The organism is Paenibacillus provencensis, from assembly GCF_042678545.1.
Lineage (GTDB): Bacteria > Bacillota > Bacilli > Paenibacillales > Paenibacillaceae > Paenibacillus > Paenibacillus provencensis.
On record NZ_JBHTKX010000001.1, the window covers coordinates 807,002 to 864,672 of the forward strand.

General features: G+C 44.2%; 27 protein-coding genes (2 of these 27 running past the window's edge). 25 read left to right on the forward strand and 2 right to left on the reverse strand.

Features of this window, described 5'->3' with window-relative positions; genetic code table 11:
- The 17 genes from pabB to ACFQ3J_RS04010 form a co-directional block, all read left to right on the forward strand.
- Nucleotides 1-979, forward strand: the 3' portion of a protein-coding gene (pabB, locus tag ACFQ3J_RS03930) for an aminodeoxychorismate synthase component I (protein WP_251581277.1). It extends 818 nt beyond the left edge of the window; 979 of the gene's 1,797 nt are visible here — the last part of the coding sequence; the start codon falls outside the window, past its left edge; its stop codon occupies nucleotides 977-979.
- 15 nt (nucleotides 980-994) lie between these two features.
- The gene (locus ACFQ3J_RS03935) at nucleotides 995-4,717 is read left to right on the forward strand and encodes a condensation domain-containing protein (RefSeq protein ID WP_251581278.1); all 3,723 of its coding nucleotides are present in this window, start codon (nucleotides 995-997) and stop codon (nucleotides 4,715-4,717) included.
- On the forward strand, nucleotides 4,698-7,151 hold the full coding sequence (locus tag ACFQ3J_RS03940) for an amino acid adenylation domain-containing protein (RefSeq protein ID WP_251581279.1): 2,454 nt from the start codon (nucleotides 4,698-4,700) through the stop codon (nucleotides 7,149-7,151). Before ACFQ3J_RS03935 ends, ACFQ3J_RS03940 begins: the two co-directional genes overlap by 20 nt.
- A complete protein-coding gene (locus ACFQ3J_RS03945) occupies nucleotides 7,144-20,535 on the forward strand; it encodes a non-ribosomal peptide synthetase (protein WP_251581280.1) in 13,392 nt (4,463 codons plus the stop codon). The genes ACFQ3J_RS03940 and ACFQ3J_RS03945 overlap by 8 nt, the downstream gene beginning before the upstream one ends.
- A 28-nt stretch (nucleotides 20,536-20,563) precedes the next feature.
- Nucleotides 20,564-34,531, forward strand: a complete 13,968-nt coding sequence (locus ACFQ3J_RS03950; protein WP_251581281.1) for a non-ribosomal peptide synthetase — start codon at nucleotides 20,564-20,566, stop codon at nucleotides 34,529-34,531.
- A 27-nt stretch (nucleotides 34,532-34,558) separates the two neighbouring features.
- Nucleotides 34,559-34,708, forward strand: a complete 150-nt coding sequence (locus tag ACFQ3J_RS03955) for a hypothetical protein (protein ID WP_170862422.1) — start codon at nucleotides 34,559-34,561, stop codon at nucleotides 34,706-34,708.
- 144 nt (nucleotides 34,709-34,852) lie between these two features.
- Nucleotides 34,853-35,464, forward strand: coding sequence for a TetR/AcrR family transcriptional regulator (locus ACFQ3J_RS03960; protein ID WP_251581677.1), 612 nt, complete (start codon nucleotides 34,853-34,855; stop codon nucleotides 35,462-35,464).
- Between the two features lie 61 nt (nucleotides 35,465-35,525).
- Nucleotides 35,526-36,773 carry an MFS transporter gene (locus ACFQ3J_RS03965; protein WP_091157401.1) on the forward strand — a complete coding sequence of 416 codons (1,248 nt, stop codon included), beginning with the start codon at nucleotides 35,526-35,528 and terminating at the stop codon, nucleotides 36,771-36,773.
- A 12-nt stretch (nucleotides 36,774-36,785) separates the two neighbouring features.
- Nucleotides 36,786-37,481: a thioesterase II family protein gene (locus tag ACFQ3J_RS03970; protein ID WP_091157398.1), complete on the forward strand. Its 696-nt coding sequence runs from the start codon at nucleotides 36,786-36,788 to the stop codon at nucleotides 37,479-37,481.
- A gap of 357 nt (nucleotides 37,482-37,838) precedes the next feature.
- Nucleotides 37,839-38,342, forward strand: coding sequence for a nucleoside deaminase (locus tag ACFQ3J_RS03975; RefSeq protein WP_091157396.1), 504 nt, complete (start codon nucleotides 37,839-37,841; stop codon nucleotides 38,340-38,342).
- 24 nt (nucleotides 38,343-38,366) lie between these two features.
- A complete protein-coding gene (locus ACFQ3J_RS03980; protein ID WP_379292282.1) occupies nucleotides 38,367-39,449 on the forward strand; it encodes an ABC transporter substrate-binding protein in 1,083 nt (360 codons plus the stop codon).
- Between the two features lie 139 nt (nucleotides 39,450-39,588).
- Nucleotides 39,589-39,918, forward strand: coding sequence for a YnfA family protein (locus ACFQ3J_RS03985; RefSeq protein WP_091157391.1), 330 nt, complete (start codon nucleotides 39,589-39,591; stop codon nucleotides 39,916-39,918).
- A gap of 134 nt (nucleotides 39,919-40,052) precedes the next feature.
- Complete coding sequence (gene glpX, locus ACFQ3J_RS03990) at nucleotides 40,053-41,132, forward strand: class II fructose-bisphosphatase (RefSeq protein ID WP_251581283.1); 1,080 nt, start codon at nucleotides 40,053-40,055, stop codon at nucleotides 41,130-41,132.
- A gap of 180 nt (nucleotides 41,133-41,312) precedes the next feature.
- Nucleotides 41,313-42,374 (forward strand): LacI family DNA-binding transcriptional regulator, encoded by a 1,062-nt coding sequence (locus tag ACFQ3J_RS03995; RefSeq protein ID WP_091159177.1) that lies wholly within the window; start codon nucleotides 41,313-41,315, stop codon nucleotides 42,372-42,374.
- Between the two features lie 4 nt (nucleotides 42,375-42,378).
- Nucleotides 42,379-43,542, forward strand: coding sequence for a Gfo/Idh/MocA family protein (locus ACFQ3J_RS04000; RefSeq protein WP_251581284.1), 1,164 nt, complete (start codon nucleotides 42,379-42,381; stop codon nucleotides 43,540-43,542).
- A 42-nt stretch (nucleotides 43,543-43,584) separates the two neighbouring features.
- A complete protein-coding gene (locus ACFQ3J_RS04005; RefSeq protein ID WP_091157383.1) occupies nucleotides 43,585-44,307 on the forward strand; it encodes a ThuA domain-containing protein in 723 nt (240 codons plus the stop codon).
- 36 nt (nucleotides 44,308-44,343) lie between these two features.
- Nucleotides 44,344-45,450 carry a Gfo/Idh/MocA family protein gene (locus ACFQ3J_RS04010; RefSeq protein ID WP_091157382.1) on the forward strand — a complete coding sequence of 369 codons (1,107 nt, stop codon included), beginning with the start codon at nucleotides 44,344-44,346 and terminating at the stop codon, nucleotides 45,448-45,450.
- A 140-nt stretch (nucleotides 45,451-45,590) separates the two neighbouring features.
- Here the strand turns inward: ACFQ3J_RS04010 and ACFQ3J_RS04015 are convergent, their stop codons facing one another.
- Nucleotides 45,591-48,122: a pectate lyase family protein gene (locus ACFQ3J_RS04015; protein ID WP_251581285.1), complete on the reverse strand. Its 2,532-nt coding sequence runs from the start codon at nucleotides 48,120-48,122 to the stop codon at nucleotides 45,591-45,593.
- A gap of 255 nt (nucleotides 48,123-48,377) precedes the next feature.
- On the opposite strand from ACFQ3J_RS04015, the gene ACFQ3J_RS04020 reads away from it, so the two are divergent.
- From ACFQ3J_RS04020 to ACFQ3J_RS04035, 4 genes are all read left to right on the forward strand, one after another.
- A complete protein-coding gene (locus tag ACFQ3J_RS04020) occupies nucleotides 48,378-49,157 on the forward strand; it encodes an AraC family transcriptional regulator (protein WP_170862421.1) in 780 nt (259 codons plus the stop codon).
- A 163-nt stretch (nucleotides 49,158-49,320) separates the two neighbouring features.
- Nucleotides 49,321-49,674: a hypothetical protein gene (locus tag ACFQ3J_RS04025; RefSeq protein WP_251581286.1), complete on the forward strand. Its 354-nt coding sequence runs from the start codon at nucleotides 49,321-49,323 to the stop codon at nucleotides 49,672-49,674.
- Between the two features lie 273 nt (nucleotides 49,675-49,947).
- Nucleotides 49,948-51,300, forward strand: a complete 1,353-nt coding sequence (locus ACFQ3J_RS04030) for a cation:dicarboxylate symporter family transporter (protein WP_251581287.1) — start codon at nucleotides 49,948-49,950, stop codon at nucleotides 51,298-51,300.
- 220 nt (nucleotides 51,301-51,520) lie between these two features.
- The gene (locus ACFQ3J_RS04035) at nucleotides 51,521-52,390 is read left to right on the forward strand and encodes an SDR family oxidoreductase (RefSeq protein WP_091157372.1); all 870 of its coding nucleotides are present in this window, start codon (nucleotides 51,521-51,523) and stop codon (nucleotides 52,388-52,390) included.
- Nucleotides 52,391-52,462: 72 nt separating this feature from the next.
- Here ACFQ3J_RS04035 and ACFQ3J_RS04040 read toward each other — a convergent pair whose 3' ends face one another.
- The gene (locus ACFQ3J_RS04040; protein WP_251581288.1) at nucleotides 52,463-53,812 is read right to left on the reverse strand and encodes a lytic polysaccharide monooxygenase; all 1,350 of its coding nucleotides are present in this window, start codon (nucleotides 53,810-53,812) and stop codon (nucleotides 52,463-52,465) included.
- A 290-nt stretch (nucleotides 53,813-54,102) separates the two neighbouring features.
- Between ACFQ3J_RS04040 and ACFQ3J_RS04045 the strand changes: the two genes are divergently transcribed.
- From ACFQ3J_RS04045 to ACFQ3J_RS04060, 4 genes are all read left to right on the forward strand, one after another.
- On the forward strand, nucleotides 54,103-55,257 hold the full coding sequence (locus ACFQ3J_RS04045; RefSeq protein ID WP_251581289.1) for a type III polyketide synthase: 1,155 nt from the start codon (nucleotides 54,103-54,105) through the stop codon (nucleotides 55,255-55,257).
- Nucleotides 55,244-55,957 carry a methyltransferase domain-containing protein gene (locus ACFQ3J_RS04050; protein WP_251581290.1) on the forward strand — a complete coding sequence of 238 codons (714 nt, stop codon included), beginning with the start codon at nucleotides 55,244-55,246 and terminating at the stop codon, nucleotides 55,955-55,957. Before ACFQ3J_RS04045 ends, ACFQ3J_RS04050 begins: the two co-directional genes overlap by 14 nt.
- Before the next feature lie 34 nt (nucleotides 55,958-55,991).
- Nucleotides 55,992-57,149, forward strand: coding sequence for an NAD(P)/FAD-dependent oxidoreductase (locus tag ACFQ3J_RS04055; RefSeq protein ID WP_091157364.1), 1,158 nt, complete (start codon nucleotides 55,992-55,994; stop codon nucleotides 57,147-57,149).
- Between the two features lie 421 nt (nucleotides 57,150-57,570).
- A protein-coding gene (locus tag ACFQ3J_RS04060; RefSeq protein ID WP_091157361.1) for a hypothetical protein crosses the window boundary here: on the forward strand, nucleotides 57,571-57,671 show its 5' portion. The gene runs 235 nt beyond the window's last position; the window shows 101 of its 336 coding nt (coding positions 1-101); its start codon is at nucleotides 57,571-57,573; its stop codon lies off the right edge, out of view.

The following is a 57,671-nucleotide window of genomic DNA, read 5'->3' on the forward strand; positions in this document are numbered from 1 at the left end:
TATAAAGGAAGATACAGGTCTATTTGATACCTTTAAAGCTTTGTTTCCGTGTGGATCCATCACGGGTGCTCCAAAAATCAGCACGATGCACCTTATACAGGAATTGGAGCATACCCCCAGAGAGATTTATTGCGGGTCCATTGGCGTAATCAATCCAGATGGATCGGCTATATTTAATGTTGCAATTAGAACGGTTTGGATAGACCACCGGACAGATCAAGCTGAATATGGTGTGGGTGGCGGTATTACTTGGGACTCTACAGCAGAGGAAGAATATCAAGAGGCTAGAACAAAGGCTTTGCTATTAACTGAAGTTAGACCGGAATTTCAGCTGTTGGAATCAATCCGACTCGAAAATGGAATATATGATTTGCTGGACCCTCATCTTCAAAGAATGAAGAATTCTGCTGCTTATTTTGAGTATGAGGGAAATTGGGATTTAATTAGGCAAGCACTCTTACAGCATTCAACCCAGCATAAGGATGGGATCTGGAAAACAAGACTGCTGCTGTCCAAGAACGGAAGCTTTAATATAAATAACGAGCCTATTACTAATAGAAATGGTGTGAATGAAGCCGTTTTAGCTCAATCTCCGATTTCATCAGCTAACCGTTTTCTTTATCATAAAACAACGTATCGGGAGATCTATAATGGGCATTACGAAAAAAGAGGACAAGCCTATGATGTTCTTCTCTGGAACGAAAATAGGGAAATAACAGAGTTTACAACCGGGAATGTCGTTTTTGAAATCAATAATATGAAGTTCACTCCTCCAATTCATTGTGGACTTCTGGGAGGTACGCTTCGAAACGAGCTTGTCCAGAGCGGATTGGTAGTTGAAAGAGTCCTTACGATGCGGGATCTAATTGAGGCATCACAGATATGGCTTATTAATAGTGTTCGAGGCTGGATCTCCATTGATATAACACAAGAAAGCCTTGATCAAGTTATTCATGAACTCAATTATACGCTGAGTTGAAGGAGGAAGCATTGAATGATGTTAGCCTGCTTGCTTGAACAACGTATTCGACAACTTTATAAGCTAACTAATGTAAAGGTAACTCTCCATGAAAAACAAACCAGTTTAGCCTGCTTAGATGATACAAACCGTAACCCAGCCTCCGTTTTACTAACGAGGGGGGAGCATTTTACATATTCCAAGCCGACAGTGAAGTTGAGGGAGGAATTAAGTGGACCGAATGAGCAGCATTCATCTCATCTAATAGGGAAGCCGTTAACTTGGAACGATAGTGACCCGCATACTTTAATTGAAGCCTTCGATCGAACGGTCCTTAAGTGTCCCGCCAAAAAAATTCATTACTATTTAAACAGTGGCGAAATCATAACTTCGAATTACGCTGAGTTATCACTGCAGGCAGAGCGGATGCTTGGCGGACTTGTTGCTCAAGGGCTTAAACCAGGTGATAAAGTCATTTTTCAGATCGAAAGAATTGATCACTTTGTTATCCTCTTCTGGAGCTGCATCATGGGCGGGTTTCTCCCAGCACCTATGAAAAACACATTGCAGCTCTCAGCTAATCACGCAGAAAGAAAAAAATTCGAGAAGGTGCAAGTTCTCCTCGAATCTCCACTGATCGTAACCGATCAACCACTTCATCATGCGACGGACAGAATCGTATCAACGAACGATTTGCTTCAATCCATCCCTTCTTCATATCGTCATCCAGCGAATGCCGAGGACTATGCTATGTTCCTATTCACCTCAGGCACAACAGGCATTCCAAAGTGCGTTTCTTACAGAAATTCAAATATATTATCCAACATCATTGGTATTCAGCGACATTTACAATTAACTGAGAATGAAGTCACTTTAAATTGGATGCCACTGTATCATGCAGGAGGTCTTCTAACCAACCATATTCTTGGCATGGTGATCGGCAGCGAACAAGTTCTAAGTCCTGTTGAGCGTTTTCTATCACGTCCGGCTGTATGGCTGGAGGATATGAGCTTGCATCGGGTGACCTTTTCCTGGTCTCCTAATTTTGGATACGATCAGATCAATCAACTCAACGAAGAAAGTATTGATGATCATTGGGATTTGTCTTCAGTAAGAATCCTATTAAATGTAGGTCAGCCCATTTCAGTGATGACAGCGAAAAACTTTCTAAGAAAACTAGCTCGTTTTGGATTAAGTAATCACTGCATTATTCCCGCTTATGGAATGTCCGAATTTTCAGGAAGCTTATGCTTTGGACAACAACTAGATGACTCTCCATCAACGGGAGTATATTTCGTTCGCAAAGACAGCCTGGAGGATCATTTAATATTTGGTGAATGGAATGACAGCAATACGTCCGTAGCTTTTGCTGAGGTTGGAAATGTCATCCCAGGAGTAGAGCTTCGTATCTCGGATCCGAATGGATCTGAGCTTGGTGAAGGCGTGGTTGGCAAAGTGCAGCTCAGAGGAAGTACAGTCATTGACAGTTACTACAAGAATGAGGCTGCAACGAAGGAAGCATTTACAGAGAATGGATGGTTTGAAACAGGTGATCTTGGCTTTGTAAAAAACGGAAGTCTTATCCTCACTGGAAGAGAGAAAGATGTTCTTATTATTAACGCCAAGAATGTATATAACTTTGAAGTTGAAGCTGCCATGAAAGAAGTCGAAGGAATCGTTCCTGGATATGTAGCTGCTGCTGGCATGTCCGGAGGAGAGAATGGAAATGATCATCTATTACTGTTTTTTAGTCCGATACACAACGAACCTGATTTCAGCATCTTACTTATACAACATCTAAGAGGAGTTATTTCAAGACAGTTTGGAGTTTATCCGAGATATGTAATTCCGGTCAGGAGAGAGAATTTCCACCGTACGCCTACCGGCAAGATCCAGAGGCTGCAGCTTGTGAGTGATTTAATGCAGGGTTGTTACGACGAGCTGCTATATGAATTGGAACAGTTAATAGAAGAACGTGTACAGAAGAGTAGATTAATAGAAAAAATTCAAGAAGAACAGGAGACTATTACCGATACAATCGATGAAAATACTCGGGTGAGGGTTCAGTACTCATTAGATGAAGGATTAATTTCGGAATCTGCTCTTTATTTGGCCATAAGAAATTTATTGGAAGAGAACCATCTGAATCCAAGCCGGATCGAATTATACCGTATTCAAGCAAAAGGAGTAGGAAAGGACCAGAATACAGAAGAGAAGGCCGCCTTTTTGGCTGATTGTTTCTGTAAGGTCCTAGGTTTAACGGAACTGTCCGAACACGAGGATTTTTTTCAGCTAGGTGGCGATTCTCTTAAAATGTCCAAGCTGATCACAATGATTTATAGACGGTATTCTATTCAGATCACTGCTGCACAATTCTTTAAACAGGCAACAGTAGCCGGCTTGTTAGAGTTGTTGAGTGACGCAGAGGAGCAAGAGGAGTTCTTAACGATACCCGTCCGTTCTCATAAAAGTGAGAGGCTGCCCCTGACACTTAAACAAAAGAGTCAATGGTTCTTGCATATGATGGTCCCGGACAGCCCATTCTACACTTCCACATTCTCTATCAGGTTTCAAGGTGAACTTCAATATGACACACTCTATGGAAGTCTTCTAACTTTATTCGGACGACATGAAGCACTGCGAGTTAGATTCGGTGTGGATAACAATAGTCCCTATCAGTATATCGAGGATCATGTCGTGCCTTACGTTCAATTTGTAGATTTGAAAGAGTGGAGTGAGGAAGAACGAGAACTGCACCGTAACACATACATTAAGAACGAGGCGAACAGACGCTTTGACCTTATCAATGACCATTGCATTCGCTGTACTCTATTAGCTAATAGCATAGAAGACCATACGCTGGTTGTGTCCATGCATCATATTATGTCAGACGGCTGGTCAGTTGAGATTTTTACGAACGAACTCATACATCTCTATTTGCACGGAAATATAGAGGAACCGGCTGAAACGGTGAGCTACTCTGATTACATCTTATGGCAATCCGAGCTAGAGAACACCTCGTCCTCATTTTTATATCGTAAAGCAGAGTATTGGAAAAAGCACATAGAAGGAGAAAATATGTCCTTGCAGGTGCCATATGATACTCTATCAACTGAAAATCCGAGATTTGCTGGGGATACACTCGAAAAAATCGTTAGCCCTCGTGTTACCAAACTGGCTTACGAGAAAGTAGCTCGAACGAACGCAACACTTTTTATGCTCTTGTTCGCGACCTACTCTTACCTAATCCATCGATTCACTGGACAAGCAGAACTACCTATTACGACAGTGATGGCGAATAGAAAAAGGCCAGATACAGATAAACTTATCGGTTTCCTTGCGAACACAGTCGTTATGAAAGTAGAGATTGCGGATGAGATGACATTTGACGAACTGCTGGATCAAGTGAAAAACACAGCCCTTGGAGCTTATCAACACCAAGATGTGCCTTTGGAAATGGTGCTGAACAACATTTCAGAGAGAGAGTCAGGTTCACTTCGTTCTCCCCTTCAAGTGATGTTTACGCTGCAAAACGAATTTACGCATCAGTATGCGTTAGGACAGACCACAGCCCATATGAAAATTGAAACAGGCGATACGTCAAAGTATGACCTAATACTTCATGTGTATGAGGAGTCTGACGTGCTCAAGCTGCGAATGGAATATAATACGGATTTATACCGGAGAGAGACGATCGAGAGGCTGCTGGAATTTTACACAACAATATTGGAAGGGGTTGTTGATTATCAAACTGTCTAGTTTAAATTTCATGCCCGATCAGGAGAGGCGAAGACTTCTTTATGATTTTAACGACACGCATGCTAATTACCCCTCAGAGATGACGATTCAGACTTTGTTCGAGAGACAAGTACAACAATCCGGCAGCCGTATTGCTATCAAATTTGAAGATCAGCAGCTGACCTACGATGAGCTGAATAGCAGAGCGGAGGAATTAGCAGAGGTTATTCGTTCAAGGCGAATAACGCCAAACCAAATTGTAGGCATTCTCTGTCCAAGAACGATGGATATGGTCGTTTCAATTCTCGCTGTACTAAAAGCAGGCGCTGCTTATATGCCGATTGACACGGAGTATCCTGAAGACCGGATCAGTTATATGCTGAAGGACAGTGGAGCCGTACTATGTATCGCTCAGGATATTTCGCTGGTTCCAGAAGGATTGGATATCCCTGTCGTAAATCCAAACGATGTCTCCATCTTGCCAGGTTATAGTCAGCCAGCCGTTCAACATCATACGAGTGCATCCTCAGACCTTGCTTACATCATCTATACTTCCGGATCTACAGGACAACCCAAAGGAGTAATGATAGAGCACCGGAATGTTGTACGGCTTCTATTTAATGATAGAAATTTATTTGACTTTAGCGAGAAGGATGTATGGACTTTGTTCCATTCTTTCTGCTTTGATTTTTCTGTCTGGGAAATGTACGGAGCCCTATTGTATGGCGGCACTCTGGTAATTGTTCCACAAGCTGTGTCCCGTGAGCCGGCTAAATTTCTTCATTTGTTGCAAGAAGAGCAGGTAACCGTGCTCAATCAGACGCCCACTGCATTTTATCAGCTGGCTAGGATCGCATTAACGGTTAAGAATAGCAGCCTTAAAGTACGGACGGTCATCTTTGGTGGTGAGGCGCTTCAGCCTGCAATGTTAGCCAGCTTTAATCAGCATTTTCCGAAAACGAAGCTGATTAATATGTATGGTATTACGGAGACAACGGTTCACGTCACATATAAAGAGATAGGTATGATAGAAATAAACAGTCGTGCCAGTAAGATTGGGAAACCGATTCCTACCCTTCAAATCTATATTTTAGATGATAAACGTGAACTTGTGCCTATCGGTGTAGAGGGAGAGATCTATGTCGCAGGAGATGGGGTTGCAAGAGGATATATAAATCGGCCGGAACTGACAGAAGCTCGTTTTGTAACGCTTCCTTTCCTTCCTGGTAAGCGTTTATATCGGACAGGAGATTTAGCCCGTTGGAATATGGATGGTGAACTAGAGTATCTTGGCCGGATGGATCATCAGGTTAAAATTAGAGGCTATCGGATTGAATTAGGTGAAATAGAATCCAGATTGTTGCAATTCGATGGGGTTCAGCAAGCAGTCGTAACTGTCAAAAAGGACCGGTTCAATGAAGATAAATTGTGCGCCTATTATGTATCTGAACGCTCTCACCAAGCTGGGAATCTAAGAAAACATTTGTCACTGCATCTTCCGCAGTATATGCTTCCAGCTCACTTTTTCCACATGCAAGAGATACCTATGACTACAAACAATAAAGTGGATGTGAAGTTACTACCGACCCCCGGTGCTCTTTCTGAGTCGAATAAGACAGCCGAGCTCGTCCTGCCAGAGAGCCTCATGGAGGAAAATATGCTCCGTATTTGGCAAGAGCTTCTTCACCACACCAATATGGGTGTAGAAAGTAATTATTTTGAACTAGGCGGGGATTCGATCAGGGCAATCGAGCTTATAAGTATGACCAATAAAGAGCTTGGTACGAGTATGGAAATCATTGATTTATATAAATACCCAACGATTAGAAGCTTGATTCGGAACAGTAAAGTAACGAATACAATCGATGAAGAAAAAAGAATAATAGAAGCAAAGCTGATCGAACAAAGAAAGGAATGGATGGAAAACCCATTATATCGTTCATTTCTTCCACAACACGTTCTGGATCTGTTTCCTATGAGCGACATTCAACAAGGCATGGTCTTTCACTACATAAAGCATCAAGGCGAAGGGGTGTATCACGACCAATTCATATACCGTATTAATGGGCTTCAAGTAACAACCTCTAAGCTACATGGGATCATGAGTGTGCTAGCCAGCAGGCATTCTATTTTGCGTACAGGCTTCAATATCTCTGATTTTCCTGTGCCTGTTCAATATGTTTGTGAGCAAGTCAATTTTGAAGTGAGGGAAGTACGATTAACCTCCTCGGACGTGGAATCGGAAATTACGAATTATTTAATAAAAGATCGTGAGCAGCCTTTTGATATTCATCAAGCGCCTCTCTGGAGAATTGTACTATTTACTTCGAATGAAGAAACGTATATTGGCTGGATCTTTCATCATGCGATACTCGATGGCTGGAGCGTAGCTGTCTTTATGTCTGAGTTATTAAATTTATGCGGCATGTTGAAGGAGGAAGAAGTCATTGCTTAATCCCATAAAGTCAACCTACAGAGATTATGTAATTGAACAGCTGGCCCTTTCTTCGAATCAAGAGATGTTCGATTACTGGCGTGCTGAGCTGAGTGATTATCGCAAATATGAATTCCCTGAACAGCCAAAATTAAGCAAGGTTAATGAATCAAGCACTTCCATCAAGACACTATCTTCAGATCGGTATATCCATTTGCAGAGAGCTGCACAACAGCAAAAAGTCACTGTAAAATCCATATGTTTAGCTGCCTACATCAGTACACTGTACATGTTCTCATATGAAAATGATATCTTGATCGGCCTTGTAGAAAATGGTCGCCCAGTCTCTCAAGATGGAGCTCGCATGTTGGGATGCTTCTTAAATACGGTTCCGCTCCGTACGATTTTCCATCCAGGAATGAGTTGGGGAGAAATCGTGCAGCACGTTAATGTCAAACAAAATGAACTAAAAAAGTACGGAAGACTTTCTTTAGTTCAAATCCAAAAAGCTGTGGAAGAAGAACAAAGCAACATGGAAAATCCATTCTTCGATACTGCTTTCAATTTTATAGATTTCCATGTTTACGAAACACTTAATGAAGGTTTGTTTGATTTTATGCCCTTTAGCTTCGAAAGAACAAACACTTTACTAGATTTTAGCGTCTCAGTAACGCTTGGTGAATTATCTGTCAAGATGGTATCCATGTACGAAAGGGACTTCACTGATCGGCTTTTTGACGTATATCTCAAGATTATGGATTGCATGATCCATCAGACGGATAGTATCTTAGATACGGCAAAAATATTGACCATGGAAGAAAAAGAGAAGCTTGAGCAGTTTAATGCCACAACTGCAGCATATCCGAGAAATGATTCTATTGTTAGCTTGTTTAAGAAGCAAGTATTGATGTATCCAGATCACCCAGCTCTTATTATGGGAGATGAGCAACTAACATACAGAGAGCTTGATCAGCGTATTGAATCTGTGGCTTCGGCTTCGCTGAAGAAGGGAGTAAGATCCGGAGACACGATTGGTATGTTAGCCGATCGCTCGATGGAAATGATCATTTCTATATTCGCGATCTTAAGAACAGGCAGTATCTATGTCCCGATTGATCCTGCTTTTCCAAATGAAAGGATCAGCAATATTCTCACCGACAGCAAGGCAAGTTGGCTTATTGCGGATAAAGAACAAATTATAAAAGATTATGATGGAAAGATCCTTTCCATTGATGACGTAAATAATGTAAAAGAGATGACAGAGGTTCCGATCCCGGCTTCTTCCATTTCAGCTGAGTGCCCTGCATATATTATGTATACTTCGGGTTCTACTGGAAAGCCAAAAGGGGTAGTGACAACCCATCGTAATATTGTCAAAACCTCGGTTAACAACGGATTTATGGACGTACAGGAGTCAGATCGTATATTACAGCTATCCAATTATGCTTTTGACGGATCAACCTATGAGATTTTTGGAGCCTTGTTAAACGGTGCTTCTCTCATCCTTATTTCTAGACAACAAATGCTAAACGTTCAAGAACTGGCCAAAACTATGCTCACACAGAAAATTACATCTTGCTTCATGACGGCGGCCTTATTTAATACACTTGTCGATTGGGATGTTCACAGCCTTAAATATGTAAGAAAGCTATTCTTCGGAGGAGAAGCCGCCTCTAAAAGCCATGTTGCAAGAGCGCTTGAAGTACTCGGAGAGAACAGATTGGTCAATGGATATGGACCTACAGAAACAACCGTCTTCGCATCGACATATTCAGTAGACGGGAATTTGTTGGCTTACGATACAGTGCCAATTGGGAAACCCATCCATAACACAAAGGTTTACGTTCTTAATCAAGCGGATCAGCTTCAGCCCGTAGGTGTTCCTGGTGAACTCTGTGTTACTGGCGACGGGCTGGCTGAAGGTTATCTGAGCCAGCAAGACCTAACTGACGAACGCTTTGTCCCATGTCCTTTTGAACCAGGCCAAACAATGTATCGAACAGGAGATTTAGTAAGATGGCTTCCTGATGGATTACTGGAATACAGAGGCAGAATTGATCAGCAAGTGAAAATTCGTGGTAATCGAGTGGAGCTGACAGAAATCCAAGGGAAGCTTGCCGAAACGGATTCGATCAAAGAGGCGGTAGTTACCGCTCAGCGTGACCAGCATGGACATTCTTACCTATGCGCTTATGTTGTTCCGGAAGGAACCGACTACAGTGTGCAAAAGTGGAAAAAACAATTACGACAAACGCTTCCCGAGTTTATGATACCAAGTACTTTTATTACTTTAAGTACACTTCCAAAAACCTCTAATGGAAAATTGGATCATAAGGCATTGCCTGCACCTGAGAAACTGGAAAACGACAGTTATATAGCACCTACGAATGAATTAGAAGAGAAATTAATTTCGCTATGGGAAGAAATACTCCATGTTCAGAGAATAGGTATCGATGAACATTTCTTTGAAATCGGGGGTCATTCACTCAAAGCGATGATGCTCGCGGCAAAGATACAAAAAAACTTAGAAATCAATATTTCATTACAGGATGTATTTAAGCTTCCGACGATACGAGAAATGGCTGAATGGATGGTTTCTAAACAGAAAACTGACATATTAAAGATTCAGCCAGCAGCTGTGCAGGATCTCTACCCTGCTTCTTCTATTCAAAAACGGCTATATATCGTTCAGCAATTTGAGAATGCCGAGACAAGCTATAACATGCCCATCACTGTGGAATTAAAGGGCGAACTTAAGATAGAAAAGCTTGTGGAGAGCTTACTAGCTCTCATTCGAAGACACGAGGTGCTTAGAACGTCTTTTGAGATACAAAATGGTGAGCTATGTCAAAGAGTACATCAAGTGGAAGCTTTAGAACCGTTCGTATTACAACAGGAAATGTTAAGGCATCATGAATTATCGGATGAGGCAGTTAAACGAATTGCAAGTCAATTCATTGTTCCTTTTGATCTGGGACAGGCACCTCTCTTTAGAGCAGGTCTTATGACATTTGCCGATGATCATCACGTTCTTCTGTTAGATATGCATCATATTATCTCGGATGGGATGTCTATTCATATTCTACTGAAGGACTTGATCGCATTATACGAGAATCAACAGCTGCCAGAACTTCGTATTCAGTATAAAGATTTTGCGGTTTGGGAATCGGAAATGGATGAGAAGGGCTACGAAAGCAGTGAGCGTTACTGGCTGTCCAAATTTAAGCATGAGCCAGCGGTCATCGATATTCCTACGGATTATGTTAGACCCGTACATCGGAGCTTCAAGGGTCAGCGTCTGCGCTTCGAAATGCCTGCTGAGCTTGAGAGTAAATTGCGGCAGATCTCTGCCGCTCGTCACGATACCTTATTTATGATAATGATGGCGGCATTCCAGGTTCTACTCGCCAAATACTCAGGAGAAGATGACATCGTGGTTGGCACACCTTTCTCGTTAAGGGGAGCAGTGGGAGAAGAGAGTCTGACAGGAATGTTTGCAAACACACTGGCGATTCGGACGACTCCTGATCCAGGAATGCTCGTTCGGGAATACCTGGATTCTGTTCATAAACAAGTCCTGTCTGCGTTTGAGCACGGAACGTACCCTTTACAGAAATTAATTAATCGACTTTCTCTATCTACTGATCATAGACGTCATCCGTTGTTTGAGACGATGTTTGTTGTACAAGACCAGGGAATGGAGCAGCTGGCTAATACGGAGCTTAGTGTGCACTATTCAGAATGGGATCAGGGCACTTCCAAATTTGATATGACATGGATTTGTTCTTCAACTGAGGAGGGGATGGACCTCGGAATTGAGTATCGGACGGATCTATGGACAGCAGAGACGATCCACAGAATTGCTCATCACTACTTCCATATTCTTAGCCAGCTTCTTGAATTTCCAGATCTAAGTATCGGAGATGTGGAGCTGCTGACATCAACTGAGGCAGAGCAGCTTGACGAATGGAACAAGACCAGCGTGGATTATCCTGCACATCTGAACATCGCTGAATTATTTGAGCAGCAAAGTAGGATCAGAAGTGAAGCAGACGCTCTAATCATGGGCACGAGCAAAATGTCCTACAAAGAACTGAACGAAGCTGCTAATCGATTAGCAAGGTATATATCTGAGAAAGGATTGCGTCCAGGAGAGCGTGTGGGACTATTGATGAATCGTTCAATGGATATGATCGTGTCCATTCTGGCAGTGATAAAGGCTGGAGGCGTTTATGTTCCGCTCGATCCAACCTTCCCGAAGGATCGGATACTGTTCATGCTCGGAGATAGTCAAGCCCACCTGGTTATTGCATCTGATGAATATGAAGTATCTGGTTATGAAGGAGAAATCGTACACTACGATACGGCGCTGTGGTCAGGTCAATCTAGCTCCAATCTAGAAAACTACCGTCAGATCAAATCTACACAGCCTCTATACATTATGTATACTTCTGGATCAACAGGGACGCCAAAGGGAGTTTTGGCGACACACCGTAACGTTGTAAAAACGATGATAAATAACGGTTATTTGCAGATTAAAGATAGTGATCGCTTTCTCCAGGCTTCTAACTATGCCTTTGACGGTGCAACGTTTGATATATTCGGCGCATTACTCCATGGTGCATCACTTGTCTTGATAGAGCGTACAGAGATGCTACATGCTGTAGCTTTGGCAGATGTGATTTCGAGTCAGCACATCACGGTTCTTTTCCTAACGACAGCTTTGTTCAATACACTTATTGACTTCGACCCGAGCTGCTTTTTGGGAACCAGAAAAGTGCTGTTTGGCGGGGAGAAGGTATCTGTGAATCATGTGGGAAGAGCACTCGATGTACTTGGCGAAGGACGTCTTATTCATATGTATGGTCCAACCGAATCGACTGTATTCTCGACATTTCATGAGATCAGCTCAGCGTCCCACGTTCCAATTGGCCGTCCGACAAATAACACCTTGCTCTATGTGTTAAACAAATCGGGCAAACGACAGCCCATTGGGGTACCGGGTGAATTATATATAGGCGGGGATGGTGTAGCACTTGCTTATTTGGGCAGGCCAGAGCTCACATCTGAGCGATTCATTGTAGACCCAAATTTATCGTCGTCCCGTTTATACAAAACAGGAGATTGGGTGAAATTACTCCCGGATGGAAGTCTTGAATTTGTCGAACGAATCGATCTGCAAGTGAAAATCAGAGGACATCGTGTTGAGCTAGGTGAGATTGAAGCCCGAATTCGAATGCTAGAGGGAGTTCAAGAGACGATTGTAGTCGCTAATACAGATGAACAAGGTCATTCCTATTTAGGTGCATATGTTGTAGCTGAAGATAAACGGCTGCTAAAACTAACACCTTTTACCATTGCCAGCTGGAAGAATGAACTTAAACCTTACTTGCCAGATTATATGATTCCTACGATTTTCATGCTGCTTGAAGAGCTTCCTCTAACGAGCAATGGCAAGGTGAACCGACGAGTATTGCCGAGGCTGGAACTGAAACAAGGTGATAACTATGCCCCTGCAACCAATGAAACGCAGAAAGTACTGGTCAGCTTATGGGAAGAAGTTCTAGGTATTAGCAAAATCGGAATTCACGATCATTTCTTCGAGATTGGTGGTCATTCCCTTAGAGCAATGATGCTCGTGGGCAAAATTCATCAAACATTTAATGTCAAAATGTCTTTGTCTGATATTTTTCAAATGCCGATTCTCGCAGATATGTCTGCTTGGATTCAGCAGTCAGACCTGCAGCCTCACATGGCTATTCAATCCGGACCTGAGCATCCAGAGTATCCTTTAACCGATCTTCAGAAGCAGATTTATTATGCATATCAGCATGAAGAAGCTGTACTCAGCTATAATATGCCAATGCTGTTTGAGCTTGAAGGCATCGTTGATATCGCTAGGCTGGAGGCTTCTTTTGTTCGAATTATTGGACGCCATGAGGCATTACGAACATCGATTCATTTGGAATCAGGTCAGTTTTCTCAAAGGATATACGATATGAGTAAGCTTGATTGGCAAATCTCCCGTTCTATTGTGGAAGACCAATCAGAGGAAGTTGACATACAGGACTACCTAAACAAATGGATGACAGGATTTGTAAAGCCTTTTCAATTGGAGAATGCCCCACTTTTACGGGTATCTCTATTAACCGTCCATCCCGAGCTTCATTACTTGGCGTTCGATACTCATCATATTATTTCAGATGGGGTTTCTACCGAGCTGCTATACGACGAGCTGATGACTTTATATCAAGGGCTTCCTTTAAAACCAGTCAGAGTTCAGTATAAAGACTACGCGGTATGGAAGAGCGAACGGATTAAAGATAAAGCTTATGAAGAAAGTGAGCAATTTTGGCTTACGGAGTACTCGGATTTTGCAGGGACAGCGGAGCTGCCAATGGATAATCAGCGCCCAGCAGTCAAAAGCTCGCAGGGAAGTATATATCGGTTTGAGCTCGGTGAGAAGAGTTATCATCTTCTACAGCAGGAAGCTGAAAAGTATAGTACTACTCCCTTCACACTGCTCCTTGCTGCTTATAACATCCTACTGTCGAGGTATACAGGGGAAGAAGATATTGTTGTAGGAACGCCGATTGCTGGGCGTAACCATGCGGATACTCAACAAACGATAGGAATGTTTGTGAATACACTGCCGCTTCGGGTTAGAGCGGATTCAGCAAAGACAGCAGGCGAATATATTACTAACCTTAAACATTATATACTAGACGCCTTTGAACACGGGGATTATTCACTTAGCAGTCTAACCGAAAAGCTCAACATTCCTTTTAGTCCGAGTAGAAATCCATTGTTTGACACGCTTTTTGTTCTCCAGGATATGAAATTGAATAGTACGGCTTTGCCGGATTTAAATGTTCGGCCAATGAAATGGCGAGGCCAGCAAGCAAAATTTGATATGACCTGGGCATGGCAAGTAGAAGAAGGGCGAATGATGGCAGAGATTGAATATTGTTCCGATCTATGGAATGAGGATTCTATTAAGAGAATGGCCGTTCACTATGAACGACTTCTAAACGAAATGCTTATCCACCGAAATACGAAAATAAAAGATCTCGAAATGCTATCGGCGCCAGAATATGAGCAATTCAAACAATGGAATCAAACGAAGGCCTTGTATCCGGATAATCTGTCATTAATCGATCTATTTGAACGAAGAGTAAAAGAACAACCAGGACATACAGCCCTGAAGTATCAAGAACAGCAGATTACGTACAAGGAATTAAACGACCGTGTCATTCGAATGGCAGGCTACTTGTGGAGACAAGGTATACGTCATGGCGGCTATGTCGGGTTGCTCACTGATCGAAATCCTCAAATGATCGTTTCTATATTGGCGGTATTGAAGGTTGGGGCTTCGTATGTTCCGCTAGATCCAAGCTTCCCAGATGAAAGGCTCCATTTCATGCTGGAGAACAGCGGGGCAAAGTGGCTGATTGCGGAAGAAGGAAAGTGTATTCCACAATTTATGGGGGCAGTACTATCCATGTCTGAGCCGGCAGACTACGCTGAAGATTCATTCATTTCAACGAGAACATATGCAACAGCCGCTGACCCAGCCTATATCATGTACACTTCAGGGTCAATGGGACAGCCAAAAGGAGTGATCACGACTCATAGGAGTATCGTAAATGTTTGCTGTAATAACGGTCACGTGGAGCTCGGCCCAGAAGATCGAATGCTGCAGCTCTCTAATTATGCATTTGATGGATCAACCTTTGATATTTTTGGGACACTATTAAATGGAGCTACGCTCGTATTATTGCCAAGCACAATGCTTCAGGACGTTTCTGTACTAACCTCTACGATTAGAAATGAAAACATCACCGTACAATTTATGACAACGGCGTTGTTCAATACATTGGTAGAATATGATCTTGATAGCTTGAAGAGCCTGCGCAAGATCATATTCGGTGGTGAAGCTGCTTCTTACCAGCATGTATTAAAGGCACTTGATACGCTGGGAGAGCATAGGATGATTAACGCCTATGGACCTACAGAAACAACCGTATTTGCATCCATGTATTCGGTGGATCATTACATTAAGATCACTAGAAATATACCAATCGGACGCCCGATAAAGAATACTAGGTTATACGTCGTAAATGCAAATGATCAGCTTCAGCCAGTAGGCATTCCGGGAGAGCTCTATATAGCAGGTGACGGCCTTGCAGAGGGATATTTAGGTCAACCAGAGCTGACAAGCAGCAAGTTTATAGACGTCTTCCAAGAGAAGGAGCGGAGTTATCGAACAGGCGATATCGTAAAATGGCTGCCTAATGGAGAGCTGGCTTATATAAGCAGAGCTGACGGTCAGTTAAAAATAAGAGGAAACCGGATTGAAGCGGATGAGGTTGAGAATGCGATCAATTCTCTGCCTGGCGTAAGTGAAGCCGTCGCTAAGGGGCATAGAGATCGGAATGGGACTTCAATGCTTGTGGCTTATGTTGTTTGCCATTCCCGATTTGGGTTCAGCGAAGATGAATTGATGATGGGATGGAAACAGGAGCTCAGAACTATTCTGCCTGAATACATGATTCCTTCCGTGTTTATATTGCTTGAATCGCTTCCGCTAACGCACAACGGAAAAGTGGATCGAAAAGCACTGCCTGAGCCCGCCATGACAGCTTCTTCTTCATACGTCGAACCCGTCTCCGACATTGAAATCGAGCTTGCTAATCTCTGGTCCGATCTGCTGGGTATAGAATCTGTTGGATCTGCCGATTCCTTCTTCTTACTTGGAGGACATTCACTAAAGGCAATGATGCTTGCAGCACGCATCTATGAGCGCTGGGAAGTTAAGCTTGCCTTACCTGAGCTGTTCAACGCGGGAACGTTGGCGGAGATGAGCAGGCTTATAGAAAAAGGGCACAAACAAAAATATAACCCGATTCCTATGGCAGCTGAACAGGTCAGCTATCCTGTATCGTCTGCGCAAAAAAGACTGTATCTAATAGAGCAGTTTGAGGAGACGAATAACAGCTACAATATGCCCATTGTTATGAAAATGAAAGGTAAATTAATTGTAGAGCGTTTGGAGCTTGCACTTAGAAAGCTGATTCATCGTCATGAATCGCTGCGAACCAGCTATGGAATGGACGACGGTGAAGTCAGGCAGCGAATTCATTCTATAAATGAGATTGAATTTGAGCTTATTAGAGGTGAAAATACGCAAGGATTGTCCTCAGATATTTATATCGAGTCCTGTTTAGGGGAATTTATACGTCCTTTCGATCTAAGTGAAGCACCACTCATTCGTGCTGGTTTATATGACTTGTCTAATGATGAGTATGTACTGCTATTAGATACTCATCATATTGCTTCTGATGGAATATCAACAGGTATCCTCTATCAAGACTTAATTAAGTTATATGAAGGTCAAGCGTTAGAGCCAATGTCTATTCAATTTAAGGATTATGCAACCTGGCATAATCATAGGCGTTCGGAACCGGATTATTTGGCGAGTGAACAGTTCTGGGTTAGCAAATTTAAGGAGTCCCCAGCAGTAATCGACATTCTAACCGAAGGAAGAAGACCGGTGAGAAGAGGATTTGAGGGAGCAGTGTACTCATTTGAACTTGATTCTCAACTGTACAAGCGGCTCAAGGAGTTATCAACTCGGACAAATTCCACGATGTTTATGGTGCTTCTTGCCGGATACAACGTTCTCCTGTCCAAATATACGGCCGAGAAAGATATTGTGGTAGGTACACCGGTTGCCGGAAGGTATCATTCGGATACGGCTTCTATTGCCGGGATGTTTGTTAATACCATTGCACTCCGTAATTGTGTTGAAGGCCATTATGAGGTCGATGAATGGATTAAACTTATTCGCACAGCAACCCTGCAGGCTTTTGAACACGGAGCATATCCATTGGACGAACTTATTGAGAAACTTCGTATGAATAGAGACCCAGGCAGAAATCCACTATTCGATACCATGTTTGTGCTTCAAGATGCTAAGCCCGAAGCAGCTCATCTAAGTCAGTTGGATATTGAGTCATTAGAATGGGCGACCCGTACGGCCAAATTCGATATGACCTGGGCAGTTCATGATAATGATGGTCTGTTAAAGATGACCGTGGAGTATAGTACGGAGCTGTACCAAGCAGAACAGATCGATCGAATGACACAGCATTTTGTTCATATCTTGGATCAAATGACTTCGCAGCCGAAAGGGCAGTTACACCAGCTCAAATTAATTACCGTTGAAGAAGAGAAGCAAATTCTCGAATGCTTTAACAATACAGGCGCCTCGTACCCTCGCTCGAAAAATATTATAGAGTTGTTTGAGGAACAGGCATTATCAAGACCGGATCATGCAGCTGTTCATTTTAATGAAGAGTCTTTGACCTACTCGGAGCTTAACCGACTGACCAGACAGTTTGCTGCAGTGTTGATTGATAAAGGTCTGCGTCCGGGTACAGCCGTCGGATTACGCGCAGAGCGTTCGATAGAAATGATAGTGGGCATATTAGGGATTCTGCGGGCAGGCGGTGCTTATGTACCAATCGATCCTTCATATCCTGATGAACGTACTGCTTATATGTTAAACAACAGTGGTGCTACGATCTTGGCGGCTCCTAGTGGCACCATCATAAATGGTTTTAATGGTGTATATGCACCTCTAGAGCCACTTCATTGGAGTAACAGTGAAGCAATTAATAGTGATATAGTGCTGATTCACCCAGACATGCCTGCCTATATCATGTATACCTCTGGTTCAACAGGGGAGCCCAAAGGTGTTGTAACAACGCATCAAAATGTAGTCAAGACTTCGATTAATAACGGCTTTGTTGTTCTTACACCAGAGGATCGGATTCTTCAGTTGTCCAATTACGCTTTTGATGGGTCAACGTTTGAAATTTTTGGTTCACTATTGAATGGAAGCACACTTATTGTCATTCGAAAGGAAGATGTTCTGGATATAGCTAAGCTAGCGGAAATAATAGAGAAGGAGCACGTAGCTTCCTTTTTCATAACGACAACTCTCTTCAACGCTTTGGTTGACTATGATGTTACGTCACTAAAACATATAAAGCGGGTATTCGTCGGAGGAGAGGCGACTTCAAAGCCTCATATGAAGAGTGCTTATGAATACTTGGGAGCGAACCGGATTGCAAATGGTTATGGGCCTACGGAAACCACTGTATTTGCGACAACCTACAATGTAGATGAAACACTTCACACCATGCATTCCGTACCCATTGGCCGGCCAATTCACAATACAAGGACCTATGTAGTCAGTGAGGAAGGACATTTGCAGCCGATCGGAATAGCAGGGGAATTATATATTGCAGGGGAAGGACTTGCGCAAGAATATCTCGGGGAACCCGAAATGACGCATACCCGATTTGCATCTATACCATCATTAAACGAACCGAGAGTGTACCGTTCAGGTGATAAGGTAAAATGGCTGCCAGATGGAAGCCTGGAATTCATCTCAAGAATAGATCATCAGGTCAAGATTCGTGGACATCGGATCGAGCCAGGGGAAATTGAAACCAGGCTCATGGAGCACCCTTTGGTGAAAGAGGCCGTAGTTATTGCTCGAAAGGCGGATACAGGACATTATCTTTGTGCGTATCTCGTTAATTCTGCAAATCTATCAACACAGGAAGTCAGGAGATTCCTACAAGAAAGAGTCCCTGAGTACATGATACCATCATATTTCATATTCATTGCGCAGCTTCCGTTGACGCGAAATGGAAAGCTGGACCATCGCGCTTTGCCAGATCCAGATCTCGATCTAATTCAAGAAAGCTACGTTGCTCCACAGACTGAGGAGGAAATTGTTCTGTCTGAAGTATGGTCAGAAGTGCTTGGTGTTACCCAAATGGGTGTGGACGATAACTTTTTTACGCTCGGGGGAGACTCCATCAGGTCGATTCAAATTGTATCGAAGCTTGCTAAGCTGAAGTGGAAATTGCAGGTTAAACATTTAATGCTGTATCCAACGATCGCCGAGTGCGCCCTATACCTTGAACGGACAGAGATTAAAAGAGAATCATCACGACTTATGGTTGGCGAAATCCCACTCACTCCAATTCAAATTTGGTTCTTCGAACAGAACTTTGTTGATGAGGGACACTTTAATCAGTCGATGATGCTGTATAACGCGCGAGGATGGAATGAGCAGGTGCTTCGTGATTCCTTTGCTCAGCTGATTGCCGAACATGATGCCCTTCGAATTCGCTTCACCAAGGAGAATGCGGTCACTAAACAAATCGTATGCCCTTTGGACCAAGGGCCGTTCTATACGCTGGATACGTTTGAGCTTGAAGAACATACAGATTACGCTGCACAAATGGAGTACTTGGCAACTGCCATTCATTCGCAGATGGATATTGCTAGCATGCTGTGTAAGCTTGGGATATTCAGAACAGATCAAGGAGATCATCTCCTCATTGCCATACATCATTTAATTATTGATGGCGTGTCTTGGAGAATTCTCATCGAGGATTTAATGCAAATTTATAACGCTATGCTTGCTGAAGAAGAACCTTATATCCTGGATAATACAGACACTTATTTTGACTGGAGTCATCGTCTTACTGCTCAAGCAGCGAGAGGGGATTATCAAAGAGAAGCATCTTACTGGAAGGAAATAGAGGAACGGGCTGTAGCGCTTCATAGTCGTAAGCAGGTACCGTGCACATATAAAGACAGCGCAACATTAAGCATGGAACTGGATGCAGCGGTAACCCTGCAGCTCTTAACCGAGGTTCATCGAGCTTATCATACAGAAGTGAATGATCTGCTGCTATCAGCTCTTGCTATGACTTACGAGACGGAGATACTCATTCATCTGGAGGGGCACGGGAGAGAAGATTTAGTAGATGGGTCAGATTTGAGTCGCACGATTGGATGGTTTACTTCCATATATCCTGTAATCCTCTCTTCCTCACAAGACTTGGGTGATACGCTTAGAAACATGAAAGAGATGCTTCGCAGCATTCCGAACAAAGGGGCGGGATACGGTGTTCTCAAATATTTGACTACAGATATGGGGGAGGCCTTGAATGCCTCGAACGCTGACATTGTATTTAACTATCTAGGTCAATTCGAGAATCATGAGAATAACCGAGATGACCATTTTTCACCGATGCCTATGGGTGAGCTAATCAGCCCACTGAACAGGATGACACATCACGAAGAATGGAACTGTGTGATCAGTGAGAGCAAGTTTAAACTAACTTATCGCTACAATCCTGAAGTAATCGGGGAGAACACGGCAAATCTTAGGCTGGAGCAATTTAATTCTCATTTGAAATCTTTAATCAATCATTGTATTGATCGAGAGGAAGAGTATACACCTAGTGATTACACAGATTCAGATTTGACTTTTGATGAGCTGGACGACATCGAGGATATCATCAAGGAGCTTTGATTTCGATAAGATGAGAAGGAGTTGAGGGATGATGAGCAAGACAGAAATAGCAGATATTTATCCATTATCTCCAATGCAGGAATCCCTGCTGTTTCATTCATTGTATGATCAAGGAGATATGTATTTCGAGCAGATGATCTTCTCGTTGGAAGGGCATGTAGACGAACAAGCGCTTGAAAACAGCTTAAATAAAGTCATAAATCGTTACGATATACTTCGAACTGTCTTTGTGTATGACAAAATCAATAAGCCAAGGCAAGTAGTGCTGAAGAAAAGGAACATTAAAATCAGACTTGTGGATTTAACGAATATACATGAGACGGAACGAAATAATCACGTATCTCAGCTTGCAATTGAGGATAGAAGGATTGGATTTGACCTATCCAAAGGTCCCTTACTGAGATTAACGTTGATCAAAACCAATATAAATGCCTATGAATTGATATGGAGTAATCACCATATTTTGATAGACGGCTGGTGCCTCGGACTTTTGTTTCAAGAATGGTTTGCACTGTATCGGGGAGAAATTTCTGGAGAGCCTGTCAGGCTCTCCAGAGTAATTCCTTACAAGAGATATATTCAGTGGTTGGAAGCCAAGGACGCTTCACAGGCAAAAACATACTGGAATAAATATCTGTCGGGTTATGAGGAATCTTCATTTCCACAAGAAAGAACGCCTACTAACCAGGATCGTTCGAACATTCAAGAAAGCATGTTTAATCTAGGATTATCACTTACCGATCAGCTTACTGCCATATCTCGTCAGTATCAGGTTACGATGAGCAGTCTATTTCAAGCGGTTTGGGGTGTGGTTCTTCAATATTATTCAGATTCTGACGATGTCGTGTTTGGAACCATCGTATCTGGAAGATCTACCTCCATTCCTGATGTTGATCAAATCATGGGCTTGTTCATTAATGCCGCTCCTGTCAGGATTCAATCGAGTTCAGAAACCACTTTTGCAGAATTAGTCAAAACCACTCATGAGAACTCTGTATTAGCGGAGGAACATAGCTATCTATCACTGGCCGATGTCCAAGCGGAAGCGGGCGGGGGTTCCCTATTCAATCATTTGTTGGTGTATGAAAATTACCCAGCTAACGACAGTATGTTCAATACGGAAGAGCTTGGTCTTGGCTTTAAGATCCGCTCCATTGAGGCTTATGAGCATACAAATTATGACCTGAACATTTCTATTGGCCCGGGTACAGAAATCAGAATAAAGATGAATTATAACGAGGATATGTACTCTATTCGTTTTATTCAGCGTCTGTTCTCTCACTTAAAAATGGTTTGTACTCAAATCGCGGGAAACCCTGAAATAAAGGTGAAAGACATTTCAGTCCTGACTTATCAAGAAACAGAGCACTTATCCTATTGGAATAACACAAAGGCAGATTATCCGATGGATCAAACACTAGTTGATCTCTTTGCTCAGCAAGCTGCGGCAGAACCACACAGGACTGCGGTCGTTATGGGCAACATGCAGTGGACCTATAGGGAGCTTAACGAGATTTCAGAAAAATGGTCACACCTACTTAGAAATAAAGGAGTTAAGCCAGGGGATATCGTAGGTCTATGCTCGCAGCGCTCTTGTGAAATGATCACTGCCATATTAGCTATATTGAAGACAGGCGCGGCCTATCTTCCACTTGATCCGACTTTTCCGTCTGAACGTTTATCCTATATGATGGAGGATGCAGACGTACAGCAGCTTGTGCTGTTAACAGATATGGATTTACCGGAATTCAAAGGCGAGATTGTGACCTTAACAGATCTACAGTTATCAGAAAATATGAGTTATGCCGTAGAGTCGACCGTTAACCTGGATCCGGATTATGATGCGTACGTCATCTATACTTCTGGCTCCACGGGTAAGCCCAAAGGGGTGACCGCTACTCACCGAAATGTCATCAAAACCATGATAAATAACGGGTATATCGAGATAGATAAAACAGACAGGCTATTGCAAATTTCAAACTATGCGTTTGACGGAGCTACATTTGATATTTATGGAGCCTTGCTGAATGGTGCCGCTTTAGTACTGATTAGCAGAGAAGAAGCCTCCAATATTGAATCCCTAGGGAATGCATTCAGCAAATATGATATAAGTGTAGCTTTTATGACAACAGCTCTATTTAATACATTGGTGGATTGGAACCCTGACGTATTGACAGAGGTATGTCATATTTTATTCGGGGGAGAGAAGGCATCGGCGAGGCATATTAACACAGCCTTGACAGTTATGGGTCCAGGTCGACTATTACATATGTATGGACCTACAGAAACGACAGTCTTTGCTACCTGTCACACGATAACGGAGTCTGGGAGCACTCCTATTGGGAAGCCTATCCACAACACGACAGCCTTTATATTAAATCGGGATCTGAAGCCGATGCCAGTGGGCGTACCAGGGGAGCTATATATTGGCGGTGATGGACTTTCCAAAGGCTATCGTAACCGGCCCGCACTGACTTCAGAACGTTTCATTGAACATCCTTTTTATGCTGGTAAGAAGCTGTATAAGACTGGGGATATCGTCAGACGAAATGAAGATGGAAGTATTGAATACCTTGACAGAGCAGATTATCAAGTCAAAATTCGGGGACATCGAATCGAATTAGGGGAAATTGAAAGCAAATTGAAGGATTTGAGTGAGGTCAAGGATGCAATAGTCAAAGCATTTCATGATCAACAGGGACATTTATATTTATGTGCTTATATTGTTCCTGTGCAAGATAATTACTTCTTAGATATAGCAAAATGCAGAGAGGAATTAAAGAAAAGCCTTCCTGACTACATGCTGCCTGCTGTATTCCATAGGATGGAGTCGCCCTTTGCCTTGAACTCAAATGGAAAAGTCGATCGAAGCAGGCTGCCTGAACCGAACATCACATCCAGCACATCCGTTCCATTGTCGGGTCCAACGGAAGATGCTCTGGCCGATATTTGGAAAGAAGTCTTGGGCATTCAACAAATTAGCGCATTAGATCATTTCTTCGAACTTGGTGGACACTCGCTAAAGGCAATGATGCTTACTGCAAAGATACATAAGGTGCTTGGTGTTAAACTTTCATTACACAACGTGTTCCAATCTCCGGTTCTGACGGATATGGCGAGATGTATTCAAATGTCTCAAGAAAGTCAGTACATGCCGATATTACGAGCGCCTGTACAGGAAACATATCCTGTTTCTTCAGCACAGAAAAGAGTATATATCGCGCAGCAATTGGAGAAGGGTCAAACGAATTACAACATGCCAATGATACTGGAAATTGAGGGTGAATTTAATAGAAATAGAATGGAGTCGGCTCTTAGAAAATTGATAGAGCGGCACGAATCGTTAAGAACTTCTTTTGTATGGATTGGTGAGACACTGAGGCAGAAGATCATCGCATCTAAGGATGTTAATTGGTCCATGGATTACTTAGAGATTAACGACGAAGACTTTGCAATTTATCAATCCTCCGGTACGGCCAAAAAAGAATGGATTAATCAAGCCTTGGATTCATTTATTCGTCCGTTCGATTTAGGGAATGGTCCTCTTATTCGGGCTATGGTCATTACTTTGGATAAAACGCACCATTTATTGTTTATGGATACCCACCATATTATTTCTGATGGCGTATCAACGGGTATTATTTATCAGGATTTGGCGCGCTTATATCAATCGAAGTCTTTACCTGTTTTAGAGCTACATTACAAGGATTTTGCAGTGTATGAAGAAGAGTATCGATCCAGCTCAAGCTATGAAAAGAATCAAAAGTACTGGAGAGATCAGTTCGCCGCAGCACTGCCTGAAGGGGAGATAAGTACAGATTATGCAAGGCCTTCGGTTAGAAGTGCTGCAGGGAAAACATTGTCATTCCATATTGAAGTAGATCTATTGGATCAACTCAAAAAAGTGGCTGCTGCAAATGAAGCAACATTATATATGGTGCTGCTTGCGGGATACAAAATCCTCATATCCAGATACAGCGGAACGGAAGATGTGGTGGTAGGCTCTCCGATAGCGGGAAGATCCCATGAGGATACCCATCAGATGATCGGGATGTTTGTAAACACGCTCGCTTTACGTTCCCAGCCCAAAGGTCGCCTTAGAGTCCACGAATGGATCCGGGAAGTGAAGCAGCAATTCATGGAAGCGCAGGCCCATGGGGATTATCCACTAGAGGATCTGTTGAATGATTTAAATTTTTCCCGGGATATGAGTCGACATCCATTGTTTGATACGTTATTTGTATTACAAAACATGGATATACCGCCTATTGAGCTTGAGCATGTCGCATTCCGTTCAGCTGAATGGGATTGGAGTCAGGCAAAGTTTGATATGACATGGGGCTGTCGAGAGTCCTCGCATGGTTTGGATTTTATCGTAGAATACGCAGCCTTTTTATATAAAGAAGAAACGATCCAACGAATGATCGGACATTTTATGACGATCCTGGAGCAAATGGTCCATGCGCCTGATATGCTGTTAATGGATATTAATATGCTGACTGAAGAGGAGCACACATGGCTGAATCTCCACAACAGAAGGCAGGCCGATTATCCACATGAGGCTTCTATACCCTGCTTATTTTTGCAGCAGGCTGTTGAATCAGCTGAGTTACCCGCTCTGATTCACGGAAGCAAGGTGATGACGTACAATCAGCTGAATGAAGCTGCGGAACACTTCACAAGAGTTCTGATTTCAATGGGAGTCAATCCAGGGGATAGAGTTGGTCTTCTAGCGGACAGGTCTATGGAGATGATTATTGCGATCGTCGGCATTCTAAAAGCCGGAGCGGCTTATGTTCCGCTTGATCCTGCGCTGCCTGAACATCGAATCGAATATATATTAAAGGACAGCGGAGCGAGATTTGTCGTCTCAACAAGTGGAAATGCTTATGATCAAGAAGGCATAACACATATTGCATATAGTGACCTATTAAGCCAAGGCAAGGTCGCATCTGAATTAACAAGAACAACGGACAGAAGATCAATAGCACCTGAAGATATCGCATACGTGATGTACACTTCGGGATCAACAGGGCAACCGAAAGGGGTTCTGACAACACATCGGAATGTGGTCAAAATAAGCATCAATAATGGATTTGCCGAATTGGGCAAGGAAGATCGAATGCTGCAGCTATCCAATTATGCATTTGATGGCTCTACCTATGAGATTTTTGGTGCTCTCCTTAATGGGGCTTCGCTCCATATCATAACAAAAGATGAATTGCTGAATGCAGCAACTCTTGCATCAATAATGGAAGAGCAGCGCATTACCTCGGCTTTTATGACAACCTCCTTGTTTAACATGATGGTGGACTATGATGTGACTTGTTTCAAACATGTTAACAAGCTCTTTTTTGGCGGTGAAACTGCATCTATTCAGCATGTAGATAAAGCACTTGATTATCTTGGCGAAGGCCGAATATTTAACGCGTATGGCCCTACGGAAACGACCGTATTTGCAACGACGTATCCGATTACAAATGATCTGAAGCAGAAGAGCAATGTCCCGATTGGGAGGCCAATTCATAATACTTCACTCTACGTTCGGAATGCTTGGGGTCATGAACAGCCCGTTGGAATGCCTGGTGAGCTGTTCATTGGAGGCGATGGTGTTGCCGCAGGTTACTTGAACAATACGAGTATGACAACAGAAAGATTCATACCGAACCCGCAGGAACAAGGCAAGCTGATGTATCGAACGGGAGATTTGGTCAGATGGTCTTGTGAGGGAGAATTAGAGTATCTGGGACGGATGGATGGACAGGTGAAAGTCCGGGGTAACCGAGTGGAAACAGGAGAAATTGAAAGCATGCTGATCTCTAATCCAGCGATTAACCAGGCTGTTGTCGTTCCAGTTGCTGATACCCAAGGGACGGTTAGTTTGAGTGCTTATGTGGTATGTCATGAATCCAGCATAGATAAAGAAGCAGAGCGGATACTCTATTCGGAATGGAGAGAGTGGTTAAAAAGGCGGCTTCCGGACTATATGATACCTTCTACATTTATGATAATCGAGGCCATTCCACTTACAACAAACGGCAAGGTAGATCGTTCCAAGCTTCCTGAGCCGGTTCTGTTATCCCATATGACGAATAAGGAACAGCCTGAGAATAACATTGAAGTTCAGCTTCAAAAATTTTGGTCCGAAGTGCTCGGTGTTGAAGGTCCGGGTATGCTCGAACATTTCTTTGATCTTGGAGGCCATTCATTAAAAGCAATGCAGCTATCCGTGAAGGTGCAACATGAGTTTGGTATCAATCTTAATTTGCAGGATATTTTTTTATATCCGACGATCAGAGAACAAGCAAGCTTGATTCATCGTCAGGAGACTCCATCTGTGAAGCTTACCCTGCCGAAGGCGCAAGCGATGGAATTCTATCCTGTATCCTCTGCACAAAAAAGAATTTATCTTGCATCACAGTATGAGCATGCAGGAACGAGCTATAACATGCCCATGCTGCTTCGTTTAGAGGGAAAGCTAGACTTGCGTGCACTAAACTGCGCATTTCAGCAGTTGATCATGCGTCATGAATCCTTAAGGACGATTTTTCATCTCATGGGAGATGAGATTAAGCAACAGATTCTGCCTCCGGGCAGTGTCCAGTGGGAAATAAAGAAAGAGGAGACAGGATCACCGTTAGATGATGAAGCAGTCCAACAATGGGTTTCGTCACAGATTAAACCCTTTGATCTGTCGTCGCCTTACCTGATTCGTGCTGTCGTTAGAGAGCAAACTTTAGATCATCATCTTTTGTTCATGGATATTCATCATATTATTTCAGATGGGGTATCGACTTCCATTATTCTAAATGAGTTGTTCAAGTTATACAGCGAAGTGGAGCTTCCGCCACTTACTATTCAATATAAAGACTATGCGGTCTGGGAAGAGCAGTACCATAGGAGTGAAAAGTATCTCGCAGCTAAGACATACTGGACTCATATGTATAAGGATGAGGTTCCCGAGTTGAATTTGCCAACCTCTGAACGCCGAAATCTAAGTCAGGGCTTGGGAGGGGCAAAGCATTCATTTTATTTAGATACAGAGCTGGTCAGCAAAATGAAGAACAAGATCAAGGAAAAAGATATCACTTTATTTATGCTTCTCATGGCTGGATATTATGTTCTCTTATCCAAATATGCGGAGCAAGAAAAGATTGTGGTTGGTATTCCTGTTGCCGGTAGAGATGTTCCAGAAGTGGAACCTGTCGTCGGTATGTTTGTCCAAACACTGGCGATACAGAGTGAACCAAAAGCGGATTTATCCATTGACCTGTATCTTGATGAATTGAAGAAGACGATGCTTGAGGCCTATAAGCATGCGGATTATCCGTTAGAAGAATTGATAGAAGAGCTGGATGTGACTAGAGATTCTGGAAGAAGTCCATTATTCGATACTCTATTTGTTCTGCAGAATATGAACACCGCAGAATTATTAATAGAGGATGTTCATATACACCAATTAGAAGTCCCGTCTAGTCAATCTAAGTTTGATATGATCTGGGCTGGTGCTGAACAGGATGACGTCATTCTAATGACGGTTGAATATAATCAAGATATCTATTCAGCGTCATTTATTAGAGGATTGTCTTCTCACTATAGACATATCCTTGAACAACTCGTTGATTCTGTGCCGGTGCGAATCAAAGACATTGAATTGTTAACAGATGAAGAGAAGCAGGAAATAAGCACGTTTGAGGGTACAACTGCAGATTACCCGCGAAATTCCACCATTATGGAGCTATTTAGAGCACAGGCTGAACGGAGCCCAGATCACCCTGCGATTGTATTTGAGGACAGGATGGTCACATATCGAGAACTTGCCACTCGTGCAGCCCATTTATCTGCTGTGCTGCAGGAGCAAGGGATACGGCCTGGAGATAGAATCGGGCTACTGGCAGACCGCTCCATTAAGATGATGGTTTCTATTATGGGTATCCTGGGCTTAGGTGCAGCCTATGTGCCACTAGATCCGAGCTTTCCGTCCGAGCGGCTGACTTACATGCTCGAAGACAGTGAAGCCAAGCTCCTTATTGCAGAGGCAGGAATGCGAGTGGATGGATACGACGGAGCGGTGCTGTGGCTTTCGGAGATCGACTGGAGCAGTCAAGGCATAGAATGGAGTCAGGCTGGAGATGAGTATGGACAAGTGTCCCTATCCCCGGAGTCTGCTGCCTATGTCATGTATACGTCCGGTTCGACGGGCAAGCCCAAAGGGGTGGTGACCACACATCGGAACGTGGTGAAGACCAGTGTAAATAACGGATTCATGGATGTCCAGCCAGAGGACCGGATGCTGCAGCTGTCAAACTATGCTTTTGATGGATCAACCTATGAAATATTCGGTACTTTGCTGAATGGAGCAACGCTATATTTGATTGAGAAGAAGCATGTGCTGGATGCAGCAGAGCTGTCTCAAGTAATGAAGCGGTATGGTATAACGTCTGCATTTATGACAGCAGCCTTGTTTAACACACTGGTTGATTATGATGTCACGAGCCTGAAGCATGTAAGAAAGCTCTTTTTTGGAGGCGAAGCAGGCTCGAAAAAGCATGTCATTAAGGCGCTTGATTATGTGGGTCCTAATCGGATCGCTAATGGATATGGTCCGACCGAGACGACGGTATTTGCAGCAACCTATACGGTGGATGAGGATGTCCGAGCGCACAGCAGTGTTCCTATCGGTAAACCGATTCACAATACGAAGGTGTACGTGTTAAACCGCTGGGGTCAGCGGCAGCCTGTAGGACTGCCAGGGGAGCTGTATATTGGCGGAGACGGACTAGCCAGAGAGTACTTGAAGCAGCCAGAGCTGACGAAGGAACGGTTCATTTCAAATCCATTTGAGCAGGGAGAGAGGTTGTATCGGACAGGGGACCTGGTAAGGTGGCTGCCGGACGGAAATCTGGAGTTCATGGACCGGCTGGACCGGCAGGTCAAGATCCGAGGCAACCGAATAGAACTGACAGAAGTAGAGAACAAGCTGCTTGAACTTCCGGAGATAAAAGAGGCGGTCGTAACAGCAGGAAGAGATGAACAGGGTCATTCATTCTTGGCAGCATTTCTAGTTCCTGAAGAGGGTGTAGAACACGACAAGATGCATCGGTACATCAGGGATTACTTAAGAGAAGAGCTTCCCGAATACATGATTCCGACATCGATTGCCCTCCTGGACAAGCTGCCACTGACAGCTAATGGCAAAGTAGATCGAGCTGCACTTCCTAAGCCTTACGCGTATCAAACCAATTCCCGGATTACAGCATCAAACGAAACTGAGCGCATCTTAGTACAAATATGGACTGAAATTCTCAAAGTCGAAAATATTGGAATTAGAGATCATTTTTTTGAACTTGGAGGTCATTCACTCAAAGCCATGATGCTATCCGGCAGAGTACAGCAAGAACTGCAAGTCAAGCTGTCTCTGCAAGAGATTTTTACACATGACACTATTGAGGAGCAAGCCCTTATAGTACATGACAAGAAATCGGACATGAATGGACGGCTTGCTATAATTGCAGCTCCTGTACAGGAGACCTATCCAGTATCTTCTTCTCAATGGAGGCTCTATTATACCCAGCAGCTGCTCAAAGAGGGAACCAGCTATAATATGCCACTCGCTTTTGAAATTAAGGGGTACCTCGATTATGGCAAGCTGCAAGAGGCGCTCTCCATCGTGACGAAACGACATGAGGCGCTTCAAACTTCATATGTCATGATTGGTGGTGAACTTAGACAAAGCATTGATCCAAATCGGGAAGCAGACTTTAGTATCGAACGAAAAAGCTGGACAAAAGGTGTTGAAGATCATTCGTTAACTCAATCTAGTATAGAAAAATATGTAAAATCATTTATTCGTCCATTTGACCTTTCATCAGGACCGTTGTTCAGGGCAGGGCTGCTCTCCATTTCAGAGACAAGGCACGTGCTCGTTCTAGACATGCACCACAGTATCTCAGATGGGATATCAACGAGTATCATTATTACAGAGTTGTTTCAACAATATGATGGAAAAGAGGTTCAACCAAAACCAGTCTTGCAGTATAAGGACTACGCTTGGTGGGAGCAGCAGTACAAAGGCAGCGAGCAATACCAAGCAGAGGAACAGTACTGGCTTAAGGAATTTAGTGGGGAGCTGCCGCAATCAAGCCTCCCATACGACTTCAACAACGCGAGTACCAAGGTCCCTGTAGGAGCGATTTCAAGACTCAACATCGATACTAGTCTGTCACAACAGCTTGAGGACATAGCTTCCGCTCATCGGACAACTCTATTTACAGTACTGTTCGGTGCCTATTCCATCTTGTTATCTAAGTATAAGCAAGAAGAAGATGTCATTATCGGCGTGCCTGAGGCGGGGCGGCAGCTCTCCGTTACCCAGGGCATGGTCGGCATGTTTGTGAATACTTTACCCCTTCGGCTAAAACCGATCGGGAATCTTACAGCAGTAAATTACCTTGGCCATGTTAGGGATCAACTATTAACGGCATTTGATCACGGCTCCTATCCTCTTGAAGAACTATTGGATCAGTTAAAAGTTTCACGGATTCATCCAAGTCAGCCTCTATTTGATACCTTGTTTGTACTTCAGAATATGGAGACCTATTCTTTACAATCGACATCACTTCATATCAGTCAACTTGAGACGGTGAGTACACAGCCCAAATTTGATATGACATGGGGAGCAGTACAAACACAAGATGGACTAGCCGTAACCATTGAATACAACGCTAATTTGTTCTCAGCAAAGACAATCGAGAGAATGCTGGGGCATTATGAACATGTATTAGAGCAGCTAGTGGCTGGAAATGAGCTTCTTATTCAAGACATTGAGCTGCTGACTGTGCAGGAGAAGCTGGAAATAAACACGTTTGAGGGTACAACTGTAGATTACCCACGAGAATCCACCATTATGGAGTTGTTTCAAGCGCAGGCTGAACGGAGTCCAGATCATCCTGCGATCGTATTTGAAGAGAGGATGGTCACATATCGAGAACTTGCCACTCGTGCAGCCCATTTATCTGCTGTGCTGCAGGAGCAAGGGATACGTCCTGGAGATAGGATCGGGCTACTGGCAGACCGCTCCATTGAGATGATGGTTTCTATTATGGGTATCCTGGGCTCAGGCGCGGCCTATGTGCCACTAGATCCGAGCTTTCCGTCCGATCGGCTGACTTACATGCTCAAAGACAGTGAAGCCAAGCTGCTCATTGCAGAGGCAGGAATGCGAGTCGATGGTTACGACGGAGCGGTGCTGTGGCTTTCGGAGATCGACGGGAGCAGTGAAGGGCTAGAATGGAGTGAGGCTGGAGGTGAATATGGACAAGTGTCCCTATCCCCGGAGTCCGCAGCCTATGTCATGTATACGTCCGGTTCGACGGGCAGGCCCAAAGGGGTGGTGACCACACATCGGAACGTGGTGAAGACCAGTGTGAATAACGGATTCATGGATGTCCAGCCAGAGGATCGAATGCTGCAGCTGTCAAACTATGCCTTTGATGGATCAACCTATGAGATATTCAGTGCTTTGCTGAATGGAGCAACACTATATTTGATCGAGAAGAAGCACGTGCTGGATGCAGCAGAGTTGTCTCAAGTAATGAAGCGGTATGGTATAACGTCTGCATTTATGACAGCAGCCTTGTTTAACACACTGGTTGATTATGATGTCACGAGCCTGAAGCATGTAAGAAAGCTCTTTTTTGGAGGCGAAGCAGGCTCGAAGAAGCATGTCATTAAGGCGCTTGATTATGTAGGTCCTAATCGGATCGCTAATGGATATGGTCCGACCGAGACGACGGTATTTGCAGCAACCTATACGGTGGATGAGCATGTCCGAGCGCACAGCAGTGTTCCCATCGGTAAACCGATTCACAATACGAAGGTGTACGTGTTAAACCGCTGGGGTCAGCGGCAGCCTGTAGGACTGCCAGGGGAGCTGTATATTGGCGGAGACGGACTAGCCAGAGAGTACTTGAAGCAGCCAGAGCTGACGAAGGAACGGTTCATTTCAAATCCATTTGAGCAGGGAGAGAGGTTGTATCGGACAGGGGACCTGGTAAGGTGGCTGCCGGACGGAAATCTGGAGTTCATGGACCGGCTGGACCGGCAGGTCAAGATCCGAGGCAACCGAATAGAACTGACAGAAGTAGAGAACAAGCTGCTTGAACTTCCGGAGATAAAAGAGGCGGTCGTAACAGCAGGAAGAGATGAACAGGGTCATTCATTCTTGGCAGCATTTCTAGTTCCTGATGAAGGTGTAGAACACGACAAGATGCATCGGTACATCAGGGATTGCTTAAGAGAAGAGCTTCCAGAATACATGATTCCGACATCGATTGCCCTCCTGGACAAGCTGCCACTGACAGCTAATGGCAAAGTAGACCGGCATGCATTGCCAAGTCCAGTGAATAGTATGAATGGTGAGAGACCAACGAATGCACTGGAAGCTAACCTCCATAAGATTTGGTGTGATGTTCTGGGTATTGATGAGATCGGGATAGAGGATCATTTCTTTGAAGCAGGTGGCCATTCCCTTAAAGCGATGATGTTGGTTGCTCGAATACAGAAGGAAATAAATCTGCCAATTGAATTACAAACGATATTTGATTATCCATCCATTAAGCTGCTTGCCGAGTATTTAGCAACACGGTCTGTGCAAAGTTCTGAGAACTACGAATCGATCAAGAGAGCCCCTATACAAGAGGTTTACAGGGCAACCCCGTATCAATCTTATGGATATTTGTCCAGCTTAGGGAATACGGACTGGAACATGCCGACGGCATATCTGATCCAAGGAGAGCTTAATCTGAATAGACTCGAGCTCAGCTTTCAGAAACTGATATTACGTCATGAAGCCCTTAGAACATCATTTGAGCTTCAGGGAGATCATGTGGTTCAACGCATTAGGTCCCGAGTAAGATTTCAGCTTGAGATAGAACCGCTAGGCTCCTATAGCGAGTTAAGTCAAGTCATTAAGAGATTCATCCAGCCATTTGCTTTAGATTCCGCTTCGTTGTTAAGAGCAAAGATTCTTAAGCTTGATCGGGACGAGCACATTCTATTACTAGATATGCATCATGCCATCTCTGATGGAACTTCACTCGGGATTATTTTGGATGAATTATTTAAACTCTATGACGGTTCAGAGTTGAAATCTCTTGAATTGCAGTATAAAGATTACTCTGAATGGCAACATACGAAGCTAGAGCAGGGTTATTTCACAGCCGCTTCGGATTTCTGGAAGAGTTATCTTGCCGGTTATCGACCTGTTCAGCTATCTCCATTACAGCTTGAGGGAACGAGGGCATCTGATCATAATGGCAGCCATATCAGAATAGAAATTTCCAAGGCTCTAATAGAACAAATGAAGAACTCGATGAATATAGAGGTAACGGATTATACGATCTTCTATTCAACCTATCTTATTTTGTTAAGCCAGTTAACGAATGAGAAGGATCTCATTGTTGGAACCTACGCATTTGGTCGTGAACGTGCTGAAGTACAGGAAATCGTAGGATTGTTCATTAATTCCATCCCGCTGAGATATCGAGTTAATACAGAAGATCCGATGACAGACATGTTCCAAAAGGTCCAAGAGATGATGAATCTTGCTTTACAGCATCAGCATTATCCGTATGAGAAGATGCTAGAGGATTTGGATATACCGCTATCTCCAGGAGAGAACCCGTTATTTAACACCATGTTTAATCTTAATAACTTTATGCTGTCCGCATTAGAAAGTAAGGAAAGGGATTATTGTATTTCTTCATATCCTTGCGAGTACGATTATTGCGAATATGATATATATGTAACTGCTCAGGAGCTTGAAGAGATGTATATGATCCAGTTTGATTATCGAACAGCTATTTTCGAAAAACAATTTATGAATAAGTTCACCAAGCATTATATGGATTTGTTGAAACAAATTGCGTATGATCCGGATACGATAATAAATCAGCTGGAACATACTAACATCTCAACAAAAGCTGTGATACACTAACAAAAAGATGATTAGAGGAGGAGAAAAATGGCAAACAAATTTTTCAAATTCGGTGTCATTAAGAATGAGGATGTACCTGAGGAAGTGAACGAGGCAGCTCGTGAAGTGGAGAAACTGCCGGAGACCATTGTTAACGAAATTAATGAAGCATTCAAGAATGAAAAAGAGGACAAATAATTATTGTTAACTTTAAAATATCCAATACCCTCTTGCAAATCACCAGCAAATATGGTGATATGTAAGAGGGTACATATTGAAAATAATCGTTTTATGGCTATAATACTAATAGACTGACCAGTCAGTTTTCTGGAGGGGTTACCGATCGAAGTTAAACGCAGAAAAGATGTAGCTCAGATTAAAAAGGACATCGCTCGAAATACAAAGGAACTCTTTGCACAAAAAGGATATAACGCAACTTCGATGGAAGAGATCTGCACGGTTAACAATCGAAGCAAAGGCAGTATTTATTATCACTTCAAGAGCAAAGAGGAGCTCTTCATGTTCTTGATCAAGCTGAATAATCAAGAGTGGATGGATTCTTGGCTAGAGAAGGAATCACAGTACGAAACAACAGTCGAGAAGTTATACGGTCTTGCCGACCATTATGTAGATGATTTGGCTAATCCACTTAATCATGCAATTAACGAGTTTGTTTCAGGTCAAGTCGTCAGTCAAGAAATGCTGGATGAAATGCTGTCACTTATACGTATCCCGTATGTAACCTATGAGCGAATCATCATTCAAGGCATTGAACGCGAGGAATTGAAGCCTAGTGACCCACAAGATTTAATGCATATTATTAATGGATTATTTAATGGGTTAGGTACGCTCTACTATGAGAAAGACTTAACAGAAATTCGCAGATTGTATAAATCAGGAATCGCAAGCTTGCTGATGGGTATTCAACACACAAGTAAAACAATGAAAGACTGATATCAACTTATCAGTTTTTCTTTTATAAATTAATAGACCGAATAGTCGGTTTAAAAAGGAGATGGCTATGAATACTTTGTTTAAAAACAGGGCTTTCCTTGTTATTACCCTATCTGATCTGCTTCAAAATTTAGCAATTTGGATTAGAAATATGGCGATTCTTTACTTCATTATGGATCAGACACAAGGGAACCCGATTGCAGTTTCACTTATTACAGTGCTTGAATATGTTCCAATCTTTGTTTTTTCCTTTATTGGAGGCGCACTTGCTGACCGCTGGAATCCAAAACGGACCATGATTATGGGTGACATTCTAAGTTCGCTGTCCATTGTGCTCATTATTGCAGTGATGGCATCAGGATATTGGCAGGTGCTGTATGCTGCCACCTTTGTATCGTCCATCGTTAGTCAGTTTTCCCAGCCATCCTCTGTTAAAATCGTTAAACGAAATGTTGAAGAGGAGCATGTCCAGTCCGCTATTGCGATTACACAGAGCTCTCAGTCGTTATTTCTTATTCTCGGTCCCATCGTAGGCACTTTTATTTATAGTACATTGGGAATTCAAGCTTCGATGTATTCACTTCTTGTATTGTTCGTTGCTTCGGCTCTAATATTAACGCTTCTGCCAAAAGATGAACCAAGTCCTGCTGCCACAACCTCACTTTTTGGCGAGATGAAAGAAGGCTGGAAGTATGTTCTGGAGTCCAGCTCTTTAAAGTTCTTAACCCTGTTATTTATTATTTTGGGATTGTCTTCGGGTCTAATCAGTCCACTAGAAATTTTTCTGATTACGGAGCGACTTGGTCTTGATCAAACCTCGGTTCAATATTTAACGGGAGCTTCGGGATTAGGTTTGCTTATAGGTGGGGGAGTTGCAGCAGCATTAAGCAGCAAGCTGGATCAAAACCGTACACTTGTATTAGGAGTTATCTTTCTCGCGGTTACAACTCTTGGAGAAGTCATGTCAGGTTGGCTATGGCTTACATTAGTCATCAGCTTTTTAAGCTCTCTATGTCTAGCTTTTGTAAATGTGATCATCTCCACATTTCTTGTTACCAAAATTGATGAACAAATGATTGGACGCGTTAATGGTACCATAACGCCTATGTTTATGGGCGCAATGCTCATCGGATCTTCCTTTGCTGGTGTCGTAATGAGCAATACTTCATTATTTACAGCATATGTCCTGTCTGTTCTTGTGCTTACTGTTGGCTTAATTCCAGGAATCAAGATTAAGTTTGACAGCAAAAATGACACCGTAGAGGCATCCGTGCCAGCTGATCAAGAGCTTAGTCGGGCTTTGGATTAGAGGAGGCAGCTAATGAAAAAGATTCACTTGTTCTGTTTTCCCTATGCCGGAGGGTCATCAATGATGTACTTTCGCTGGCGTAATCAGCTGTCCGAGTTCATTGAGGTCCATCCAATTGAGCTGGCGGGCCGAGGACGAAGAATGAATGAGCCGTTTTATAACAGCATAGATGAGGCAGTGGAAGATGCCTACTTATCCATTCCGGTACATCTGATTAGTGAGCCCTTTGCCTTTTTCGGATATAGTATGGGGAGCTTAATAGCCTATGAACTCGCTCATTATATTAGAGAGAAGCATGATCGTGAGCTTAAACACTTATTTGTAGGTGCTCGCAGGGCTCCACACTTGAATGAAAAGTTAAAGCGGATTTCCGAATTATCAGACCGCACGTTTCTTGAAGAAATGATAAAGCTTGGTGGCATGTCAGAAGAAGTGCTTGAGAATCAAGAGTTGTTAGATTTGTTCTTGCCATTGATTAGGGCGGATATGAGGCTCGTAGAGAATTATGAATGGAAAACCAGAGACCTGCTTCATACGGATATCACCGTGCTTGCCGGGAATCAGGATGTCATTGCTGTAGACCAAATGGAAGCCTGGAAAGAGACAACATTTGGAGCTTGTCAGCTCTCCGTTTATGAGGGAGACCATTTCTTTATTCATAAGCATTATGAAGTCATAGCGGAACAAATAAAAAGGGTGCTGATATAAAAATGATCCATGTAGGATATCACAGCTGAAAACAAACACGGATTGCGAGCTGCCGATGTAACGGCAGCTTTTTTGTGTGACAAGAAGATTGAATTAACATAGAAACTAAAGCTGAGCTGAAATATATATTTATTTATCCATTAAACGAACATAGATATAACATGGAATGTAAAAAACTCTTTGTGGAAATCATGAATAATCTTAATTTTCTAGCGAAAAAGTTTGAAGATATGTGCTTTTTCACAAAAATATCGACTTATATTATTCAGTATGATAAAACTGTGTAAGATTAATTGACGCATAGAGTGCGTTCATCTAATATCAAGTCATATTCAGAGAGGTGAAGGGGAGAAGAAAATGGGGAGTCAGGCAGTGGAGCTCAATCATGTTGTATTTTTGAAGCGTTGTATAGAAGTATCACGCATGGCCAGAGAGAGTGGGAATACACCCTTTGGCGCGGTGCTCGTGGATAAAGAAGGCCACATCCTGCTGGAGCAGGGAAATGTCGAGATTACAGAGCATCGCTGTACCGGTCATGCCGAAACTGCGTTGATGGAGAAAGCATCACATACATATGATCCTGCATTCTTATGGGAGTGTACATTATATACGACAGCAGAGCCCTGTGCCATGTGCTCAGGTGCGATGTATTGGGGAAATATCGGGCGTGTCGTATATGGTATCTCGGAGAAGGAGCTGTTGGCCCTGACAGGTAATGATCCTCAGAATCCGACGTTTGACATGCCATGCCGCGAGATTTTTGCCAAAGGACAAAAAGAAATTGAGGTCATCGGGCCATTCCCTGAGCTGGCAAGTGAGATTGTTGCTGTTCATGAAGGTTACTGGAGCCCCGCCGAATAGCTATAAAATCAAGAAGAACATCACTTGTGTAATCGTACGATATCCATTACTAAAAATGATGAGCGGAGCGTGAAGGGTATGTGGAAGAAGTCGGTAAAATGGAATAACAAAAGATCGAAGATGAGCGCCTTGCTCCTCGCTGTGTCCTTAACCTTAACAGCATGTGGCGGCGGAGAAGCAGGAACGGATAATACCAGTGCTTCGGGAAGTGCACAAGAAACAACTCCTGTTAAGGTCGTTCTTAACTGGTTCGCCAAGACGGAGCATGGCGGGTTCTATGCAGCCGAAGAGAACGGGATTTATGAAGGGAAGAATCTGGACGTAACGATTGAGCCAGGAGGACCACAGGTCTCCTCCATTCAGATTGTTGCTTCCGGAAAAGCGGAGTTCGGAGTTGCACATGCGGATCAGATTCTGCTAGCACGCGAGGAAGGAATTCCAATTGTCGCCTTGGCAACGACGTTTCAGATTAGTCCGCAGGCTCTTATGTTCCATGAGGAGTCTGGTATCGAGGACTTTGACGATCTGAATGGCAGAACCGTATTTATTCAGCAAGGCCAGCCCTACTGGGAATTCTTGAAGCATAAATACAGTCTGGATACGGTTAAGGAAGTAGCATATACAGGCCAGCATGGTAACTTTATTGAAGACCCTCAGTCTGCAAGCCAGTCCTTCGTTAATGGTGAGCCGTATGTTGTGGAGAAGCAAGGCATTGAGGTAGGAACGAAGCTGATTGCCGATTCCGGATATGAACCGTATGCCGCCGTTGTTTACACCACTGAGAAATATTTAGAGGAGAACCCGGAGACAGTCAAAGCGTTCGTTAACGGTACAGTAGAAGGCTGGTATGATTATAAAGAGAATTTTGAACAGATTAATAAGAAGATCCTTGAGATTAACACCAATTTGGCAGAAGATGAGATTGCCTTTGGAGAAGAACAACAAAGAGAATTTGTATTTGGTTACGACGCGGAAGAGAATGGCATGGGCTATATGACCGAGGCTCGCTGGAATGAGCTGAAGGATCAGCTGCTGGAGATCGGCTTGCTTACGAAAGACCTCGATGTAAGCGAAGTATTCACTACAGAATATTTGCCTGCCAAATAAGTGGAAATGGATTCCATAACGATAATAAAATGATAGACCAAGGTACGGAGTACATTCATTATTGAATGAGGCTCTGTGCCTTTTTTTTAATGTGTGGTATGATCGAATGATTTCATTTTAGAAGGAGTAGAGAATCTCAATGGGTGTATCTATCATATTGTTCATTCTCGCCGGACTTGCTGAAATTGGCGGCGGATATTTAGTGTGGCTGTGGCTTAGAGAGGGAAGACATTATATTTATGGAATTGCAGGAAGTTTAATTCTAGTAATCTACGGCATCATTCCTACGCTGCAGCAATTTCCCACGTTTGGTAGAGTGTATGCGGCATATGGAGGTGTCTTCGTCATCATGGCAATATTGTGGGGCTGGGGGGTCGATAAGAAAACACCGGACTTCTATGATTGGCTAGGCTCGTTCATTTGTCTTGCAGGGGTTGCAATTATTCTATGGGGGCCAAGAAACAGTTGAATTCATCACTAAAGTAAAGGGAATATTCATTCAAAGTCGTCTATTTCATTATAAAATAAGGGATGAATTGGTAGATTTATGCTTCTGCTTCTATTATGATAAGACTCAAACGGGAGAAAGGGTGTGGAAGCAAGGTGGAACGTGAATTGGCGCTTGAGATAGTCAGGGTAACAGAACTAGCTGCATTGGCATCAGCTCCTTGGATGGGCAGGGGGGATAAGAATAGTGCGGATGAGGCCGCAACTCTGGCGATGCGCGCCATGTTTGATTCTGTATCCATTAAGGGAACGGTAGTCATTGGCGAAGGGGAGATGGATGAGGCTCCAATGCTGTATATCGGAGAAGAAGTAGGGAACAGTGAGGGGCCGGAAGTGGATGTTGCTGTGGACCCGCTGGAAGGAACCGAGATTGTAGCCAAGGGACTGAATAATGCACTGTCTGTTATCGCCGTTGCAGGCAAAGGGAATCTGCTTCATGCTCCAGACATGTACATGGAGAAGCTTGCGGTCGGACCAGCGCTGGTCGGTAAAGTAAGTATTGAAGATCCGATTGATGTCACCTTGCGAAAAGCGGCTACTGAGTTAAACAAGAACATCTCTGATCTAACCGTTATGATTCTAGACCGTGATCGCCATGAGAGCATCATTAAGATGCTGCGTAAAGTGGGCGTTCGAATCAAATTCCTGAGTGATGGAGATGTGGCAGGAGCGATGGCGCCGGCATTCCCGGAAGCGGGCATTGATATCTACGTAGGCTCAGGAGGAGCACCAGAGGGAGTACTGGCTGCTGCAGCGCTGTCTTGCCTTGGTGGAGAAATCCAGGGCAGATTAATGCCTGCGAATGCAGATGAATATCAGCGCTGTCTGAAGATGGGAATTACAGAGCCATATAGAGTGCTGACAATGGAGGATATGATCGGTAAGGACGATGTTATTTTTGCAGCCACGGGAGTCACGCCAGGTGAAATTCTTGGTGGAGTCCGATATCTTGCTGATGACAGAGCCGAGACGCATTCTATTGTTATGAGAGCCAAGACCCGAACGATCCGCTACATAAGAACACAGCATTTTCTTCCGGGCAAAGAGGTGCTGCATAAAGTCAGGCAGGCCCAGTCCTTAGAATCTGCACCTGGCAGCACGCTTAAGAAGCAGGCAAAAGCGAACAAAGAGGAGCATGCTGCTGGCTCAGTAATAGAAGCGTTGAAGCAGGGCTGATATGAACAGCGTATAAACCTTTAACCGTTTATACGCCCATGAACTTCTACACAGTTTGATGAAGAATTCCTTCATCCTAATTAGAAGATCATGGGCGTATTCTTTGTAAAAAATGCATTAGACCAATTGACATTCTATGCCCGCCATGAGAAAATGTACGCGCGTACATTAGATATGGAAATGAGTGGATCTATTATTGCAACACGAAGAGAAGTTGCTGATTTAGCTGGTGTATCCGAAGCTACGGTCTCCCGAGTACTGAATGGCGTGGGTCCTATCAAAGAAGAGACGCGGATCAAAGTACTGGATGCTGCTAGCCAGCTTGGTTATGTGCCAAGTAATCTCGCGCGCAGCTTTGCCCGTCGCAAGAGCGGGAATATGGGCGTAGTTCTGCCTTATATTCCGAAGGCGCGACTGTTCTCCAGTTATTACTTCTCTGAGATTCTCAGCGGAATGGGAAATACGGTGCGGGAGCAAGGCTATGATCTTCTTGTTCTGTTTCGCAGTGAAGAGGATACACCCGAATATGTGTCATTCTTCCGGATGCAGAAGGTAGATGCTCTAATCGTGCTCGGTGCAAAGGATGAGCCGGGAGAGCGGGAAGCCCTTCGAAAGCTCCGGGAGGCAAGGCATCCTTTTATTGTCGTCAACCAGCATTTTGATCGGGAGAATTTCCCGGAAGTGGATGTGGATCATGAAGAAGGAAGCCGAATGGCTGTACAGCATTTGATCGATCAGGGACTTCACAGAATTGCATTTCTGAACGGGCCGCTCACGTACTCGAACAGTCTGGATCGCTTCAAGGGCTTTCAGAAAGCGCTTCAGCAGCGAGGTCTTGAGCTCGATGAATCGCTTCTATTTGAAGGGAATTTTGGCAGACGGAGCGGTTATGCGATAGGAGACGAAATTGCGAAGAGGGTTGAACAGGTAGATGCTGTCTTTGTGGCAAATGATCGGATGGCTGTCGGTCTGCTTCAGAGGCTGCGAGAGTTACTACCGGATCAGCAGCATTTTCCCGCGATTGTCGGTTACGATGATTCGGATTCCGCAGAAATCTGTGTACCTCCGCTCAGCAGTGTAAGAGTGCCATTCTATGAAATGGGGGAGCTGGCTGCACGATTGATGCTGACGGCATGTGAAGATCCGTCCAATTGGTCCCAGATGTTCAAGGAACATCCCAGATATCTGTTACAAGCCGAACTAATCGTTCGAGCCTCATCCAAAAATCGTACAGGAGGATGATTTCATGAGTTCTGTTCGCGTAGGTATGATTGGTTATAAATTTATGGGTAAGGCACACAGCAATGCATATCGCAGTGTTCCTATGTTTTTTCCAAAAACCGTTAAACCCGAGATGGCTGTCATCTGCGGCCGTGATCCCAAGGGAGTGAAGAAAGCACAGGAGCAGTTCGGCTGGCAGGAGAGTGTGACCGACTGGAGAGAGCTGGTCACTAGAGAGGATATCGACCTTATCGATATCAATGCGCCAAGTGACGCTCATAAGGAGATTGCCATCGCTGCAGCACAGGCGGGCAAACATATCTTCTGTGAGAAGCCCCTTGCCTTAAACCTTAAGGATTCCCGTGAAATGCTGGAGACCGCGGAAAGTGCGGGCATCAAGCATATGATTGGCTTTAACTATCGTTTCTCACCAGCCGTTCAGCTCGCCAAGGATCTTGTGGACAGCGGAAGACTGGGGAAGATTTATCATTTTCGAGCAAACTTCCTGCAGGACTGGATCCTGGATCCCGAATTCCCGCTCGTCTGGAGACTTCAGAAGGAAATTGCAGGCTCAGGTTCGCATGGCGATCTTGGAGCGCATTTGATTGATATGGCTCGTTATTTGGTTGGAGAATTTAAAGAAGTTATCGGTATGAGCGAGACCTTCATTAAGGAGCGTCCGATTGCATCAGAGATGACAGGACTTACAGCGAAGGGCAATAGTAATACGGAAAAAGGACCTGTAACCGTAGATGATGCAACACTGTTTTTAGCCCGGTTTGAAAGCGGTGCCATCGGCAGTTTTGAGGCAACTCGTTTTGCGGCTGGACATCGCAGCACCAATTCCTTTGAAATCAATGGCAGCCTGGGCAGCGTAAAGTTTGATTTTGAACGGATGAATGAGCTTGAAGTTTACTTTGTGAATGATGCAGAGGATGTACAGGGCTTCCGCCGAGTCATGGCGACAGATGGGGTTCACAAGTATGCGGAGGCTTGGTGGCCGACAGGACATCCGATTGGATTTGATCACACCTTTACTCATGAAGTCGTTGAATTCATGAATGCGATCGAAGAGAATAGGCAGCCCGTACCGAACTTCCATGATGGAGTTGCCTGCCAGGCGGTTCTTGAAGCGGTAGAACGGTCGGTGGAGGAACGCCGCTGGGTGTCACTGTCTGAGATGTCTTAGTTAACTGTAAGATTCCATAATAATGAAGGAGTGTGTTGCAGGATGAAAAAAGCGCTAATCGTATGGGGCGGCTGGGACGGCCACGAGCCAGAGCAGGTATCGGCATTGTTTAAAGCATGGCTGACCGAGCAAAATTTCGAGGTGGAAGTCGCGAATACACTTGAAGCGTATCGTGATGCGGAGAAGCTGAAGACACTTGATCTCATCATTCCCTGCTGGACTATGGGCGAGATTGAGAAGGAGCTGGCAAGCAACGTTTCAGCTGCTGTCATGTCAGGAGTTGGCCTTGCAGGACTGCATGGAGGAATGTGTGATGCATTCCGCACGAATGTTGACTGGCAGTTTATGACGGGAGGCCAGTGGGTAGCACACCCGGGCAATGACGGAGTGGAATATACGGTAAATATCAAGAACAGCTCCAGCACACTGCTTGCCGGAATAGAAGATTTCCAAGTGAAAAGTGAGCAGTATTATCTGCACATTGACCCGGCTGTCGAAGTGCTGGCTACAACAAGATTCCCAATTGTGGAGGGACCGCATTCTACGAATGGCGCAGTCGACATGCCTGTCGTATGGACGAAGCGCTGGGGGCAAGGCAGAGTGTTCTACAATTCGCTTGGACATCATGCGGATATTGTGGAAATGGCACCGGTCAAAGAAATCATGGTTCGCGGATTTATGTGGGCTGCAGAGGGTAAGCAAGCAGCCGCGGCTAAGCAGGGCAAGGCAATACAATATACAGGTATGGGTGATAGTCAGATCTAATACGAGACTTACAGGTTGAAGGGAGAACAACATTCGATGGATAAAGTGAAGGTAGGTATTATCGGCTGCGGTAAAATCAGCAGTATCTATATGGAAAACTGTAATAAATTCGAATGTCTTGAATTGGTAGCCTGTGCCGACCTTGACCTGTCAAGAGCAGAAGAGCAGGCCAAGGCATACGGTATACCCAGAGCGGTTAGTGTTCAGGAACTGCTGAATGATCCCGAGATTGAGCTTGTCATCAATCTGACGATCCCTGCTGTTCATGCGGATGTTTGTCTGCAAGCAATAGAAGCGGGCAAACATGTTTATGTCGAGAAGCCTCTAGCGGTTACCCGGGAAGAGGGAGCCGCAGTGCTGCAGGCGGCGAGGGAGAAGGGACTTCTCGTTGGTTCTGCACCCGAAACCTTCTTTGGCACGGGCATCCAAACGTCACTAAAATTAATTGAAGAGGGTCTGATCGGCACGCCTGTAGCTGCGACAGCCTTTATGATGAGCCGCGGTCATGAATTCTGGCATCCGGACCCTGAGTTTTATTATGCCAAAGGGGGAGGCCCGATGTTTGATATGGGCCCTTATTATCTGACTGCACTTATTCAGTTGCTGGGTCCGATCTCGAGTATTACGGGGATGACGGGCAAGGCACTTGACGAACGCACCATAAGCAGCGAGAAGAAATTCGGTCAGAAGATCAAGGTGGAGATTCCTACCCATGTAGCAGGTCTACTTCGGTTTGAGCAAGGAGCCATCGGCACCATTGTAACCAGCTTTGATATTTTTGGAGGAAGCCAGCTCCCTAATATCGAGATTTACGGGACGGAAGGAACGCTTCGTGTGCCGGATCCGAATACGTTTGGCGGCCCTGTATTGCTGAAGCGCATTGGAGAGAAGGATTGGGAAGAGGTCGAGCTCTTGCCAGGATACGATCAGAACACACGGGGAATTGGTCCGGCAGATATGGCGTATGCCATTCGAAGTGGACGTGAGCACCGGGCCAGCGGTGAACTGGCCTATCATGTTCTTGAAGCTATGTGGGCCTTCCATGACGCCTCGGACGACGGTCAGCACTACACGATGAAGAGCACTTGTAAACGTCCGGCTTCACTTCCTGCAGATTTGCCGCTGTATACGCTGGATAGCTAATCATCCTGCTACAAAAATATATGTCCATGATAGCCGCTTAACTGCGGCTATTTGCTCTACCAAGAAAAGCGCCGGGCTTGTAGCTCACACCCGGCGCTAATGAATAGGACAATTTTCAGAGGATAGGTTAACGTAAACGACTAGTCAGCTAGGGGATTAAAACCCTCTGTCAAAGTAAGATTAGAGAACTTTGCATAATTCAACTGTTCAATATCATTTGCAACATCATTACTGTCTACCGCAAAGCCAACATAGATCGAGTCTTGCATGACGACCGTCTTCTCACCGATCTTGGTCCAATCGGTTCCATTTGTGGAGCCATATGCGTAGAAGGCATCTCCTTTACGCCCTAGCTTGAGCCAGTATCCTTGTAAGTCACCATTTATCTTGAAAGGGATATCGGCGAGCAGTTGAATACCGGCATTTTCAGCTGCAGCCGGACTATCCAGCGTCTCTGTCAGCTCATCAAAATCGGCTCCTGACTGGTTTCTTCCAGCCAGATAAGCTGACCAGCTGGTGTCTTTTGATAGCTTCACCCAAGACAGACCAAGCGCTGCCGCCGAACTGTCTATAGTGAGATCATCTCGAATCATGAGTCCGGTAAAAGCATGGTTATCGATTGAACCGATGTCTTCCAATTTTGCGGTGAGCTCCATATCCCCGGTCATCTTCTTGTATACAAATTGAAAATCATCCTTCGCAGCATCCCGCTCAGGTGACCGTTCACTGCTGCCTTCGCTTACGCCCAGCTTCCCATTCCCTTTTACCGTCAGGGTACCACCCGATAGGCTTCCCGAGCCTCTGAGGTCTGGTGAACCAATGTCCTTCGAAGACCAACCCGCCTCCGCAAGGGTGTGTGCGCTCGTATTCACATGAATGTTGGCAGCCGTCGTTTGTGTCTCATTACCTTCTGAATCCGTCACTCGGGCAGAAATAAAGTAAGAAGCATCGCCCAGTCCCTTGATCGTGTACTGATACATATTTCCTCTCTTCACTGCGTCTCCAAGATACTCAGATCCCTTATATATGGCGACTTTCTTGATTTTGTTCTTGAATTTGGAGGAAGCCTTGATTCTAACTTGAATGGGTTCGCCCAGTTTAAATTGTTCATTATTTGAAGGTGCTTGAAGCTTGGCTTCAGGGTTTTCCGCAACATGCTTCATATCGCCCAGGCTGTTTATATACAGCTCGAGCCAAGTATAACCTGAGCGAGTAACGGTCTTATATGCATCCTTCATACCCCAGATCTTGTTTTTCTTCTCCCATTTGTCCTCCATTCCGTTAAGATTGGAGTCATACTGATCAGGATGCTGCTCTTCAACGACACCAAAGTCGGTTACATATCCGCCAACCTCGTGCTCCGTATTGATATATCTTCCGAGTCCTTGTTCCACTTCGGCTACAATACGAGCATCAATTGCATCACGGCGGGGATACGTTGCTCCAGCCTGACGTAGAATGGTGTTCAGCAATTGTCCATTGGCATCGACGACTCCATGGAGGACATGGTTGTCAAAGCCATTGTTTGTAACGCCATGATTAACACCGGTGCTGTCCGCGGATAAATAAGGCTCGGTTACAAATGTCGTTAACTGATCTCCGCTTGGATCACCCGAGCTTTTTACATAAGTCGATGAACCGTCCAGCCAGCCTGTGAGCTTGCCGTTGATCTGATTACCTGAAATATAGAAACCGCCCAGCTTGCCGGATTCGCCTGCATCAATGACTCTATCCGTTACATTATCCCTGGTTCCAGGGCCTGCGATTTCAATATTGTTCATGAAGTTTGTGAAATTGAAGCCTCCACCGTAAGTGCCATTAAAGCCCCAATTGTAGATTACATTATTAGCAAATTGAACAACGGCCACGTGTTCTTTATCCGCTATACCTGCATAGCCACCGCCAAGTCTTGGGTTTCTGGACGTATGACTTGTGTACAGATTGTGATGGAATGTTGTTTTGTCACCGCCGGCTATTCCTCCATAGCCATGTCTTCCTTTGGAATGCCCGGATAGAGTCAGACTTTCGGAGATGATGGACCATTGAACAGTACCATTCTCACCCCGATATAACGACAAGGTCTCATCAGTGTTCCAGCTAAAGGAGCAATGATCGATAATAAATTGGTTATTGTCTCTGCCCCATAGGGCGTCCATTGAATCACTGCCATTAAATACATTTGCAGCACCCGGTCGGAAGGATAGGTAACGGATGATGATGTTCTCTGAATTGCTGATGTTCGTATCCCAGCCTGCAATGGTAATGCCGTTTCCAGGTGCAGTTTGACCAGCTATCGTCAAATTTTTAATATTATTTAATCTTAAGGAGCTCTCAAGCTCAATTGTGCCGGATACATGGAAGACAATTGTGCGTCCTTCCTGTGGTGTGGATAAAATACCGTATCTTAGTGAACCGGCGATCGGCTCTTCATTTTCCTTATAATCATCTAGATTGGTTACAATGTAAACATCTCCGCCCCGACCTCCAGTAGCATAGGCACCGCCGCCTTCTGCACCTGGAAACGCGAGGACAGAGGCATCAGGAACGGGCTTCTTACCCGTCTCAAGTGCCATGGCCGCAGAAGGGGGCTGGACACCCATAATTGAAAGCGCTACCGAAAAACTCAAACCAATAGACATCATTCCTTTGAATCGCTTATGATTCCATTTCATCTGCCTGTTTTCTCCCTTCAATTCATTTTAATAGTCAGCAGCTTACCTATGCGAATTCACTCCTCCTTACGGATCATCCTTACAACTATATACTTTAAGACTTTTGGAAAATATTTACCTGCCACAATTTTGCACTTTCTTGCCAAAAATTGATCTTTTCTCTTGTCTAAAGGAGCAAACACATATTATGTTCTTTTTAGCGTGAAATGCAGAATGTGCAGCTGCGTCTTCTATACTGGCTTGGAGGGATCGTGTATGAAGATTAAATATCAGCATCGTGACCAGCAATTCCATTCATTTATATCCAGGAATAACACTTATCCGCTTCATTTGCACAAGAATGTCGAGATTGCCATGCTTCTGTCGGGAAGTATTCAAGCTAACGTCAATCGTGACACGTATTTGCTCACAGCAGGAGACTTGATCGTTATTTTTCCTAATCAGCCTCACAGCTACCAGACCACCGAGCATAGCGAAATGATGCTCATGTTTTTCGATGCTGCTTTTCCGGGGGACTATACAGGAGATTTGCTTCATTATGCTCCGAGTCGTCCCTTGATTAGAAAGAATGAATTGCTGACTCAAGTCATGTGGACGTTATACCATCTTTATGAAGAACAGGGTGAGCAGCGCCTGCTGAAGGCGTATACCTCAGTCATTCTGGGACATGCTATGCCGTTACTGTCGTTAAGGAAGGTGGATTATTTGAAAGAAGTCGATGAAATTCAGAAAATTCTAGCTTATATAGATCGTCATTTTTTGGAACCCCTTACATTAGATATTCTTGAAAAAGAACTCGTCATTAGTAAGTATCTTATTTCTCGAATCTTCTCAGAGCAGTTCCATGTTTCCTTCCGTAATTATATCAATGGCCTGCGAGCGGCTTTTGCTCATATGTTGCTGCGATCAACGACAGATGCCGTAACGGATATCGCTTTTGATTCAGGATTTAGCAGTCTTCGTTCTTTTTACCGCGTCTTCAAAAAGGAATACGGGGTTACCCCTAATGAATTCCGGCGTCAGGCATATATGTGAGGTATATTACATAGGAGTGAATCAAATCAGATTAGAATGAACAACAGACACACAGAGTAGATTCATTCGTAATTTTACAAGAAGATCAATTGACCTCTTGAAATTCTCATAAAACCTAGTATAATACTCGGTAAAAGAGTGTAAAGGAGACGCTGGATCAATCATGACAATACAACGCATGACAAATTCATTACAAATAGATGATTATTTGGATCTCCTGAATTATGCGATCCGAATTGATGACAAAGACTGGCAGCAAGAAATCATAAATCTGATGAAGACTTATACAGAGCAGGAGACGAACAAGGATACTCCGGTGCTGCGAAATGAATTATGGATTCAATTTGATGCGCTTAACGACGAGCTGTTGTCACTATTTAAGCAGTTAAGTTGGGAGAAGGACGAAGCGGAGAAGGCTAAAGTAACGGAACGAATATGGGAGTTGAAACATGAACGAGTCATGATCTCCCAGAAGCTGGAGTCTATTGTGAATAGGAAGCATCACCCTTCAAAATAATAGTGAAAATATAGATCTGATGGATAAAGCCGGATTGCATATGCGATCCGGTTTTTTGGTGGCAATTGACGATGGTAGTGAATGTAACGCGAATGACAATTACGTACCATTAATTACCATAAAACATATAATATACTTGCATTTTTGTGTAGCGTGCCTAGTTTATTTTCATTAAATCAGCATTCCTCCAAAATTGTGTTAGATAAATTGACGCAACATCTCGCTCAACTTATAGTTATAAAAAAATAACTGGATGGATATGGGGGCGTTGTTGTGGAGATTACACAAACGATGGAGCGGAAGCCTTTTTATAAAGGACTCTTTTTTCAAATTATGATGGCCATAGTACTTGGAATTGCTGTTGGTTATTTCTGGCCATCCTTTGGAATAGCACTTAAGCCACTCGGTGACGGTTTTATCAAATTGATTAAAATGATCATATCACCGCTTGTGTTCGTCGTTGTAGTGCTGGGCATAGCAAAGGTAGGGAACATTAAAACGGTTGGCAGAATTGGCGGTAAGGCATTGATCTATTTCGAGGTGGTTACGACCATTGCTCTAATTATCGGTTTAGTAGCTGCAAATGTCATGAAGCCAGGTCAAGGGATGAATGTTGACCCTGCAAGCTTGTCCGTAGACCAGGTTGGCCAAGCAACGAAGAATTCAGAGCTGCCAACGGGGACCGAATTCTTCATGAACATTATTCCGGAGAGTGTGGTTTCGGCTTTTGCTTCCAATGCCATGCTGCAGGTACTGCTCGTCTCTTGTTTATTCGGTTTCGCACTCGTTCGAATCGGAGGAAGGACATCGGAATTTCTGATTGATCTGTTGGATCATGTCAGCAAAGTTATTTTTCAAATCATGGGCTTCATTATGAAGCTAACCGTTATTGCGACCTTTGGAGCGATGGCTTATGCAGTAAGTCAATATGGGATGCAAACTCTGCTCTCCTTCGGCAAGCTGTTCTTGGCCATGGCGGTGGCATGTATCATTTTTCTGCTTGTTCTTGAAGTCATTATGCGACTTTTTGTAGGGATTGGGTTGTGGGGAGTCATTAAACTGATTCGTGAGGAAATCATATTCTCATTTGCTACCGGATCCACCGAAGCCGTTATGCCGCAATTGATGACGAAGCTGGAAAAGGCGGGCTGTGAGCGATCAGTCGTAGGCTTGGTTGTGCCAACAGGTTATTCCTTTAACCTTGACGGGGCCTCTATTTATTTGTCACTGGCGCTTGTGTTTTTGGCCCAAGCCACAGGAACGGATCTCGGCTTGTATGAGCAGCTGGTACTCCTTGGTGTGCTGCTGCTTACATCCAAGGGCATGGCGGGTATTCCAGGTTCCGCATTTGTTGCCTTATCTGCAACGGCTGTAAGTACGGGCTTCATTCCTATCGCGGCTGTTGCGTTGATGCTGGCACCAGATCGGATTATGGGGAACTTTCGCACGACAATTAACTTGATCGGTTATGCCGTTGCGACGTTTGTCGTTGCAAGATGGGAAGGACTTCTGGATAAAAAACAAGCTGTACAGGTGATGAAGTCAGGATTAATCTTGGAAGAGGGGGTATCTCCTGCACCGGCTGTCACTGATCTATCTGCGGCTAGAAAATTGGAAGTAGAGTAATACCAGAAATATAGTAGAAGCCGCGTGTAAGGTGTGATATCTATAATCCGCTGTAAGGGAATGATATATCCTTTACAGCGGTTTTTTTTGGTCTGTTATAACTGAATCAATTTCTTTTGCAACTACGACAGGTATTGTCATATTTCACATTTACAATAAGAAGGAAGGACAGAATAAGTCCTGAGGATGAGATAGGAACACCAGAGGAGTGAATGGATAAGTGACAGCATTAAATGGCAAGGTAGCGGTTGTAGCGGGTGCCACACGGGGGGCAGGAAGGGCCATTGCCGTTCAGCTAGGAGCGAGCGGTGCCGTAGTGTATTGTACGGGAAGAACTACTCGCCAGGATAAATCGGACATGAACCGATCGGAAACAATTGAAGAAACTGCGGAGCTGGTGACACAGGCAGGCGGGATTGGTATTGCGGTCCAGGTCGATCATACAGATCCCGAGCAGGTGGAGAGGTTGTTTGAGAGGGTCGCCCGTGAAAGAGAAGGCAGGCTCGATATACTCGTGAATGACGTATGGGGAGGTGATCCGCTGACAGATTGGTCCAAAGCCTTCTGGGAGCACTCCTTGGAGGACGGATTAATGATGCAGAAGCGGGCAGTCCATTCGCATATGATCACAAGCAAATTTGGAGCACCGCTTATGGTGGCAAGGAAGCAGGGTTTGATTATTGAAATAACGGACGGTGTCGATGATAGATATCGGGGTAATCTATATTACAGCTTAGCCAAAGTATCAGTTATTCATCTGGCAAAGGCCATGGCTGAGGAATTGAAGCCGCATAACGTAACAGCACTCGCGCTTACCCCGGGTTTTTTGCGTTCAGAAGCCATGCTGGATTACTTCGGCGTAACTGAAGAGAATTGGAGGGATGCTGTACGCACAGAGCCTCATTTTATTGCTTCAGAAACACCTGATTATGTAGGCAAGGCAGCGGCGTGTCTCGCGGCAGATCCCAAGGTGCATGAGAAGACTGGTCTTGCACTTAGCTCATGGGGATTGTCTGAAGAGTATGACTTTATAGACCGGGATGGTAGTCGTCCTCATTGGGGCAGGTATGCAAAGGAACAAGGACTATAGGGAAAAAGTCAACAAAGCTCCTGAGAGACAGGAGCTTTGTTATGTTATAGCAAGTATTTCACAGAATCCTTGTTAGTTTGCGATCCAAAGAGCTAATGTTGTTGCTGGCTCCCATCCTGTCAGAGCGGTATGCGCTTGACGACATTTGTATACAACCCCGTTGTAGGTGACAAGATCATTCACTTTATAGGCTGTGCCAGGCGTCCATTCTGGTGCTGTCGTCGAAGGTGAAGAGGTGGAGATGGTTAGTGTATTGCTTGCAGCAGATACATTGCCGGCAGCATCGATGGCTTTGACTGTAAAGGAATAGCTGGTGCCAGCGGAGAGTCCTGTTACGTTGTATTCCAATGTTGTACCAGATACTGTAGCTACTTTTGTTGAACCTCTGTAGATTTCATATCCGGTAACTGCTGTGTTATCAGTAGAAGCTGACCACATTAGGGAGACCGAGCTTGCTGTAACGCCCATAGAATGCAATCCGCTTGGTGCGGTAGGCGCATTAGTATCAGGAGTGCCAGCACCAGAAGTGGTTACACTTAATACGTTGCTTGCTGCTGATTGATTGCCCGCTGCATCCTTCGCTTTTACAGTAAAGGTGTAGCTGCTGTTTGCCGTAAGACCGGTCGCATTGTAAGTCAATGTAGAACCGGATACGGTGCCTACCAAAGACGTGCCTCTATAAATTTCATATCCAGTAACTCCTACATTGTCAGTTGAAGCTGACCACATCAAGGAAACCGAAGTTGATGTGACACCCATGGAATGAAGACCGCTTGGTGCTGATGGAGCTGTCGTATCGCCAGGGTTTCCTCCGCCGCCATTCAAGTTCACATCAATCGTATTATAAAATGCGTTTCCTGTATCTGCGATTTCCCAAACGGCAAGAATAAGATGGTAGCCGCTGCGGTCCGAAGGAATATTACAAGAATGTGTCACAGTATAGTCTGGTCTTTTACCACCGTCATCAATGGAACAGAACAACTCAATATCGGAACGTGCAAGTGCTTTGCTCTGATCCCAGCCTGGTTTAGTAATGTAGTATTTCCATTCCGCAGTCGCATGAGCGGCTGTAAGCGTCCAAGTAAATGTGTTTGGTCCTGTGTTCATGTTGACCTTCGTCCAGCGAGTAGGAGACTGCTCATTCATTTGTGGGAAGATTCCGGCTCCTGAGATCTGTCCGTCGGCAGGCCCCCCTGCTGGGAAGTTACCTTTTGCTTCTAAGGATTGTGGCTCATACTGTACGTTGCCGCAGTTTGTATTCTGTCCAAGCTTGCAGAGATAGGCCCGGCTTTGCGGAGCACTTATGTAACCGTGAGCTGAAGCAACTTCTGCAGCAATTAGGCAAGTGATAAACGCGAACAAGATTCCAAGCAGCAAACGAACGTGGAAGTTCTTCCTCATAACCAATCCATTTTCCATCATAACCATTCCCTCCTCAAAATGTGCGGTTTGGCGATCAAATTCCGCCTCCTACTTCTTCATTTTAAAGATTCCAAATCAATTGGTAAGGGTAAATAGTTTCAAAACAGGGGATAAAAATATAAAGAATACCACAAAAATGACCGCTTTATTAACATTTAATGTAATTAAATTTGGTTAAAAAGTACGTTGCCAACAAAATATAGATTAATGGATGGCGTGTACTAAACCCTGGGTTTGAAAAAAACGACTCAATTCTCAAGCATATATGAAAAATCAGGAGGAAAAATGGTATGAACGATGTGTTGAACTCACGAATTTCCATAATAGGACTGGGGACTGCACTACCTGCTCATTCTCTGTCACAGACAGATGCAGCCAAGCTGATAGAATCTTCACTAGGCGAGAAGCCAGAGCTGGTTCGTTTTGCGAGAAGAATATTTAGATCCTGCGGTGTTGAGATGAGATATACATGTGAACCGGGCTTTACAGGGAACCCGGAAGATTGTGAGTATCTGCCTTCTAATCAGGATCGTGAGGCTCCAACTACGGGAGAACGCATGAATACATATAAAAAAGAAGCGGTTCCGCTTGGCATCCAGGCCGCGGAAAAAGCACTTAAAGATTCTAATACAACACCTGAGGCAATTACGCATCTAATTACCGTCAGTTGTACCGGACAATTCTTACCTGGGCTTGATGTGCTGCTGATGAAGCATTTGGGCTTATCCCCCCGGACGACACGTATCCCTCTGATCTTTCAAGGCTGTGCGGCAGGACTGAGGGCAATTCAAGCTGGAAGGGATGTAGTGCAGGGTACCCCAAATGCCAAAGTGCTCGTTGTATGTGTGGAGCTATGTACACTTCATTTTCAGCCAGTAATGGAACGGGAAGCGCTGTTTGCAGCTTCGTTCTTCGGAGATGGAGCTTCTTCATGCGTAGTGGGGATGGCAGAAGAACAGCATCAGCATTACTATCAGCTAGGTAAGGGGTACTCGGTTCTTTTGCCGGATTGTGCGGAGGATATGACATGGGATGTTGGGAACACTGGCTTTGATCTGTATCTCTCACCGCGAATCCCCAAACTGCTCGGAACCCATCTAGCCAAGGAAATGGATTATCTGCTGGAAGGTGCACAGCAGCCCGAATTATATGCAATTCATCCTGGTGGCAGAGGGATTGTGGATTCTGTTCAGGAAGTGCTCAGACTTCGTGACGATCAGACGAAATTCAGCAGGGACATCTTGAAAGATTACGGTAACCTGTCTTCTGTAACCATTATGTTTGTGCTGGATGCGATGCGCAGCGAACTGAGATCTCTGAAGCGTGAGACAGCAGAAGGCGTGGCGATGGCGTTTGGCCCCGGGTTAACCGCTGAGCTTATGAGGTTCACCTATGTTCCATCGTACACTTCTTCATCCGTAGAGGCAGATCATGTCTATCTTTAGGAGGCTGGATCGAAGAGCGAAGGAAGAAGAATTGATGGATGATTTCTCGTTAGGCGGAGCGGAGCTGACCGAAGCGCTTAAGCATTTAAGGAGATTAAATAAAATATTCGCGGCTCCAGGTCCAACAAAATATGGAGTTGAGAAGCTGTGGAAGGAGATGGGCAGGCCGGACACCTTGTCGATCCTGGATGTTGGTGCAGGGTCAGGAGACGTGAACCGCAAGCTACTTCGCTGGGCGGATGAACGGGGTATCCAGCTGAGTATTACACTCGTAGATATGACAACAGAAGCATGTGATGAAGCGAGGGCCCTATTCAAGGGAGAGAACAGAGTGACGGTACTGCAGGCCGATGTATGTGACCTGCCGGACGCATCAGCTGATATCGTCACAGGCTCCCAGTTCGTACATCATTTTGACGGAGAGAAGCTCGTTGAGATCGTATCCCATATGCTTCGTGCGTCCATATACGGGGTTGTTATCAATGATATTCACAGGCATACCGTTTCCTATACTGCGGTATGGATTACAACACGGATCATCTCGAGAAATCGTTATATACGGCATGATGGACCGCTATCCGTTGCGAAAGGATTCAAAGGCTCGGACTGGAAGGAGCTGCAGAAACAGCTTAACCATCACTCCATGTCCTATAACTGGAAGCCTTTGTTCCGATATGCCGTAATTATCCCGAGACAGTAAGGGAGCCGAAACAGAAAAGGGGAAGGTGAGGCATGTGGATAAACAGGTGGATGTCATTGTTATAGGAGCAGGGATTGCGGGAAGTGCATGTGCTGTTCAGCTTGCAGGCAGGGGACATGACACGGTTTTGTTAGACCGCAAAGCATTTCCGAGACATAAAACATGCGGGGAGTTCATGTCACCAGAAACGTTAGAGATGCTGGCTTATGTGGGTGTTGATCCGTTCGCATTTCAAGTGGAGCCCAGCGTGATGGACAGTGCAAAGATCATCATGGCAAATGGAGGCGAGATCGATTCACCCCTTCCAGGCAAGGCTTGGGGAATCAGCCGATATGAGCTGGACATGATGCTGCATCAAAAAGCAGTCGAGGCCGGTACAAGCATTGTAACAAAAGCTGTGGTGCTGGATATTGTACAGCTTGATGATAACAGCTATCGTGTTTCCGTAAGACAGGGAAAGGATGTTGTTCATTATCATGCCAAGTCCGTTATTGGCGCTTATGGAATTCCTAGACCCAAGTTTGTTCAAGGTGTGGAAATGGATTCCCCCCATAATTCGGAAGTTTATGTCGGCGTCAAATCCCACTATACAGGAATCAAGACAGAACCTCGGGTCGAGCTGTATTTCTGTGAAGGCGGCTATGTTGGAATTTCTCCAATTGAAGGAGGAGAGAAGGCGAATGTCGCTGGGCTGTTCCCGCTGACAACCGTTCAGCGTATTGGCAAGTCCGTATCCGATATATTGCAGGCAGCATCTCAGGATAATGAGAAGCTGTCAGCCAGGCTGAGCGCAGGCTCCCCAGTCGAAGGAACGCAAGTATCCATTGCTCCCGTCAAATTATCTTCTGTTCCCGAGCCGTGGTCGATCTTCCCCCATATTGGAGATGCGCTAATGGTGATCCCTCCTTTATGTGGTGACGGCATGTCTATCGCCTTAAGATCTTCTATGATCTGCTCGGCTGTAACGGATAGATACCTAAGATCTGAGATTGCTTATGAAGAGTGGCAGAGCGAGTATACTTTGGAGGCTAATCATCATTTTGGCAAGCTGTTGAAACGGGCTAAACGTATTCATAAGCTGGCTTTTGCCAAGACCAATCGTCTATATCCCGGTGCAGCGAAATTGTTTCCGAGCCTGGCTTCCTATCTCGTTAAGGCGACACGACTGTCCGAAATGGGCATCCATCGCTAAATTTATCATGAAGAGTCAAACCCAGTCTTATAAATAAGCTGGGTTTGTTATTGGTGTAGTTGTGTTAGAGTAATAAATTTCAGAGAATTTATTCGGTAAATACAACATCTGAAAAATTCAAAGTAGATGACAATTCACAATTAAGACTCCAATAGCTAATTTTTGCAGCAATACGGGAGTAGAGGTGGTTAAAAAAGGCGGCTTCATGAATTATTTCTCGGGCAATCGCACAAATCTATATTTTTCGACATGGAAGAATCAAAATTTTAGCAGCTTTTTGATGAGAATCATATTAATTCAAGTATTTAATTAAATGAGAATAACTGGTATGATGATTAATATTAACTAAATCAAATGATTTCAAAATAACTTTAGCTGTTTATTAAGAGAAAATATAGATGAAAGAAAGGGAGCGGACAAGATGGATATTCAAATCAATAAAGATCTTATTGAGGATAATCGCGGCAATATTTACCTTGTCATCGACAAGACTGACAATACTTTGGTGCTGGTTAACGCTTT

Coding starts and splice junctions, on each gene's coding strand:
- ACFQ3J_RS03935 (WP_251581278.1), top strand. CDS start 995: ATGATGTTAGCCTGCTTGCTTGAACAACGTATTCGACAACTTTATAAG.
- ACFQ3J_RS04050 (WP_251581290.1), top strand. CDS start 55,244: ATGTCTATCTTTAGGAGGCTGGATCGAAGAGCGAAGGAAGAAGAATTG.
- ACFQ3J_RS04000 (WP_251581284.1), top strand. CDS start 42,379: ATGAGTTCTGTTCGCGTAGGTATGATTGGTTATAAATTTATGGGTAAG.
- ACFQ3J_RS03995 (WP_091159177.1), top strand. CDS start 41,313: ATGAGTGGATCTATTATTGCAACACGAAGAGAAGTTGCTGATTTAGCT.
- ACFQ3J_RS04040 (WP_251581288.1), bottom strand. CDS start 53,812: ATGATGGAAAATGGATTGGTTATGAGGAAGAACTTCCACGTTCGTTTG.
- ACFQ3J_RS03975 (WP_091157396.1), top strand. CDS start 37,839: ATGGGGAGTCAGGCAGTGGAGCTCAATCATGTTGTATTTTTGAAGCGT.
- ACFQ3J_RS03985 (WP_091157391.1), top strand. CDS start 39,589: ATGGGTGTATCTATCATATTGTTCATTCTCGCCGGACTTGCTGAAATT.
- ACFQ3J_RS04025 (WP_251581286.1), top strand. CDS start 49,321: ATGACAATACAACGCATGACAAATTCATTACAAATAGATGATTATTTG.
- ACFQ3J_RS04045 (WP_251581289.1), top strand. CDS start 54,103: ATGAACGATGTGTTGAACTCACGAATTTCCATAATAGGACTGGGGACT.
- ACFQ3J_RS03955 (WP_170862422.1), top strand. CDS start 34,559: ATGGCAAACAAATTTTTCAAATTCGGTGTCATTAAGAATGAGGATGTA.
- ACFQ3J_RS04020 (WP_170862421.1), top strand. CDS start 48,378: ATGAAGATTAAATATCAGCATCGTGACCAGCAATTCCATTCATTTATA.
- ACFQ3J_RS03965 (WP_091157401.1), top strand. CDS start 35,526: ATGGCTATGAATACTTTGTTTAAAAACAGGGCTTTCCTTGTTATTACC.
- ACFQ3J_RS03950 (WP_251581281.1), top strand. CDS start 20,564: ATGATGAGCAAGACAGAAATAGCAGATATTTATCCATTATCTCCAATG.
- ACFQ3J_RS04010 (WP_091157382.1), top strand. CDS start 44,344: ATGGATAAAGTGAAGGTAGGTATTATCGGCTGCGGTAAAATCAGCAGT.
- ACFQ3J_RS03970 (WP_091157398.1), top strand. CDS start 36,786: ATGAAAAAGATTCACTTGTTCTGTTTTCCCTATGCCGGAGGGTCATCA.
- ACFQ3J_RS04005 (WP_091157383.1), top strand. CDS start 43,585: ATGAAAAAAGCGCTAATCGTATGGGGCGGCTGGGACGGCCACGAGCCA.
- ACFQ3J_RS04015 (WP_251581285.1), bottom strand. CDS start 48,122: ATGAAATGGAATCATAAGCGATTCAAAGGAATGATGTCTATTGGTTTG.